This window comes from Bacillus sp. SKDU12, from assembly GCF_010093085.1.
GTDB lineage: Bacteria > Bacillota > Bacilli > Bacillales > Bacillaceae > Bacillus > Bacillus mexicanus.
Map to the genome: position 1 here is coordinate 57,672 of NZ_MSRC01000011.1, position 57,671 is coordinate 115,342.

The 57,671-nt window shown below is 44.1% G+C and carries 57 protein-coding genes, 5 pseudogenes and 1 other annotated feature (2 of these 63 cut by a window edge); of the genes and pseudogenes, 17 read left to right on the forward strand and 45 right to left on the reverse strand.

The genetic code is table 11. The features are described 5' to 3' along the window. Positions 1-849: the 3' portion of a M20 peptidase aminoacylase family protein gene (locus BTW01_RS11180; RefSeq protein ID WP_162103058.1), read on the forward strand. Its footprint begins 303 nt before the window's first position; 849 of the gene's 1,152 nt are visible here — the last part of the coding sequence; its start codon lies beyond the left edge, outside the window; its stop codon occupies positions 847-849. Between the two features lie 37 nt (positions 850-886). Here the strand turns inward: BTW01_RS11180 and BTW01_RS11185 are convergent, their stop codons facing one another. Genes BTW01_RS11185 through opuAA form a run of 3 tightly spaced genes read right to left on the reverse strand, consistent with a single transcriptional unit; the run spans position 887 to position 3,871 of the window. Then, positions 887-1,768, reverse strand: coding sequence for a glycine betaine ABC transporter substrate-binding protein (locus BTW01_RS11185; RefSeq protein WP_162103059.1), 882 nt, complete (start codon positions 1,766-1,768; stop codon positions 887-889). After that, on the reverse strand, positions 1,768-2,616 hold the full coding sequence (gene opuAB, locus BTW01_RS11190) for a glycine/proline betaine ABC transporter permease subunit OpuAB (protein ID WP_162103060.1): 849 nt from the start codon (positions 2,614-2,616) through the stop codon (positions 1,768-1,770). Before opuAB ends, BTW01_RS11185 begins: the two co-directional genes overlap by 1 nt. A gap of 1 nt (position 2,617) precedes the next feature. Beyond that, a complete protein-coding gene (gene opuAA, locus BTW01_RS11195; RefSeq protein WP_162103061.1) occupies positions 2,618-3,871 on the reverse strand; it encodes a glycine/proline betaine ABC transporter ATP-binding protein OpuAA in 1,254 nt (417 codons plus the stop codon). Positions 3,872-4,136: 265 nt separating this feature from the next. On the opposite strand from opuAA, the pseudogene BTW01_RS18475 reads away from it, so the two are divergent. Further along, positions 4,137-4,433: pseudogene (locus BTW01_RS18475) on the forward strand (ArsR/SmtB family transcription factor). 110 nt (positions 4,434-4,543) lie between these two features. Here the strand turns inward: BTW01_RS18475 and niaP are convergent. The 7 genes from niaP to BTW01_RS11230 all read right to left on the reverse strand — a co-directional run bounded on the left by niaP (position 4,544) and on the right by BTW01_RS11230 (position 11,301). Then, positions 4,544-5,746, reverse strand: a complete 1,203-nt coding sequence (gene niaP, locus BTW01_RS11200) for a niacin permease NiaP (RefSeq protein WP_162103062.1) — start codon at positions 5,744-5,746, stop codon at positions 4,544-4,546. Positions 5,747-5,860: 114 nt separating this feature from the next. Beyond that, the gene (locus tag BTW01_RS11205; protein ID WP_162103063.1) at positions 5,861-6,952 is read right to left on the reverse strand and encodes a toxic anion resistance protein; all 1,092 of its coding nucleotides are present in this window, start codon (positions 6,950-6,952) and stop codon (positions 5,861-5,863) included. Positions 6,953-6,966: 14 nt separating this feature from the next. Continuing rightward, positions 6,967-8,580 (reverse strand): YceG family protein, encoded by a 1,614-nt coding sequence (locus BTW01_RS11210; RefSeq protein ID WP_162103064.1) that lies wholly within the window; start codon positions 8,578-8,580, stop codon positions 6,967-6,969. 81 nt (positions 8,581-8,661) lie between these two features. Beyond that, positions 8,662-9,435 carry a TerC family protein gene (locus tag BTW01_RS11215; RefSeq protein WP_162103065.1) on the reverse strand — a complete coding sequence of 258 codons (774 nt, stop codon included), beginning with the start codon at positions 9,433-9,435 and terminating at the stop codon, positions 8,662-8,664. 51 nt (positions 9,436-9,486) lie between these two features. Continuing rightward, on the reverse strand, positions 9,487-10,065 hold the full coding sequence (locus tag BTW01_RS11220; protein ID WP_162103066.1) for a TerD family protein: 579 nt from the start codon (positions 10,063-10,065) through the stop codon (positions 9,487-9,489). Positions 10,066-10,098: 33 nt separating this feature from the next. Then, on the reverse strand, positions 10,099-10,680 hold the full coding sequence (locus BTW01_RS11225) for a TerD family protein (protein WP_162103067.1): 582 nt from the start codon (positions 10,678-10,680) through the stop codon (positions 10,099-10,101). Positions 10,681-10,701: 21 nt separating this feature from the next. Next, complete coding sequence (locus BTW01_RS11230) at positions 10,702-11,301, reverse strand: TerD family protein (RefSeq protein ID WP_162103068.1); 600 nt, start codon at positions 11,299-11,301, stop codon at positions 10,702-10,704. Between the two features lie 282 nt (positions 11,302-11,583). Between BTW01_RS11230 and BTW01_RS11235 the strand changes: the two genes are divergently transcribed. Then, positions 11,584-12,579 carry an LLM class flavin-dependent oxidoreductase gene (locus BTW01_RS11235; protein ID WP_162103069.1) on the forward strand — a complete coding sequence of 332 codons (996 nt, stop codon included), beginning with the start codon at positions 11,584-11,586 and terminating at the stop codon, positions 12,577-12,579. A gap of 37 nt (positions 12,580-12,616) precedes the next feature. Here the strand turns inward: BTW01_RS11235 and znuB are convergent, their stop codons facing one another. From znuB to BTW01_RS11265, 6 genes are all read right to left on the reverse strand, one after another. Further along, positions 12,617-13,459 carry a zinc ABC transporter permease ZnuB gene (gene znuB, locus BTW01_RS11240; RefSeq protein ID WP_162103070.1) on the reverse strand — a complete coding sequence of 281 codons (843 nt, stop codon included), beginning with the start codon at positions 13,457-13,459 and terminating at the stop codon, positions 12,617-12,619. Then, positions 13,417-14,112, reverse strand: coding sequence for a zinc ABC transporter ATP-binding protein ZnuC (gene znuC / locus BTW01_RS11245; RefSeq protein WP_162103071.1), 696 nt, complete (start codon positions 14,110-14,112; stop codon positions 13,417-13,419). Before znuC ends, znuB begins: the two co-directional genes overlap by 43 nt. Before the next feature lie 54 nt (positions 14,113-14,166). Beyond that, a complete protein-coding gene (locus BTW01_RS11250; protein WP_162103072.1) occupies positions 14,167-15,120 on the reverse strand; it encodes a metal ABC transporter substrate-binding protein in 954 nt (317 codons plus the stop codon). A 181-nt stretch (positions 15,121-15,301) separates the two neighbouring features. Next, positions 15,302-16,993, reverse strand: a complete 1,692-nt coding sequence (locus BTW01_RS11255; protein ID WP_162103073.1) for a glycoside hydrolase family 13 protein — start codon at positions 16,991-16,993, stop codon at positions 15,302-15,304. A gap of 24 nt (positions 16,994-17,017) precedes the next feature. Beyond that, the gene (locus BTW01_RS11260) at positions 17,018-17,794 is read right to left on the reverse strand and encodes an SDR family oxidoreductase (RefSeq protein WP_162103074.1); all 777 of its coding nucleotides are present in this window, start codon (positions 17,792-17,794) and stop codon (positions 17,018-17,020) included. A 199-nt stretch (positions 17,795-17,993) separates the two neighbouring features. After that, positions 17,994-19,115 (reverse strand): Rap family tetratricopeptide repeat protein, encoded by a 1,122-nt coding sequence (locus BTW01_RS11265; protein WP_162103075.1) that lies wholly within the window; start codon positions 19,113-19,115, stop codon positions 17,994-17,996. Positions 19,116-19,236: 121 nt separating this feature from the next. On the opposite strand from BTW01_RS11265, the gene BTW01_RS11270 reads away from it, so the two are divergent. After that, positions 19,237-19,740, forward strand: coding sequence for a M15 family metallopeptidase (locus BTW01_RS11270; protein WP_162103076.1), 504 nt, complete (start codon positions 19,237-19,239; stop codon positions 19,738-19,740). A 6-nt stretch (positions 19,741-19,746) separates the two neighbouring features. Here BTW01_RS11270 and BTW01_RS11275 read toward each other — a convergent pair whose 3' ends face one another. Together BTW01_RS11275 and BTW01_RS11280 are read right to left on the reverse strand one after the other, a co-directional pair. Then, entirely contained in the window at positions 19,747-21,108 is a 1,362-nt protein-coding gene (locus BTW01_RS11275; RefSeq protein WP_162103077.1) for a YcdB/YcdC domain-containing protein, read from the reverse strand. Between the two features lie 181 nt (positions 21,109-21,289). Then, positions 21,290-22,705, reverse strand: coding sequence for a YcdB/YcdC domain-containing protein (locus BTW01_RS11280; protein WP_162103164.1), 1,416 nt, complete (start codon positions 22,703-22,705; stop codon positions 21,290-21,292). Between the two features lie 205 nt (positions 22,706-22,910). Here BTW01_RS11280 and BTW01_RS18480 point away from each other — a divergent pair. Together BTW01_RS18480 and BTW01_RS11285 are read left to right on the forward strand one after the other, a co-directional pair. Then, positions 22,911-22,988 (forward strand): annotated as a pseudogene (locus BTW01_RS18480) (hypothetical protein); the annotation flags it as partial. A gap of 35 nt (positions 22,989-23,023) precedes the next feature. After that, positions 23,024-24,088 (forward strand): DUF5105 domain-containing protein, encoded by a 1,065-nt coding sequence (locus BTW01_RS11285; RefSeq protein WP_162103078.1) that lies wholly within the window; start codon positions 23,024-23,026, stop codon positions 24,086-24,088. Positions 24,089-24,330: 242 nt separating this feature from the next. Here BTW01_RS11285 and BTW01_RS11290 read toward each other — a convergent pair whose 3' ends face one another. From BTW01_RS11290 to BTW01_RS11300, 3 genes are all read right to left on the reverse strand, one after another. Beyond that, positions 24,331-25,407 (reverse strand): helix-turn-helix domain-containing protein, encoded by a 1,077-nt coding sequence (locus BTW01_RS11290; RefSeq protein WP_162103079.1) that lies wholly within the window; start codon positions 25,405-25,407, stop codon positions 24,331-24,333. A 248-nt stretch (positions 25,408-25,655) separates the two neighbouring features. Beyond that, a complete protein-coding gene (locus tag BTW01_RS11295; protein WP_162103080.1) occupies positions 25,656-26,294 on the reverse strand; it encodes an esterase/lipase family protein in 639 nt (212 codons plus the stop codon). Between the two features lie 143 nt (positions 26,295-26,437). Continuing rightward, entirely contained in the window at positions 26,438-27,571 is a 1,134-nt protein-coding gene (locus tag BTW01_RS11300) for a type II asparaginase (protein ID WP_162103081.1), read from the reverse strand. A 212-nt stretch (positions 27,572-27,783) separates the two neighbouring features. Between BTW01_RS11300 and lmrA the strand changes: the two genes are divergently transcribed. Next, on the forward strand, positions 27,784-28,350 hold the full coding sequence (gene lmrA, locus BTW01_RS11305; RefSeq protein ID WP_162103082.1) for a transcriptional regulator LmrA: 567 nt from the start codon (positions 27,784-27,786) through the stop codon (positions 28,348-28,350). A 49-nt stretch (positions 28,351-28,399) separates the two neighbouring features. Beyond that, a complete protein-coding gene (gene lmr(B) / locus BTW01_RS11310; RefSeq protein ID WP_162103083.1) occupies positions 28,400-29,836 on the forward strand; it encodes a lincomycin efflux MFS transporter Lmr(B) in 1,437 nt (478 codons plus the stop codon). A gap of 43 nt (positions 29,837-29,879) precedes the next feature. On the opposite strand, the gene BTW01_RS11315 is transcribed toward lmr(B), so the two are convergent. Next, positions 29,880-30,989, reverse strand: coding sequence for an aminotransferase class V-fold PLP-dependent enzyme (locus BTW01_RS11315; protein ID WP_162103084.1), 1,110 nt, complete (start codon positions 30,987-30,989; stop codon positions 29,880-29,882). A 78-nt stretch (positions 30,990-31,067) separates the two neighbouring features. Here BTW01_RS11315 and pcp point away from each other — a divergent pair, with 78 nt between their 5' ends. Then, entirely contained in the window at positions 31,068-31,715 is a 648-nt protein-coding gene (gene pcp / locus BTW01_RS11320) for a pyroglutamyl-peptidase I (RefSeq protein WP_162103085.1), read from the forward strand. Here the strand turns inward: pcp and tatC are convergent. From tatC to cwlJ, 6 genes are all read right to left on the reverse strand, one after another. Further along, positions 31,712-32,437, reverse strand: coding sequence for a twin-arginine translocase subunit TatC (gene tatC / locus BTW01_RS11325; RefSeq protein ID WP_162103086.1), 726 nt, complete (start codon positions 32,435-32,437; stop codon positions 31,712-31,714). The two genes, pcp and tatC, sit on opposite strands and share 4 nt — an antisense overlap. Before the next feature lie 58 nt (positions 32,438-32,495). Continuing rightward, on the reverse strand, positions 32,496-32,708 hold the full coding sequence (tatAD, locus tag BTW01_RS11330) for a sec-independent protein translocase protein TatAD (RefSeq protein WP_003223835.1): 213 nt from the start codon (positions 32,706-32,708) through the stop codon (positions 32,496-32,498). 12 nt (positions 32,709-32,720) lie between these two features. After that, positions 32,721-34,472 (reverse strand): alkaline phosphatase PhoD, encoded by a 1,752-nt coding sequence (gene phoD / locus BTW01_RS11335; RefSeq protein ID WP_162103087.1) that lies wholly within the window; start codon positions 34,470-34,472, stop codon positions 32,721-32,723. Between the two features lie 18 nt (positions 34,473-34,490). Continuing rightward, positions 34,491-34,658, reverse strand: coding sequence for a hypothetical protein (locus BTW01_RS11340; protein ID WP_162103088.1), 168 nt, complete (start codon positions 34,656-34,658; stop codon positions 34,491-34,493). An 88-nt stretch (positions 34,659-34,746) separates the two neighbouring features. After that, positions 34,747-35,478: a vWA domain-containing protein gene (locus tag BTW01_RS11345; RefSeq protein WP_162103089.1), complete on the reverse strand. Its 732-nt coding sequence runs from the start codon at positions 35,476-35,478 to the stop codon at positions 34,747-34,749. Between the two features lie 107 nt (positions 35,479-35,585). Further along, positions 35,586-36,014, reverse strand: coding sequence for a cell wall hydrolase CwlJ (gene cwlJ / locus BTW01_RS11350; protein ID WP_162103090.1), 429 nt, complete (start codon positions 36,012-36,014; stop codon positions 35,586-35,588). A gap of 434 nt (positions 36,015-36,448) precedes the next feature. Between cwlJ and BTW01_RS11355 the strand changes: the two genes are divergently transcribed. Together BTW01_RS11355 and BTW01_RS11360 are read left to right on the forward strand one after the other, a co-directional pair. Then, entirely contained in the window at positions 36,449-36,835 is a 387-nt protein-coding gene (locus tag BTW01_RS11355; protein ID WP_162103091.1) for a YndM family protein, read from the forward strand. Next, a pseudogene (locus BTW01_RS11360) lies at positions 36,795-36,919 on the forward strand (hypothetical protein). Before BTW01_RS11355 ends, BTW01_RS11360 begins: the two are co-directional and overlap by 41 nt. Here BTW01_RS11360 and BTW01_RS11365 read toward each other — a convergent pair. The 6 genes from BTW01_RS11365 to BTW01_RS11390 form a co-directional block, all read right to left on the reverse strand. Further along, entirely contained in the window at positions 36,880-37,566 is a 687-nt protein-coding gene (locus tag BTW01_RS11365; RefSeq protein ID WP_162103165.1) for an ABC transporter permease, read from the reverse strand. The pseudogene BTW01_RS11360 and the gene BTW01_RS11365 sit on opposite strands and share 40 nt — an antisense overlap. Before the next feature lie 18 nt (positions 37,567-37,584). Next, on the reverse strand, positions 37,585-38,505 hold the full coding sequence (locus tag BTW01_RS11370; protein WP_162103092.1) for an ABC transporter ATP-binding protein: 921 nt from the start codon (positions 38,503-38,505) through the stop codon (positions 37,585-37,587). 94 nt (positions 38,506-38,599) lie between these two features. Further along, complete coding sequence (locus BTW01_RS11375) at positions 38,600-39,535, reverse strand: HAMP domain-containing histidine kinase (RefSeq protein ID WP_162103093.1); 936 nt, start codon at positions 39,533-39,535, stop codon at positions 38,600-38,602. A gap of 1 nt (position 39,536) precedes the next feature. Further along, a complete protein-coding gene (locus BTW01_RS11380; protein ID WP_162103166.1) occupies positions 39,537-40,217 on the reverse strand; it encodes a response regulator transcription factor in 681 nt (226 codons plus the stop codon). Positions 40,218-40,311: 94 nt separating this feature from the next. Further along, positions 40,312-41,250, reverse strand: coding sequence for a DMT family transporter (locus BTW01_RS11385; protein ID WP_162103094.1), 939 nt, complete (start codon positions 41,248-41,250; stop codon positions 40,312-40,314). A gap of 19 nt (positions 41,251-41,269) precedes the next feature. After that, the gene (locus BTW01_RS11390; protein ID WP_162103095.1) at positions 41,270-41,431 is read right to left on the reverse strand and encodes a tryptophan RNA-binding attenuation protein; all 162 of its coding nucleotides are present in this window, start codon (positions 41,429-41,431) and stop codon (positions 41,270-41,272) included. A gap of 93 nt (positions 41,432-41,524) precedes the next feature. Beyond that, positions 41,525-41,773 (reverse strand) — a binding site (T-box leader). Positions 41,774-42,074: 301 nt separating this feature from the next. Here BTW01_RS11390 and mmuM point away from each other — a divergent pair. Together mmuM and mmuP are read left to right on the forward strand one after the other, a co-directional pair. Then, positions 42,075-43,022, forward strand: coding sequence for a homocysteine S-methyltransferase (gene mmuM / locus BTW01_RS11395; protein WP_162103096.1), 948 nt, complete (start codon positions 42,075-42,077; stop codon positions 43,020-43,022). Positions 43,023-43,142: 120 nt separating this feature from the next. After that, positions 43,143-44,555, forward strand: coding sequence for an S-methylmethionine permease (gene mmuP / locus BTW01_RS11400; RefSeq protein WP_162103097.1), 1,413 nt, complete (start codon positions 43,143-43,145; stop codon positions 44,553-44,555). 35 nt (positions 44,556-44,590) lie between these two features. Here the strand turns inward: mmuP and BTW01_RS11405 are convergent, their stop codons facing one another. Next, the gene (locus tag BTW01_RS11405) at positions 44,591-45,661 is read right to left on the reverse strand and encodes a branched-chain amino acid aminotransferase (RefSeq protein ID WP_162103098.1); all 1,071 of its coding nucleotides are present in this window, start codon (positions 45,659-45,661) and stop codon (positions 44,591-44,593) included. A gap of 210 nt (positions 45,662-45,871) precedes the next feature. Beyond that, on the reverse strand, positions 45,872-46,147 hold the full coding sequence (locus BTW01_RS11410; RefSeq protein WP_162103099.1) for a DUF1648 domain-containing protein: 276 nt from the start codon (positions 46,145-46,147) through the stop codon (positions 45,872-45,874). 142 nt (positions 46,148-46,289) lie between these two features. Here BTW01_RS11410 and gltP point away from each other — a divergent pair, with 142 nt between their 5' ends. Beyond that, on the forward strand, positions 46,290-47,534 hold the full coding sequence (gltP, locus tag BTW01_RS11415) for a glutamate-aspartate/proton symporter GltP (protein ID WP_162103100.1): 1,245 nt from the start codon (positions 46,290-46,292) through the stop codon (positions 47,532-47,534). A 35-nt stretch (positions 47,535-47,569) separates the two neighbouring features. Here the strand turns inward: gltP and BTW01_RS11420 are convergent, their stop codons facing one another. The 9 genes and pseudogenes from BTW01_RS11420 to purT all read right to left on the reverse strand — a co-directional run bounded on the left by BTW01_RS11420 (position 47,570) and on the right by purT (position 54,113). Further along, positions 47,570-48,538 (reverse strand): rhodanese-related sulfurtransferase, encoded by a 969-nt coding sequence (locus BTW01_RS11420; RefSeq protein ID WP_162103101.1) that lies wholly within the window; start codon positions 48,536-48,538, stop codon positions 47,570-47,572. Between the two features lie 351 nt (positions 48,539-48,889). After that, positions 48,890-49,165 carry a hypothetical protein gene (locus BTW01_RS11430; protein WP_162103102.1) on the reverse strand — a complete coding sequence of 92 codons (276 nt, stop codon included), beginning with the start codon at positions 49,163-49,165 and terminating at the stop codon, positions 48,890-48,892. 36 nt (positions 49,166-49,201) lie between these two features. Further along, the gene (locus BTW01_RS11435) at positions 49,202-50,008 is read right to left on the reverse strand and encodes a phosphatidylserine decarboxylase (RefSeq protein WP_162103103.1); all 807 of its coding nucleotides are present in this window, start codon (positions 50,006-50,008) and stop codon (positions 49,202-49,204) included. Beyond that, positions 50,001-50,489 carry a DedA family protein gene (locus tag BTW01_RS11440; RefSeq protein WP_162103104.1) on the reverse strand — a complete coding sequence of 163 codons (489 nt, stop codon included), beginning with the start codon at positions 50,487-50,489 and terminating at the stop codon, positions 50,001-50,003. Before BTW01_RS11440 ends, BTW01_RS11435 begins: the two co-directional genes overlap by 8 nt. Continuing rightward, on the reverse strand, positions 50,480-51,013 hold the full coding sequence (pssA, locus tag BTW01_RS11445) for a CDP-diacylglycerol--serine O-phosphatidyltransferase (RefSeq protein ID WP_162103105.1): 534 nt from the start codon (positions 51,011-51,013) through the stop codon (positions 50,480-50,482). The genes BTW01_RS11440 and pssA overlap by 10 nt, the downstream gene beginning before the upstream one ends. Positions 51,014-51,212: 199 nt before the next feature. Next, positions 51,213-52,097 (reverse strand): alpha/beta fold hydrolase, encoded by an 885-nt coding sequence (locus BTW01_RS11450; RefSeq protein WP_162103106.1) that lies wholly within the window; start codon positions 52,095-52,097, stop codon positions 51,213-51,215. Positions 52,098-52,270: 173 nt separating this feature from the next. Further along, positions 52,271-52,669, reverse strand: a complete 399-nt coding sequence (locus tag BTW01_RS11455; RefSeq protein ID WP_162103107.1) for a DUF2606 family protein — start codon at positions 52,667-52,669, stop codon at positions 52,271-52,273. Further along, positions 52,632-52,845 (reverse strand): annotated as a pseudogene (locus tag BTW01_RS11460) (serine protease); the annotation flags it as partial. The pseudogene BTW01_RS11460 and the gene BTW01_RS11455, both read right to left, overlap by 38 nt. Before the next feature lie 113 nt (positions 52,846-52,958). After that, positions 52,959-54,113, reverse strand: coding sequence for a phosphoribosylglycinamide formyltransferase 2 (gene purT / locus BTW01_RS11465; RefSeq protein WP_162103108.1), 1,155 nt, complete (start codon positions 54,111-54,113; stop codon positions 52,959-52,961). A 363-nt stretch (positions 54,114-54,476) separates the two neighbouring features. On the opposite strand from purT, the gene BTW01_RS11470 reads away from it, so the two are divergent. The 3 genes and pseudogenes from BTW01_RS11470 to BTW01_RS11480 all read left to right on the forward strand — a co-directional run. Then, positions 54,477-56,351: a T7SS effector LXG polymorphic toxin gene (locus tag BTW01_RS11470; RefSeq protein ID WP_162103109.1), complete on the forward strand. Its 1,875-nt coding sequence runs from the start codon at positions 54,477-54,479 to the stop codon at positions 56,349-56,351. Between the two features lie 15 nt (positions 56,352-56,366). Then, a complete protein-coding gene (locus BTW01_RS11475) occupies positions 56,367-56,756 on the forward strand; it encodes a hypothetical protein (RefSeq protein WP_162103110.1) in 390 nt (129 codons plus the stop codon). A 385-nt stretch (positions 56,757-57,141) separates the two neighbouring features. Then, positions 57,142-57,671, forward strand: a pseudogene (locus tag BTW01_RS11480) (hypothetical protein) (it continues 383 nt past the right edge of the window).

The window sequence follows — 57,671 nt, forward strand, 5'->3', positions numbered from 1 at the left end:
ACGTTAATGCTGCTGAAAGAACAGCCCAAGCTTCCAAAAGGGACAATCCGTTTTATTTTTCAGCCGGCAGAAGAAAAGGGCGGCGGCGCCTTAAAAATGATAGAAGAAGGCGTGCTCGATGATGTCGACTATTTGTACGGTGTTCACGTCCGCCCGATTCAGGAAACGCAGAACGGACGCTGCGCTCCAGCTATTCTGCACGGGTCAAGCCAGCATATTGAGGGGACAATTATCGGAGAAGAGGCCCATGGCGCCCGGCCGCATCTCGGGAAAAACAGCATTGAAATTGCGGCATTTCTCGTACATAAGCTCGGACTTATTCATATTGACCCGCAAATCCCGCATTCCGTCAAAATGACCAAACTCCAAGCCGGCGGTGAAAGCTCTAACATCATTCCGGGAAAAGCGTCATTCAGCCTTGATTTGCGAGCGCAGACCAATGAAGCCATGGAAACGTTAATCGCCGAAACAGAAAGAGCCTGCGAAGCGGCCGCAGCCGCATTCGGCGCAAAGATCGAACTGAAAAAGGAACACAGCCTTCCTGCGGCAACACTAAACAAAGAAGCTGAAGCGATCATGGCAGAAGCCATTACAGATATCATCGGGGCTGAGCGGCTCGATAAACCGCTTGTCACAACCGGCGGCGAGGATTTCCATTTTTACGCCGTAAAAGTGCCGAACCTCAAAACAACCATGCTCGGTCTCGGCTGCGGGCTCCAGCCGGGTCTCCACCATCCACACATGACCTTTGACCGAAACGCGATATTTACCGGCATTCACATTTTGGCTAACGCCGTGATCAAAACCTTTCAGAAAGCGGAAACATCCGCTGCCGTTAACGCTTCTTAACGAAAAAAAGCAGCCTGGCTACAGGCTGCTTTCTTCATTACTTCTTCAAATCTTCAATTGAGTTGACGTTTTTCATATATTGCGGAACAACAAGGCCCATTTTCACGCCAGTCATACTGGTGCCAATATCATCATATTTTCCTTTATATTTGGCGGCGTATGCTTTATGGGTATTCGGCAGCCATGCGGAAAGGGATGCATCCGCGCTCCCCGTCGCAATTGCGGTCCACATTGGCCCGGCTTCTACCTGAGTAAGTGTCACGTCATAGCCTAAGTCTTCTAAGACTTTACCCATCACGTTTGTACTTGCAATCTCACTGTCCCACGCTACATAGGCAAGATTGATTTTGTCACCCTTTACCCTTTGAACACCTTTTGTCCACTCCGCAATCTGATCTTTATGCTTTTTCACATAATCAGCAGCGACTTTGGCGGGTTTCTCGCCTTCTTCCACTCTGATCATCACTTCTCCCATCTCGTCTTGCGTCCATTTAAACTGACTGAGAAGCTTTGCAGCATTAGGCTGTTCTTTGCTGAAGCCCTTGCGTGTGACCGTATGGATTTCCTCTGCGCTTCCGTAGGATTGCTTCGGATCATCGAGATATTTCAGCTTATATCTGGAAAACATCCAGTGCGGTGTCCATCCTGTAATAATAATCGGTTTCTCACGGTCGTATGACTTTTTAAGCGTTGCGGTCATCGCGGCGCTTGAAGCCGTAATCACTGTCCAGTCATCCAGGCTATAATCTTTCATCGCTTGGTCGGTCAGGGCCATAATCCCTGAACCGGGGTCAATCCCGATGATAGTCTTATTCACCTGTTCAGCCGCGGTTGCATTTTCATCGCTTTCTGAACCGCAGGCCGCAAGTGAGAGCGCAAGCATGGCGGTAACGCCGATACCGATGATTTTTTTAAGCATCAGGCATTCCCCCTGCTTTTCTTCTTCACTTTAATGTTTTGCGTAATACGGTCGAGTGTAATAGCAACGATAACGATGGCGATACCAGCCTCTACACCGACCCCTGTTTTCAGCTGTGTAACAGCGCTGTATACTTCAGAGCCAAGTCCAGGCGCACCGACCATTGCGGCGATAACAACCATTGATAACGCAAGCATGATGCTTTGGTTGATTCCGGCCAAAATGGTTTTTGTCGCAAGCGGAAGCTGAACTTTAAACAAACGCTGAGCTGTCGTAGAACCGAACGCCTCAGTCGCTTCAATCAGATCCGCCGGCACTTGTTTAATACCGAGAACAGTCATACGGATTGTCGGCGGCATTGCAAAGATAACAGATGCAACAACCCCCGGTACAACACCGATGTTGAAGAAGAAAATTGCCGGCAGTAGATATACGAAAGCAGGCATTGTTTGCATTAAATCAAGAATAGGCGTTACAATGCGGCGAACCGTTTCTTTTTGGGACGCCCAAATTCCGATCGGAACCCCGACCACAATCGAAATAATCACAGATGTCAAAACAAGCGCCAATGTTTGAAGCATTGGATCCCAATATCCTAAATAATCAATCAGAAGGAATCCAATTAATGTAAATAACGCAATTCCTCTCGTACTGAACCACCACGCGAGTGCGGCGAAAATAATCGTTAACAAAATAGATGGGATAAATCCAAGCCCGCTGACAATTCCATTTACAAAAGCGGCCAAACCGTTTGCGATTCCGTCGAAGAATCCGCCAAACGTTATCGTAATCCAGTCAACAAAACGGTCAATGATATCTGCTAAAGGTATTCTAGGCAGTCTATCCATCTTACTTCACCTCCTGTGCAGAAGGATCTTGTGTTTGTTCATCAGTACCTTCAGCATTGATATACTCGTTATTGCCGGCAAGCGCGCCAATCAGTGCGCCTTTTACGACAATCCCTTTCATTCTTTGCTTCTCATCTACAACCGCAATTGGAATATTCGCGTCAGAAACGGCGTCAAAAATCTCTGTAAGATACGTATTCTCTGGTACAGTCGTAAATTCTGTATTCAAAATGTCTTGAAGCGGCAATTCAGACTCAGCCGCTTTTTTCGCATCAGACGCATAGATTACACCTAACAATTTCTTTTGTTTATCCACTGCGTAAATTGAAGAAATTCCAAGGTTTTTCATTAGTGTCAATGCTACGCGAGGCCCTTTATCAATCCGCACAGTTTCAGCGCGTTTCATAATGTGGCCTGCTGTAAGAACTTTAGATAAATCAACATCCTCGACGAATTTCTCAACATATTCGTTAGATGGATTCATCAGGATTTCTTCAGGCGTGCCGATTTGAACGATGTTACCGTCCTTCATTAGAACAATTCTGTCACCGATCCGCAATGCCTCGTCCAAGTCATGCGTAATAAAGATAATTGTTTTTCCGACATTATCGTGAAGATCAAGAAGTTCATCCTGCATATCTTTACGAATCAATGGATCGAGCGCACTGAACGCTTCATCCATCAGGAGAATGTCCGGATCATTTGTCAACGCGCGGGCAAGGCCGACACGCTGCTGCATCCCGCCTGAAAGCTGGTCAGGATATTGGTGTTCAAATCCTTCAAGTCCGACAAGCTTTAAAGACTCAAGCGCTTTTTGCTGACGCTCTTGTTTGTCTACACCTTGAAGCTCCAGTCCGTATTCTGTGTTTTCAAGAATCGTTCTGTGCGGGAACAGAGCGAACTTTTGGAAGACCATGCTGATTTTTTTCCGGCGGACTTCCCGGAGCTGGTCTTTAGACATATTTGTTATCATGTCACCATCAATGTAAATATTGCCGGCAGTCGGTTCAATAAGCCGGTTTAATAGCCGTACTAACGTTGATTTACCGCTCCCTGATAGACCCATGATGACAAATATCTCACCATCATATACATCAAAATCTGCCTGATTAACCCCAACGGTTGCTCCAGTCGCTTTCAAGATCTCTTTTTTTGTCTTTCCGTTGGCAAGCATTTGAACTGCTTTTTTTGTGTGTTTTCCAAAAATCTTAGATACTTTCTCAACTTTTATCTTAATTTTCTCATCTACACTCATATTTTCCCTCCATATTAAACACTCCATATTACCGTAACATTTATGTAACATTCTTCACAAATAGCATATTCTCTTTTATTCTACACCATTTCTTTATAAACATCCATGTAACAACATGACCTTATTTATGCTTCTAAATGCTCTGTAATCCTCCTTTATGATTGTATTTTACAGAGGGTTTTTAATATCTCCGTGTATAAAAACGCTTTAAATGGGATTGGATCCCTTCTTTCTCCTAATACTTCCGCTTGACTAATGGGAAAATATGTTTCCCGGCACCTATTATGTTATGACTATGAAACAATCAGATGATCAAATCAGATTCCGTATGTTTAAAGCATGGTTAGATGAATCGAGGCTTGTTATTATTCGTACGCTTTATTACAGCGGAAAAGAACTTAGCTGCGGTGTGACAGGTGAAAAGTGCAATATTGTCAAATCACAGCATCAAATCATTTAAACACTGCGTGAAGCGGAGTTGACGGCAACGCGGAGAGATTCGCGGACAAAATATATCAGTCTGCGCGAAGACATAAGTCAAAGAGATTTGCCATTGGAATAAGGTACCCTTTTGCTTGCTTCTCTTCCCCCTCTTTTTACAGGATCAGCTTCATTCTCTGTAATTTGGTTATGCGATCAGGCTGTCAAGAATAGCTCGACAGCCTGAGCATCTCATTCAAGCTCAGTTTGTTTCGTTTCTTTCCCCATAATCAAAATACAAGCAACCGCGAGTAAGATAGCAATACAAAAGATTGAAAAGATGATCGAAAATGAGATATGACGGGCTGCCAGCGTCCCGACGAGAAGCGGCCCGAAAATGCCTCCGATTCTTCCAAACGCCGCTGTCGTTCCTGAACCTGTCGCGCGAATCGCTGTTGGATATTGTTCTGGTGTATAGGCATACAGCACGCCCCACGCACCAAGATTGAAAAATGATAACAGCATTCCGGCTGCAAGCAGAAGGCCTAAGGAATCTGCCGTTCCGAAGAAATAGGCGCTTCCTGCTGTACCAATCAAGTAAATGACAAGTATCCATTTCCGGCCCGCTTTTTCGATCAGCCAAGCGGCAGAAAAATAGCCTGGAAGCTGAGCAAGCGTCATCAGCAGGACGTATTCAAAGCTTTGAATCATACTGAATCCCTTTAAAAGCATGACACTCGGCAGCCATAGGAACATGCCGTAATACGAAAACACCACACAGAACCAAACGATCGACAGCATCACAGTCGGCCGTCTATACTGTCTGGCCCAGACGCTTTTTACATTCTCCCACACCGATTTCTTTTTGGCGGAAAGCGACTCATATTTTGGCGAATCAGGCAGCCCCGTCCGCAAGTACAGCGCATAAAATGCAGTCAGTGCGGTTAACAGCAGGGCGCCCTGCCAGCCGAAGCTTGGGATCACAAAGTAAGAAATCAGCGCCGCCGCCAGCCAGCCCACTGCCCAAAAGCTTTCCAAAAGAACAATCACTCTGCCCCGCTTTTCAGGCACAACTGCTTCGGACACGAGGGTTGAAGCGACTGGAAGCTCACCGCCAAGCCCCATTCCGATCACGAAACGCAAGATGAGGAATGCTGATAAACTCGTCACAAAAGCGGAAATGCCGCTTCCGATTGAAAAGCATAAAAGGGTAATGATAAACACCTTTTTGCGACCGATTCGATCAGCCATGAGACCAAACAAAAACGCACCGACAGCCATGCCGACGGAATTGACGCTCCCGATCCATTTCATTTCTTCGGGCGACAGGTTCCATTCGACATGCAGGGCGGCGATAATAAACGATAATATTCCGACATCCATTGCATCAAACAGCCATCCCAAGCCGGCGATGCCCAGCAGTTTACGCTGAGAAATAGGCTGTTGTTTTCCCATTGCCAACACCTCTGATATACAAAATGATTACCGTTTAAGTTTACACCTGTCTTTACACTATGTCATTAACAAAAACAAAAAATCCCCGCTTATGTTTCACAAGCGGGGGATTTTTTATTGCTCCAATGCTGCTTTTTTAATATTATCCTGCAGCTGAGCAATACGTCTCGCGCCGTCTTCACGGAGGCGTTTGTTTTCTTCTTCGATTTGTTTTGTTTCCTGCATGCCGCTGACGATCGTGTTCCAAGACGATTCGATCGTTTCTATATCGATGCTTGGTCTGCCAGCCATTCTGGCAATTTCAACGCTTTGGCTGGAGATGTTTTCAGCATTTCGTTTCAGCATTTCGTTTGTCCGGCGGTCAAGCTCGCTCATAGAGTCAGCCACAAGCTTTTGCCGTTTTACCGTAACAGCCTGAATAATGCCGTTTTTGAAAATCGGAATGGTGATAATGAATGCGGAATTGATTTTCCCGATCAGCTTTGTATTTCCGCGCTGAAGGAGACGGATCTGAGGTGCCGTTTGAAGAGCCACCATCCGCGCCATATCCAAATCATATACCCGTTCCTCAAGCGCCTGAATGCCGTTGCGCAGCGTATCAAGCTGCATTTGCGCCAGCTGATTGCCGCTTGCCGCTTTTTCTTCATATGAAGGAAGGATTGATTGCATCTCTTCCAGCTTCATTTGTCCGGCAACTACATACTTTTCAAGCTCCATATAGTAGTTGACATTGTTTTCGTACATTTCATCGAGCGTGTAATTCGTCTTTGTCATCTCATCTTTGTATTTCGAAATCTCAACGTTGATTTTTTCAATCTCTCCGCCAAGCGTCTGATACTTTTTAAAGATTTTTTCGATCATGCTTTCGCCGCGTTTGAAAATTTTCGCCATCAATCCCTTCGGCTCATCAAAATCATTTTTATCGAAGCGATCCATGATTTTTCCAAGCTGAGTCAGCATTGTGCCGGAGTCTGTCACACTTGTTGTTTTCATCATCCCCAAGATGCGGTCAGAGAACTTGGAAATTTCAACAGCCGGCTCCTTCCCGTATTCAAGCAGCTCCATTTGGTTTTTAACGTCAATTTGCTGCGCAAGCCGCTTTACATGCGGATCTTGGCGAAGCTGGAGACGGATATCATCAGCTTTTTGCTGGGTAATTTCTTCACTTTTATCGAGAACAATCGGATTTTGATTTTCTGTTGTCATGCTTTTTTCTCTCCTTACTTTTGGGTAATCGTTCTGAACAGCCTGCTCACAAGCGAAGGCTCTTTATAGTCCTGCTGAAACACCATGTCATCCAGCCAGTGGATATCATACTGATCCTCTTCAATAAACTGCTCAATATCTTGATGGCCGGGAGGGTTATAAATGACGATATCAATCCCGATTTCATTCAGGAACAGCAAAGCAGCAGCATCTGAACGCGTGAGTCCGCCGTTCATTTCTGTGTGATATAAAAGAAGCTTTGGAACGGCTTGCGCATAGTCGAACATGTGAATTAATTTCAGCAGATGAGCAGGCAGGTTTGTTGTTTGTTTAAACAAGTAGATTTGAACATCCTTGACTTGTTCCTGATGCAAAGCCTTAAGCTTTGGATGTCTGCACATTCTCGAAATTGTTTTGGCAATGGCAGTCTGAACGCCGGCCGGAAGCTGCTTGTACTGCCACACATTGCTGGCCATCAGCTTATCCGGATCAATATTCCCTTCGTGGTCAAGCGCATGGCTGTAATGAAATTGATAGTTCGATTTTATTTCTTTTGTAAACGGAAAGCTTCTGACCATTTCTGTTTCCTGATATTCAGCTAATGTATGAAGCCTGCTCCAATATTCTTTATTGTCCTTTGATACACCCATAATTTTGGCAAACACATTTGGAATCTCGATAGAATGTTGATCAGCTTTGAAATTAGGTCGAATAAAGGCACGTTCTTTCGTAATTAAGAACAGTTCATCATAGGTTGTTTTCAGCGTAACAGACATCGGTGTGTGTTCTCTGAACTGCCATGGCTTGTACAGCATAGATTCCTCGTGGTTCAGCACATGTTCAAATTCCTTTGTTGAACGGTAGGCCACTGTTGATTTCCGGTCTGGTTTTTCTTTCGGAAACGGCTGAAGCTCCGACACATCGGGAAGCTTTTCGGTAAAACCGAGCTCCTGCTTCGGATCGACAAGCGCCAGCTGATCGGTTCCTGCCGGATGGAACAGCAGAACATCGCAGCCGACGATCATTAGATAATATAAGAAATAGAGCTGGCTTTTTGTCGCATCACCATACCAAACAACCTTTGGCATCTCTCGCTCTATATCGGTATTTTCCAGCCAAGGATTCAGGTGATTCAAGGAAAACTTCGAAACATCAAGCAGCACTCTGCGAAAATCAGGATGATTCAGCCCTTGATCATGCCTGTCTGCAAATGTGTGTAAAAGCGTCATCAGCGCAGTTCTTAAATGGCGGTGCATCAAGGGATTTGAATGATTTGCAATCAGCTTTTGCCCGTCAAGAAAGGCAACAAAACGGCTGACTGACAGTCCTTTTTCCTTCTGGCTGATCAAATGAATATGCTGGAGCTTTTGAAATGTGTCCGGCTCGATCGTTTTATCAAGCGTTTCACTTAGAATGGTAATGCGTTCGTTTATAGACAGCTCATACAGCTCGTTATAGTAGTCTGTCTCATCAATAGGCGTGCCTAAAATCTGTCCCGCAAGACGAGAAAATGAGAGGCCTTGTTTTGTTTCAAAGTGGTCCCGCTCATCCAATGGCTGAAGCAGCAGGCTTTTCCAATCCCCGTCAGCCGGAGCCGCTTTATGAATGATTAGTTCTTCTTGTCTCATCATATCCTCCTTTCCGGTTTGTCTTGAACGATATTTCTGTAACAAAAAAGGAAGGACATAAACCTCCCTCCTTGTTTTGTTTTATTCTTCTTTTGACGCGGCTGTCTGTTCGCGCACTTGCTTTTGTTTGTTGATGTAGTGAATGATAAATGTAATCACAAAAGCAGCAATAATGATAATGAAGAACACAGAGTGCGGCATTTCGTAATGGAAAGCGCTCGCCGCCATTTTCAGCGCGATAATGCCGATTAATACGAATGCTGTGTTTTCCAGCTCAGGAATTTTATCAATCAGGACAAGGAATACTTTTGCCACTGTACGCATCATCAGGATACCAAGCATACCGCCAATCATAAGCACCCATACTTTTTCAGACACTGCAAATGCAGCCAAGATGCTGTCCACAGAGAAGGCGAGGTCCATCAATTCAACTGAAATGACAGTCGCCCAGAAGATCCCGAACGTGCGGGCCATCCACGAATTTTTCTTAATGCCGTCCGCTTCATCTTCTTTTTCGCCGATCCAGAAGTGCTTAATGACGATCCAAGCCAGATAAAGCGCGCCAAGCACTTTAATCCACCAAAATTTAATGAGGAGCATGCCGAGCCCGATAAAAATAAACCTAAAAATATACGCTCCAAACAACCCGTACGTTAACGCTTTTTTCCGCTGTTTTTCCGGCAGGTGTTTAACCATGACCGCAAGAACAAGCGCGTTATCAGCTGATAAAAGAGCCTCCAAAACAACAAGGGAACCGATCAGACCCCATGAAACAGGATCAGTCAAAACTTCCCCCCACATTTTCCAATCGAAAAATGAAGCATACGTAGACATGATATGATGTAAAAAGTCCAAGTTTTTTCCTCCCATTACTTTAAAACGGTGACGTCTCTATTTGTCACTCGCTTACACTTGTAAACCGTAGTTCCGGCACAATGAAGCCAGTCCGCCGGAAAAACCGCTGCCGATCGCATTGAATTTCCACTCGCCGCCGTGTCTGTAAAGCTCGCAAACGACAACAGCTGTTTCAATGGAGAAGTCTTCTCCTAAGTCAAAGCGCAGCAGCTCATTCTGCGTTTCTTCATCCACAACGCGGACAAACGCGTTGGATACTTGTCCAAAGTTTTGGCTGCGTGCTTCAGCATCATGAATGGTCACTGTGATGCCGATTTTTTCAATGTTAGCAGGGATCTTTGAAAAGTCAACGATAATCTGCTCATCATCCCCGTCACCCTCACCTGTGCGGTTGTCACCTGTATGGATGACACCGCCGCTCGGATGTTCAAGGTTATTATAAAAGACAAAATCGAGATCATTCACGCAGTTATCATTCGCATCTACTAAAAAGGCTGAAGCATCCAGATCAAAATCATGTCCGCCCGAGTACTTGTTTGTATCCCAGCCTAATCCGATTACCGCTTTTGCGAGTCCCGGATTGGTTTTCGTTAAATCAATGCGTTCTCCTTTTGATAATTGAATGGCCATATTGTCTCTCTCCTTTTGCTCTTTGTATTTGTCTTAACCGACTTGCAAGCCGTAGTCCGTTGCGATCCGGGCAAGGCCGCCTTGGTAGCCTGAGCCGATAGCGGAGAATTTCCACTCGCCGTTATGTCTGTAAAGCTCCCCTGCAATGATTGCCGTTTCAATAGAGAAATCTTCGGCAAGGTCGTAACGGATGAGTTCTTCATTTGTTTCTTCATTGACGATGCGAACGAACGCATTTGATACCTGTCCAAAGTTTTGGCTGCGCGCTTCCGCTTCATGAATAGTGATAACAAATGAGATTTTATCAATGTTAGCAGGCACAGCGCTGAGGTTGACCTTGACACTCTCGTCATCGCCTTCGCCAGCACCAGTCAAATTATCGCCTGAGTGGACGACTGAACCATTACCGCCTTCAAGCTGGTTATAGAAAATAAAATCATTTTGAGATGCGCATTTTCCAGACGCATCTAAAAGAAACACACTTGAATCAAGGTCAAAGTCGTGTCCGCCATCATACTTATTCGTATCCCAGCCTAAACCGATAACAACCTTTGAAAGACCCGGATTTGTTTTTGTTAAATCTACTTTTTGTCCTTTTGCCAATGAAATTGCCATGCTTCATCCACTCCTATTCTTTTATACGTACCGGCTGATAATATCTTCTAGTCTTGTATCATTTGTGCCTTCACCGATCGCCGCAAACTTCCACTCGCTGCCGCTGCGGTAAATTTCAGCTGTAATCAGGCTTGTTCTGCCGGCATAATTGTCTCGCAAATTGTATTTGAGCATTTCTTCTTGATTAGATTGATCGACCACACGGATAAACGCGTTTTGAATCATGCCGAAATCCTGTCTTCTTCTGACACAATCATAAATGTTCACAACAAATACAAGCTTATCAATGTGTGCAGGCACTTTTTCCAAATCTACTATGATTTGCTCGTCATCGCCATCACCGTCGCCCGTCAGGTTGTCTCCTGTATGCTTTATGCTGCCGCAGCGGCTTTTCAGGTTGCCGAAATAGATCAAATTTTTCTTATCGGTAAATTTTCCGTTTTCAAGCATCAGCACTGACGCGTCACAGTCGATATTCGGACCGCCTCCGCCAAGCAGTTTGCTGAAGAAACCTCCGCCTGAAGAAACCGGGTCCCAACCAAGACCGACCAGCAATTTTGACAGGCCGGCTTTTCCTTTTGTTAAATCAATTCGCTGACCTTTTTCTAAAGAAATTGCCACACGATTCACTCCTACTCATCAAAATATGAAGATAGTCACTTTTATTTTTAGGCTCACATGAAAAATAAGCCGTAAATTATTAATATATACGTTTATTATTATACCAAAGTTTCGTAAAAGTTTAGAATAATTGACGAAAATCCTCGAAAAAAACCTCCATATTTGCTATCTGTTATGCAAATGCTATGAAATACGTATTTTAAACAAACCATTTGACGCGGACAAGTCATTTTGCCTATTCTTGTGTCACATTCTAAAAACAGACAGAAAGGGAGCGTCCTTTTGATTCATTTAAGCATACTTGATCAGGCACCTATTTCTAAAGAAGAAAGCGCTGTGACGACTCTCCAGCATTCGGTTGAGCTTGCCCAATTAAGCGAACAGTGGGGCTATATGCGTTATTGGTTTGCCGAACATCACAGCACGAAAGGACTGGCAAGCACAGCGCCTGAAATCATGATCGCCCGGATCGCAGCACAGACAAGCACAATTCGTGTCGGATCGGGAGGCGTTCTGCTGCCCCAATACAGCCCGTTTAAAGTGGCTGAAACCTTTCGCCAGCTCGAGGCTCTGTACCCAAACCGGATTGATCTTGGCGTCGGGCGTTCTCCCGGCGGCACAACAAAGACCCGTCTTGCGTTAACGGACGGAGTGAAAAAAAGCTTGACCGAATTTAACAGACAACTTGAGGATGTCTCATATTTTCTCACAGATTCCCTTCCTTCCGAGCATCCGTATGCCGGAATCAAAGCGGCGCCCCTTATCGATACTGCACCGGAGCTATGGGTGCTCGGGCTTGGTGAAAACAGCGCAAGGCGTGCGGCGCACAAGGGCATTGGATATGTCTTTGGCCATTTCATTAATCCCGAACGGGGAGAAAGTGCGCTTCGCGTCTATCGGGAAAACTTTCAGCCATCGGCCCATTTCTTGTCTCCGGCAACGCTGTTTACGATTTTTGTCATTTGCGCAAAAACAGATGAAGAGGCAGAAGACCTAGCTTTAAGCCAGGATTTATGGCTTCTTCGCGTCGGAAAAGGCTTGGACAGCCGTGTGCCGAGCATCGAGGAGGCAAAAGCGCACCCCTACACAGCAGCTGATAAAAAACAGATAGAAGAAAACAGAAAGCGGATGGTGATCGGTTCTCCAAACACCGTCAAGCAGCAGCTATTAGCGCTCGCAGACCGCTATGAAACAAATGAAATCATGATTCTGTGCAATGTGTTTGATTTTGAAGCAAAAAAAGAATCGTATGAGCGGCTTGCCGGGATATTTCTATAAAAAAAGCAGTTTTCCATTTGGAAAACTGCTTTTTAAGCTATTGGCGCCCTTTTTTACGCAAAGCTTCCTTTTTGATAAACGTCCAAACTCCCTGAATGATAAACCCGATCAAAAGCAGAACGATTAAAAGCAGGGTAATAGACGGCCCTGGGGGCGTTCCAAGCTGATAGGACGATGTCAGACCCATAAATACGCTGAATAATGAAATGAGTATGGCGGTCATAAATACCATGTTAAAGCCTTTGGCTATTCTGATGGCGAATGCCGCCGGCAATACGAGCAGGGCTGATACAAGAAGAACCCCGATGATCGGGATAATGACTGAGATCGCAAGGCCTGTGACGATACTGAATGACATTGACAGGAAGTTTGTGTTAATTCCTGATGTTTTTGCTGTTGCTTCATCAAACGTCAGCAGGTAGAGGGGTCTCTTCAGCACAATAAAATAAAGGAGAATCAGCACTGTAATGATGGCGATTATATACACCTGCTGCTGGTTCACTGTTACGAGCGATCCAAATAAGTATTGGTCGATGCTCATATTGGCGGTGCCTTTTGAAAGGCTGATTAAAAACATTGCGAAGGACAAACCAGCTGCCATTAAAATCGCAATGGACACCTCTGAATATGTCCGATATGCCCGCCGCATGTATTCAATTCCGATGGCGCCGGCCGTCACAACGACTATGCTCGCCGCTGTAATATTGGTGCTGAGGAAAAAGCCGATGGCAACACCCGACAATGAAATATGTGAAAGTGTGTCAGCCATTAAGGCCTGTCTTCTGAGAACGAGATATACTCCTAAAATCGGAGCCATGATGGCGATCATGCCGCCTGCTAGAAAAGCTCGTCGCATGAATTCCAAGTCAAACATTTCCATCCGCCTTTTTCTCCTCTCTCCAATCGAATTACTTTATCTAAAAATTGCTGTACTTCATTTTGCTCATGAGTGACCATGACAACTGTGCGGTTGTGATTTTTCACGAGATGGTGCATAAATTCGTAAAATCCTTTTCTGCTTTCATGGTCAACGGCTGTTGTCGGTTCGTCCAGCATTAAGAGATCCGGGTTGCTGGCAAGCATTCTGGCGATACAGATTTTCTGCTTCTGTCCGCCTGATAAGTCACCGATTTTCCGGTGGCGGAGGTCCCACATTTCCACCATTTTCAATGCTTTTTCTACTTCAAGATGATCTTCTTCATTTAAACGCTTAAACCATTTCCCTTTTGTGTAGCGGCCTGACTGGACAAGCTCCAGCACTGTGCTCGGAAACCCGGCATTAAATGAAGAAATTTGCTGCGGGACGTACCCTACGGTCAGGCGTTTGCCTTCTGCATTCCGTTTACTGATTGTCACTGTGCCTTCCCACGGTTTCAGCATGCCAAGCATGACCTTTATTAGCGTCGATTTAGAAGCGCCGTTTGGTCCGGTGATGCCGACAAATTCACCGCTTTCAATATCAAGTGATACCTTATCCAGCACAGGCGTGTGTGAATAGCCGAAAACGATACCTTTCAATGAGACGAGATTCATGTTAATCTTCCTTTCTCACAAAGAAATAGCGTGCGCCCTCCGGCGCACACTATCTTATGATTTAACCAATAGTGAATCTTTCAGGGCATCAAGGTTTTGCTTCATAATGTCGATATACCCTATCCCTTTATCCTGTTCTTCTTTACTTAAGCCTTCCAATGTATCGAGCACTTCTGTCTTCGCGCCGATTTCATTGGCAAGCGTTTCTGCGACCTTTGAGGATGCAATTTCTTCAAAATAAATAACGTTTACGTTGTGTTCTTTTGCATATGTTTTCAGCTTTGCCAAGTCGGCTGGGCTCGGTTCTTGTTCAGGTGAAAGCCCTGCAATCGGAACCTGCGTCAAACCGTAATCTTTTGCGAGATAGCTAAAAGCTGTGTGCTGCGTAATAAATTCTTTCTTCACTGCTTTTTTTGCGGTTGTACGATATAGTTTATCAAGATCCTGCAGTTTTGCAATATATTCTGCACTATTTTTCTCATAGTATTCTTTATGATCCGGGTCCTGTTTTACGATTTGCGCCGTAATATTTTTAACTTCCTTTTGCGCCAAAACAGGGCTGAGCCATATGTGGGGGTCCATTTCATGGCTGTGATCATGCTCCTCATGGTCTTCGTGCCCTTCTTCAGAGCCTTTCATTAAATCAATGCCTTTGCTCGCATTGACGAAAACGGCATGATCTTGGCCCATGCTTTTTTCAGTTGTCGGAACCCATGTCTCCATGTATTCACTATTATAAACGAACAAATCAGCACCTTGAATGTTGGCAATGTCTTTCGGCGTTGGTTCCCAATCATGCGGTTCGACTGAAGATGGGATTAATAAATCCACATCGCCTTTGTCTTTTACAATTTGTTTCGTAAATTCATACATCGGATAAAATGTTGTGACAATGTGCAGTTTATCGCTCTTAGAATCTGTCGACCCTTTTGTTGATGAATTGCCGCATGCTGCAGCCAATAAGAAGCACGCTGCAATCACAAACAAACCGCTCCATTTTTTAAACATATCGTATATCCCCTCTTTTTCAAAATGACTTAAATCAAAATGATAACGATTTTGTAATCCTATATCATAATAAACCGAAGTCATTACGTTTTGCAAGATTAATTTTTTATTTATTTTATTCTTCCCATCTATGGCGCGAATATAAGCACGTAAAAAACCCGGCTGAAATGCCGGGCTTAAGTCATTTGATTGTATTGTCAAGAAGATACACTCTGCTCTCGTAAGGCTGAAATACCATTTCGTCAGCAAGATCACCATTGTTGTTATAATTGCTGAGAAGCAGGGATGATTGTTCCTTGCCGCATTGCTTCGGCCATCGGAAAACAGCCTGTTTGTTTGAAAAGTTATTGACCGATAATAGCTGCTGTTTTCCGTTTTCTCTCATGTATACAAACAGTTGCGGGTCATCCTCAAGCAAAAGCTCATAGCTTCCTTTGATGAGATCAGCGTACTGCTTTCTCAGGCGGATCAGCTTTTTGTAATAGGTTAAGATCGAATCAGGGTCTGTCTGTGCCTCTTCCACATTGATGGACGTAAAGTTAGGATTGATCTTCAGCCAAGGCGTGCCCTCAGTAAAACCGGCATTTTTACCGCTGCTCCACTGCATCGGCGTCCGGGCATGATCCCGGCTTTTGGCTAAGATTGATTTCATCACATCATCTGGGTCATACCCCTCTTCAAACACCCGTCTATGATACATATTGACCGTTTGTATATCTTTGTAGTCCTCAATTCGGGTAAACGGCGCGTTTGTCATCCCGATTTCTTCACCTTGATACATGTACGGCGTTCCCTTCATGAGATACAGAACAGTGGCCAGCATTTTCGCAGATGCTTTGTGATATTCCCCATCATCTCCGAACCTGGACACAATCCGAGGCTGGTCGTGGTTGCACCAATACAAGGTATTCCAGCCTTGATGTTCAAGCTTCTTTTGCCATGCTGTTAAGACCGCTTTTAAATCAGACAGCTCGAGAGGCTTTAAATCCCAGTTTTCTTTTCCCGCCTGCTGGTCAAGCTCCATATGCTGAAAGTGAAAAATCATATTCAGCTCATGCTCATCTGTACCCGTATATTTCAGGCCCTCATCCGGTGTGACATTGCCTACCTCTCCGACAGACATCACATGATACCGAGAAAATACTTCATCAGTCATTTCTTTTAAATACTCATGGATTCGTTCGCCATTTGGCTTGAAGGATTTCGGTTCTGCCTGTTGATTGATATAGTCCTCATATGAAGGAAGATATTCTTTCTTAGAAATGAGATGGAGCTGATCTATACGCAGGCCGTCCACCCCTTTATCGAGCCAAAACCTCATCATCTCAAACACTGCTTGGCGCACTTCAGGATGCTCCCAATTTAAGTCAGCTTGTTTGACGGCATTCATATGAAGAAAATATTCTCCCGTATGCTCCTCATATTCCCAGACCGGGCGTCCATAGTTAGACACCCAGTCTGTCGGAGGGCCGTTTTTTGTGCCGGGGCGCCAAAAATAATAGCTGCGGTATTTGCTGTTTTTGTCCATTTCAGCTTCTTTAAACCATGGATGCTCGACAGAGGTGTGATTTAATACAAAGTCCATGACCAGCTTTAAGCCCCGCTGATGCACCTGGTCAATCAGTTCGTGAAAATCGTCCATCGTTCCATATGAGTCCATAATTGCTTTATGGTCTGTCACATCATAGCCATAATCAACATTTGGAGAAGGATAGAGCGGGCAAACCCAAATGACATCCGCTCCGAGCTCCTTTATATAATCAAGGCGGGAAATGATCCCCCGCAGATCTCCAATCCCATCTCCATTGCTGTCCTGAAAGCTTCTCGGATAAATTTGATACACAACCGCATCCTTCCACCATTCTGTTTTCATCCCGCAATCCCCCTGTTATGCGTCCTATTCAAGCTGAGATGGATAAAGTGTCATTCCGCCGTCGATAAATAAAGTTGTGCCAGTCACATAGTTCGCTTCCCCAGATACGAGCCAAGCTGCCGCTGCCGCCACTTCTTCCGGTTTTCCGAAGGTTTTCATCGGAATCTTTTTCAATTGTTTTTGTCTGCTCTCTTCCTCTTTCGTATCAACATTTGATTCAGTGGCAATGGTGCCGGGTGCTATTGCGTTGATGCGGATTCCTTTTTCCGCATAATTAAGCGCCAGCGTTTCTGTCATCATCTTAATGCCGCCTTTGGACGTGGAATACTGGACGTTGACAGGGCGCGGGATCTGCTGGTGAACACTCGAGATATTCAGCACATTGCCTTTGATGTTGTTTTTCATCATGTGTTTAAGCGCTGCTTTGGCTCCCATAAAGGTTCCAGTAACGTTAACATCAATGACTCTCTGCCAATCCTCAAGATCCATTTCATGCGGCATCGCCTCCGCGCCGTTAAAGCCGGAGTTGTTCACCATCACATCGAGTGTGCCGAAATGCTCTAAAGCGGCATCAACAAGCGCCTGAATTCCTTCTTCTTTTGACACATCCGCCTTAACCGCGACGGCGTTTCCTCCATTATTCTTAATGATGTCCACAGTTTCATCGGCTCCAGATGGATCGCTGTGATAGTTCACGACAATATTCATTTTCTCCTGTCCAAACCGCTCTGCAATGGCTTTTCCGATTCCTTTTGAAGAACCTGTCACAATCGCTGTTTTTCCAGTTAAATCTTTATACATAAACGATATCCTCCTCTGATTTTTCATTCTGCAGTGGAAAATACCCCATTTTCTTTGGTTAAAAACAGCACAAAAAGCAGAGAGCCTGTGTGCTCTCTGCCTAAGATAATGGGCACAATTCTGAAATGATTTTTGCTTGAGCGATTGTGCAGCCGTATTTGTTGTCAAAACTTTAATCGTTTTCAACCACTTTAAAAAACTATTGAAAGCGCTGCTCAGCAAGCCTCTTTTTAATATTCATCAGCCTGCGGTAAAAGAAAGCAGCAGACTCATACCGTTCCTGCTGATTGAAATGTTCCGCTGTATCATGCAGCAGATCCTCAGCATCGGCAAGAAGCTGGCGGGATTCCAGGAGGTCAAAGCATTCTGTAAGCATGTCCCGGTCGCCCTTTCCAAGGTACAGCTCATGAATGAGGCGGAATTTCGTTACATATATGTCATCTCCCCATTCAGTGGCGCTTTTTACCCCACGCTCGTACGTCTCTGCCGCTTGGTCGTATTTTCCCTCTTTACAGTAGATGTGGGTCAGTGAGAAAACAGCTTGAACAGCCTGCTGAAAATAGTGCTCCTCAAAAATGGCGGCGGCTGTTTTGAAATAGTGCTCCGCTTCACTGTAATCGCCAAGACTATACTTACAGTGCCCGACATTATAATAGGCAGCGGCGATCATATACGCTTCTTCCAGCTGCCTTGCATGCTCTAAAGCACTGTTCAAATGCGTAAGCGCTTTTTCATGATGATAAACATCAGTCAAATTTCCGGCGATGATAAATTCACACTGTACGCGGCGGCGGCCGTACAATTCATATTTTGTATAGATATCAAGTGCCTGGCTCGCATAATTCATTGAAAAATACGTTTGTTTGATGTGATAATATACTTCTGCAACCTTAAAAAGAAACTCAGCTTTTTCGATCTCATCCTCGACATACTCGAGTTTTTCCTCAGCATGCTTATAATGGTCAATCGCTAATATGAAATTTTTCTGCTTAAATTCGTACATCCCTCTAAAATAATAAAAGTAATATTCCAATAAGCCTGTGAGTTTTTGCTGATTGCTTTCAATTTCGTTCAGCATCTCAGAGAACGGAGGCTTGGTGTCGCTGTCTCTCACCGGCATCAGCTTATCAAGCATGATACGATGCCGGAATTCCATCAAAGAGAAATATAAAAGCAAGTCCTGGTTTTCTTCCATGTCTTCTAAATCGTATTTAATTTCCTGCTTTAACGCTTCTGCTTGATCTGCTTCAAATGCGCGAATGAACCTGTACCAATCGTTTAGCTTTACTGCTACTTCCTCAGATGGAATCTTCGCTTTCATCGGTCTGCCTCCTTCCTCCTGCTACTATTTATGTTATATTTTATCATAAATGTTCGCTTTTAGAGAGAGTCAATCAATGAAAGCATTTACATTCAGCACATCATGAGAAAGTGAGAACGATATGAAATTATCCGCAAAAACATCTGTTATCTTATGTATTTTATTTCTGCTAGATCTATGTTTGGGCTATGTACGTCATGAATGGCATTCCCAAAACGCCCTGAAGGATATGCCTGTCCCTTCGGAGCTTCATCCGGTTGTGCAGCAAAATGCCGATGCCCTCAAGGCCGCTGCAGCGAATAAAGGTATTTCCATCGTCATTACAGAAGGATTCAGATCCTTTAAGGAACAAGACGAATTATATAAACAGGGACGCACAAAAAAAGGGAATATTGTCACCTATGCAAGAGGAGGGGAATCGTATCATAACTATGGTTTAGCTATTGATTTCGCCCTTCAAAAAAAGGATGGGAGCATCATATGGGATATGGAGTATGACGGCAATCAAAACGGGAAATCAGATTGGCTGGAGGTTGTCGAGATTGCTAAGAAACTCGGTTTTAAGTGGGGCGGAGACTGGAAACGATTCAAGGACTATCCCCACTTGGAAATGGTCCCTGACTAACCTCTCTCACAGCCTTTTCTTTTTCCTTACATGCGCATCAATATAGGCAGGATAAACCGGCTTATATACAAGTCTGTAGTGATGGTCGCTGCCTGCTGTAAAATCAGGCTGCCACTCCAGCTTCACATCAAATGAAGCCAAAAACGTTTCTTTCGCTTCTTCAGCAGAAACATCCGGCCTGTGATTGATCGCCTCCAATTGCTCAGGATCAATATCCGGTGCCATAAAAGCGTCAATCAATCCTGTTTCCGGATTGACAAGGATGCGGGCAGCGCCGAACCGCAGCGGCACTCCTTTATACCAGACAGAAAAATGATTGCGGAGCCGCCCTCTTTCATCAACTCGAATAGGGTTCGCTCTGAAAAACTCAGCCGCTCTCGGATAGAGGGCGTACAAAAATTGAAGCGCCGTCCTTTGGCATTCTTCTGTTGAGCACGGGCGGCTGATCGGCTGATCCATAAAAGAAATCGCCGCTTTTAATTTCCCGGTTTTTTTATCCGTCTTCATTTTGATTGTATTTTTATTTCTCGTCTCAAAGTAACTCCCAATGCTTAAATCCTTCCGTTCCGGCGCAGAACCTTTTCGCCACGTGCTGCCTATTTCATCTCCAAAGTCCTTTTCACCGATTTTCTGCATATCAGAGGTAAAGCCCAGCATGGCATATATGTCGATTTCTTCCATATCATGATACGACGGCAGAGGTACTGCGTCGTCTATTCTTTCATCTGCGATATGCTGATCGGGCACAATTTCATTGACGTCGGCGGGATAGCTGTATCCCGGGAGAATCGGTTCATACACAAGTCTGGGTGCCTGTTCCCCATCAACGACATCGTACATCAGCTTCAAAGACATTGTATTTAAGTAATGGGACATAACCTTCTCTTTGGCTACAAATTCCTTTGGCACTTCAGCTTTGTACTCTTCTCCGTAATATAAGAAATGGACGACCTTTCCGGTTCGTGCTATATCGATTAAAAAACCTGAATTGGGAAGGGGAAGCCCTAATTCCATTTTGGTATAGGCAAAACGAAAATGCTGTCCCCGTTCTTCCTTGCCTTGAAAGTCGAATTTCATAAATGTGCCAGGGTGGTAGGCAGCGGCAAACCGCAGAGCCGTCAGCTTCAGTTCGGCATCTGGAAGTTTTTTATCTGCCTCAGGACGCACGGTTGTTGAAAAGGTGAGTAAAGCGCCATCATGTCCGAGTTCAACGATAATGCGTTTTTCCGGATCTTTAGGGTCCTTCCAGGTGAAATATGCCTGCCCCTTCTTCTTTTTCTTTTGATCGTAATCTTCTATCTCAAGCTCATAATGAGGCGGTACATTCCCGATCTCTTGCGCCTTCTTTTTCAGCTGTTTATTAACCAATGAAGTCATCCTTTCAAAGAGTCTACGACAAAGAGAATCCTGCTTATTATATAAAAAGACCTTTCTTCTTTTAAAGTGAAAAAAGGTCTTTTTCTATTATTGTCATTTGTTTCTGATATTCTTTCTGTTATTTTCATCACACCCGCCCTTTACAACTGCGCCATTGGTGCGACTTACTGTTTTACCATGAACTGAAAACAGGTTCCCCTGTATGGGCTTCGATAAAACGAGGAAACACCGGCTTATAGACGAGCCTGTAGCTGTATTCTTCACCATCATTGTATTCTCTCTCCCAGCCAAGCTCAACTTTAAAATGTTGCCAAAAGATAGACTTCGCTTGTTCTGCTGAAATGGCCGGCTTCGGATGAATGGCCTCCAGCTCCTCCGGGTCAATATCCGGCGCCATATAAACGGTAATATATCCTGTCTGGCGGCTGACACAGATTCTGATCTGTCCAAATCGAAGCGGAATTCCGTGACAATGCGCTTTAAATGTAAAACCAGCGATCGGGCTTTCTTCTTCATCAGGTTCGTCATATGTAATCTTAAAATATTGGTCGGCCTTCGGAAATAAAGCAAATAGAAAGCGAAGCGCCCTTTTTTCGCACTCTGCTACAGTTACTGTCAGCGGCCCTTTTTTCTCTATAAATGACATGACGCCTTCGAGTTTTCCGGTTTCTTTGTGATAAATGGTTTTCAGCACTTGATGAATCCGTCCTTTAAACCAGCTGTCCAAGCTTTTATCCTCCGGCTGATAGATAGGATCATCCAGGTTTCGCCACACGGTCCCGATTCTCCCATCTCCCAAATCTGTTTCCCGCTCTTTGACAAACCCTTTTTCGAGGCCAATCATGCTGCCAAGATCGGCCTGTTCGTGAATGCCTTCGAATAATGGGAGAGGAAAGCTTTCCCGCTCCTTGTCATCGTCCTCATCACATTCCTTTTCTTCTTGTACCAAATCCGCAGGTACGGCAATGGCCCTGCAATCAGGCTCATACACCAAATGCGGCTGATCATCCCCGCTTTTGTATACAGAATGATGAAGAACCTCAAACAAAAGCTCAAACTCTACGTTCTTCTTGATGAAGGCAAGTGCTTCTTCATGATCCGCGACCCGCTTTGGATTGATTATGCTGCTCGCTTTGCCGTAATAGTCAAAGGATATGATCTCACCGGACAAGGAAATATCAACCATAAACCCGCTCATAGGGAGAGGAAGGCCACGCTCCATTTGAACATATGAAAATCTCACTTTATCGTCGAATGTATCGTCTTGTTCTTCGCGAACAAAGGCAGAGAGTGCTTCAGGATAATGAGTCTCGACAAATTGGCGCATGATATCCTCCAACCGTTTCTCAGACAGCTTTTCTCCGTTTTCAGACTCCATATCACGGGAGAGGGATTTAAGCCGCCCGTCCGTTCCAAGATCAACAGTAATGCCGATTTGTTCATCCTCAGGATCTACCCAACAAAAATGCACTCTTTTCTGCTCGTCACTATAGTCTTCAATTTCCAATTTAAAGTGCATTGGCACCCGGCCGATTTCCAATGCTTTCTGCTTCCATTTCTCTTTCTTCACCAAAACGTCCCCTTTCATCATTCTTATATCCCTCCCGACTAATCGAAAAGTAATAGTCTAAATTACACAAATTTCTGAGTTTACCAGTTTTACCAGAACATTTCTCCCCAAAAATAGGTTGATGAACCTATTTCATATAAAAGCTAATAATCTTAAAATTAATTCCGTTGTAACTTTTTATAGGTCCATTTATGAAAAAGAAGGGCGGAGCTTCCAATAAATCCGTGAGAAAAGAACTGATTTTTTTGGTTATATGAGGCTAATCCATTCAAAAAGATCTATTTCTCGAAGACAAAAGACTCTCCCTTTCCTAAACCATTTGAGGAGGAAAAATGAATGTTTCAGAAAAAAACGTATACTGTTTTCCTAATTCTTCTGCTAATGATGTTTACAGCTGCTTGTTCAGGAAGCAAAACAAGCGCGGAGAAGAATAATTCAGAAACAGAAAAAAGCTCAGATATAGCGCAAGTCAAAATTAAAGATGTCTCTTATACACTGCCGTCCAAATATGATAAATCAACTACAGACGACCAGCTTGTGTTAAAAGTCAATGTCGCTGTGAAAAACACAGGAAAAGAACCTCTGAATGTAGACAATATGAACTTTACGTTGTATCAAGGTGATACAAAAATGTCTGAAACAGCCCCTGAAGACTATAACGAAAAGCTGCGCAGCAGTACGATAAGCACTGATAAATCCGTAGAAGGAAGCTTATTCTACGTTGTGGATAAAGGCAAGAAATACGAGCTTAACTATACGCCGGAATATTACGGCGATAAAAAGGCGAAATCAATTACTTTCAACATTGATGGAAAGGACAAAAAACTCCTTGCGACAGCAGATCAGCTGCAAAACTCAGCTAAAGCACTATCCGCTTATGTCGATATCCTTCTTTTCGGTAAAGACAACGCTGATTTCGAAAAAATCACCGGTGATAACAAAAACGAAATGGTGAATAATTTCAATAAGTCAGCAAAAGACGGCTATCTCTCAGCCTCAGGCCTTTCAAGCACATATGCAGACAGCAAAGCGATTGATAATATCGTGAACGGCATTAAAGAAGGATTAAGCAAAAACTCCTCCATTCAGGCAAAAACAACCTCGATCTCTAAAGACGAAGCAATTGTTGAAGCCACCATTAAACCTGTAGATGCCTCTTCACTCTCAGACCGCATCGAGGACAGAGTGAAAGACTACTACAGCAAGAACGCTGGCGCCAGCTATGAAGATGCTGTAAAATACGCTCTTCAAGTATACCCTGAGGAATTTAAAAAACTCGGACCGGCTTCATCTGAAGAAACAGTTGAAGTGAAAATGAAGAAAAATAACATCGACCAATGGAAGCTTGATATGGACGATTACAGAGCGGCAAAATTAGTGAAAGCATTCATCAAAGAATAACACTCCAAAAGGAAATAGCCTTGCAGGCTATTTCCTTTTTTATGCAAAAATCTCGCTGATGAAATTCGCTTCATCTTCGGTCAGTTCTATGTTAAGGTTTCCAGCTTCGTTTTACTCCATTGTTCCTTCTCAATTTAAATAAAATAGGCTGATTCACTTTCCGTATTAGATATCCTTTTTCTTTTTCCTTCTTTTTCAAAAATAAAAAACCTTGAAAAGTCCGGCTTTTCAAGGTTTTTTCATTATGAGGATAGTGCTTGTGCAAAACGATCCGCTTCATCTTGCAGGGTGCTTTCAATTTCTTTGTATCGGCTGGAAATCGTTGATGCGCTGACACCGTATTTTTTCGCCAGCTTGGCTTGCGAAACGGAGACTCCGTTTAGAGAAATCGCATTCACATAATATTCAACTGCCGCTGCGAAAGCTTCCGGCTTTCTGATGATAGGTGATTTTTTCTCGCAAAATGTTTTCCAGATATCAATAACAGCCGGGATCAATTCGCTAGGATACTCATCTCCGCTCATGCCTTTTTCGATAGCCGCAGCGGTTTCTTTCTCCAAGTCGTTTGCCCACTCAACACTGTATTCTTCTGCTGCTTCTGCCTTTGGCTCTTCATCTTTCTCAGCTAACAGTGCGAATATAACGTTGTTGAATTCCTGCTTCATGAAGTCCTCCGGCGTTTTGCCGTTCTTCTCAGCAGCATCCGCATATTTCTTCACCTTGCTGATCAGCTCTTCTGTTCTCTTCACCGGGAAGATTGTGAACTGCATGAAGAATTCTGCTTTTTCCGCTTCATGGATTGGATATCCGAGAATTAGGCTTCCCACAGGCGGGAGGTCTTGATTATTGGCATCCATTTCTACTTCGAATTGTTTTGTCGTAATGACATCTTCAAAGTGAATGAGACCTTCTTTCAGGTCTTGCAAAAGCAATAAAGCAGGCGTTATGCTCTTCCATGATTCTACGATCTCACGCGTTTTCGGACGAGTGATCGAATCGCCTTTTTTCTGAAGGTAGTCTTCGAAGATTGTCTTTTCACCAGCAAGCGGGTGGAAGAAGATTCCCCAAACTCCTAAATTAAATACGCTAATGTCTTTCGTCTGTCTGTCCATAGCAGAAAGAAAATCATGCTGGTTGATAAAGCCAGAAATGCTTTCTCTATGTGCTGTGAAGGCATACTCCACTAAGTCTTCCTGAATTTGTTTTGCTTCTTTTGCCGCTAGTTCTGTCGGGAAGTCGACCACTTTACTTCCGCAGCATTTTTTATATTTCTTGCCGCTGCCGCATGGGCAAGGGGCATTTCGTTTCACTTTTCCCACAATAAACCCTCCGAATTCTGTTGTAACTTTTCTATTTTAACAAAAATAACTTCCGAGGGCTTGGTTTCGAGCCAAAAAAGAATTTGGCAATATGAGAAACTGGTTTATTATGCCGATTCACCTAAGATTTTTTCATTATTTTTTGATTTAAGTCTTGTTTTCTATTATCGCTTTAAACTCTTCTTTTAGGGGCTAGGCTGAAAGCGGAATAACCTTGAAGAATCTCTTCTTCAAGGTTATATATCTCATTAGTTTGTATTTTTGCCCCCGCCGTTCAGTCCTTCTTTAACCAAGCTTTTGACTTGGCTGCTGTACAGAAGGCTGATATGACCAACACCATGGATTTGAACATTTTTTGCCCCTCTCAAGTTAGACATATAGTTCATTACAATCATGTCTGCTGAACTGTAAATAGACGTGTATAAAATCTTTTGATTCGGATCTGTTCCCGGCAGCGCTCTGTTTGACACCAAACGGTTCGCTCCGCCAAGCGTTACAACGTTTTCAATTTTATTTCCGCCATCCAGTTTTTTTATGTAATAAAGTGTGTTCGCGCCCCCCATGCTGTGAGCGACAATATCCACTTTTTTCGCACCAGTTTCATCCAAGACCTTTTGCACGAAACGTGATAATACAGGGCCATTGTTTAAATTTGTGCCTGTCTTGTCCCAAAAATCAACTGCATACAGTTTGTCCCGCGACCAGCCCTGAGATACGAGATAGCTTTTAATTCCCGCAAAATTGAATGATGCTCCCCCAATACCGTGAACCATAACCACTGGATTGTGTTCAGCGGCTTTGGCTGACGGCTGCAGCGCAAACAGCGATGTAACAGACAGCGTCAAAATTGTTACAAGTGCAATGAACTTACTTTTTACAAATGTCATAGTTTCCTCCTTTTTTTGTAACAAATTCTTCAATTATATTACATTTCCAAATTCATTAAGTAAAGGGTATTTTTACCTTACTTCAGAGAGACTTTCGGTCCTAAAAATACCAAAAAAAAGAAGGCCTATTCGCCTTCTTTTCTTTAATATTCATTGAAATAAGTTTGGATCTTTTGCGGATCATCTGTTTTTGTGAGCGCCAGCATCAGTAATATTCGTGCTTTTTGCGGGTTTAAAGAGTTCGATGCCAGAAGGTCTTTTTTCGCATACTCTTGGTTTGGTGTTACGACTCCATTTCCCGTACGGGATGAACGCACAACAGTGACACCTTTTTTGACGGCGCTGACTGCTCCTTTTTCGGATGCATCAGATAAAGATCCGTTTCCTGTACCAGCGTAGACAATCCCTTTTGCTCCGGCTTCCACAGCAGCGTCAAACAGATAGCTTCCTTCATTTTGGTATCCATAGACAATGTCTACTTGGGGCAGCTGATCAAGATCAGAAACGGAGAAATCCGTGTCCTTCGTATGCTTGCGGGTCATTACATTATTAAAATAAATTTCATCAGCAATCGTTCCGATGTAACCCATTTCCTCTGCTTTAAATGTATCCGTTGTGGTTGTGTTTGTTTTTGAGACATAACGTGCTGAAGCAATTCGGTCGTTAAGAACGACGAGTGCCCCTTTTCCTTTAGCCTCAGGTGTGCCTGCTACTTTAACCGCATTGTACAGGTTAGAAGGCCCGTCAGCGCTGATGGCTGTGGAAGGTCTCATCGAACCGACAACAACAACCGGTTTATCGCTTTTCACAGTGAGGTTCAAAAAGTAAGCTGTTTCTTCCAATGTATCAGTTCCGTGGGTCACGACGACCCCGTCTACATCATCTGAAGCGAGCAATTTGTTGATGCGTTTCGCCAGCTTCAGCAAGATTTTATTATCAATATTTGTGCTCCCTACGTTGACAACCTGCTCGCCGGTGACGTTCGCAATGTCCTTCATTTCCGGAACGGCCTCAATCAGTGATTCAATGCCGACGACACCTGCTTTATATTCAGTGGTTGAAGTTTTTGATTTATTAGCGCCGGCAATCGTGCCTCCTGTCGCTAAAATTTTAATGTTTGGCAAGTCCTTTTTTCCAGAGGCGGAAGCCGAAGAAACTTTTTGTGTTTGCGGTTTTTCTTTCGGAGATTCTTTTGTTTCAGGAGATTGTGCGCATCCAGTAAAAGCAAATAATAGTGCGATAAAAAGAGTGAATATGAGACATCGTTGTTTTTTCATTTATTTCTCTCCTAACATCCTTATAATGTTTAATTATTAAATATTTTGTTTATTCTGTCAAAATATATATTAATTTTTCTTTAAGTTTTTTTGTAATACTCTTCTTTTTTTGTCTTTTTATTCACTGAATTTCTCTTGACAATAAATAAGCAAATCAAGATAATAGACCAGTCACTATATTTTTGATTGCAATTCAGTAAGGTGGGAATGTTATGAGTTATGGAGATTCCCGTGAGAAAATCCTGTCCGCAGCTACCCGGCTTTTTCAGCTGCAGGGATATTACGGCACGGGGCTGAACCAGATTATAAAGGAAAGCGGCGCGCCTAAAGGCTCTCTTTACTACCATTTTCCCGGCGGTAAAGAACAGCTGGCGATCGAAGCAGTGAGTGAGATGAAGGAATATATCCGCCAGCAAATCGCGGACTGCATGGAAGCCTACACCGATCCAGCGGAAGGCATTCAAGCCTTTTTGAAGGAGCTCTCCTGCCAGTTTTCTTGTCCAGAAGACATTGAAGGCTTGCCAGTCGGCTTGCTCGCGGCTGAGACGTCCTTGAAAAGCGAACCGTTGCGTGAAGCATGCCATGAAGCCTACAAAGAGTGGGCCTCTGTTTACGAGGAAAAGCTTGTGCAGACAGGCTGCAGTGAGAGCCATGCTAAGGAAGCCAGCACTGTGATTAATGCCGTGATTGAGGGCGGTATCCTTTTATCTTTGACGGCAAAAAACAGCACACCGCTCCTGCATATCTCCAGCTGCATTCCTGACCTGCTGAAAAGATAAAAATAAGACGCGTATATTACATTCAGTTGATTGAGAGGGGAAATGATTTTTGGAAACAGCAGCTACTAAAGCATCTCAGCAATACAGAGTGATGCCGATTATGATTTCCTTGCTGTTGGCCGGTTTTATCGGCATGTTTAGTGAAACAGCGCTGAACATCGCCTTAACCGACCTGATGAAGGAATTGAACATAACAGCAGCAACCGTTCAATGGTTAACAACGGGCTACCTGCTTGTACTCGGTATCCTCGTTCCTGTATCAGGACTGCTATTGCAGTGGTTCACAACAAGACAGCTTTTTACTGTGTCACTTATTTTTTCGATTTTAGGCACCTTGATTGCGGCGCTTGCGCCAAGCTTCCCATTTTTATTGGCGGCGAGAATCGTTCAGGCACTCGGAACAGGTCTTTTACTCCCGCTGATGTTTAACACGATTTTGGTGATTTTTCCGCCTCATAAACGGGGCGCGGCAATGGGAACAATCGGGCTTGTCATCATGTTTGCGCCCGCTATCGGCCCGACATTCTCCGGATTGGTTCTGGAGCATCTCAACTGGCACTGGATTTTTTGGATTTCTCTTCCGTTCCTTGTGCTGGCGCTTGTTTTCGGTATGGCATACATGCAAAATGTATCAGACATTACAAAACCGAAAATTGATGTATTATCTATTATTCTGTCGACGATTGGCTTCGGCGGCATTGTATTCGGATTCAGCAACGCGGGTGAAGGCTCCGGCGGATGGTCAGGCCCGACTGTAATCATCTCACTGATTGTCGGTGTTGTCGGCCTTATCCTATTTTCAATCCGCCAGCTGACGATGAAGCAGCCAATGATGAACCTCCGTGCGTTCAGGTACCCGATGTTTATTTTGGGTGTGATTATGGTATTCATTTGTATGATGGTCATCCTGTCATCTATGCTGCTTCTGCCAATGTATCTGCAAGGCGGCTTAGTCCTGACGGCATTTGCTTCTGGCCTTATTCTCTTGCCAGGCGGTATTTTAAACGGATTAATGTCCCCTGTTACCGGTCGACTCTTCGATAAATACGGCCCAAAATGGCTTGTCATTCCGGGATTTTTGATTGTCACTGTTGTCCTTTGGCTCTTCTCAAACGTCACGACTGCTTCAACGGCTGTGCTGATTATCATCCTGCACACCTGCTTGATGATCGGGATCTCTATGATTATGATGCCTGCGCAGACAAACGGTTTAAACCAGCTGCCGCGAGAGTTTTACCCAGACGGCACCGCTATCATGAACACGCTGCAGCAAATGGCTGGCGCTATCGGTACAGCGGTTGCGGTCAGCATTATGGCTGCAGGCCAGCATGATTATATGAAAACAGCCAAAAATCCCGCCGACCCGTCAGTCATCCCGCAGGCTTTAACAGCGGGCGTTCAGCACGCGTTTGTGTTTGCAATGATTGTCGCGCTCATCGGTTTAATTGCCGCTTTCTTCTTGAAGCGGGTGAAAGTTGATCATTAATATGAAAAAGCCCCTAACCTTGTGTTTAGGGGCTTTTGTATGTTTACGTCCGGATCGCAGCCGCTGCGATTTCCTCAATCGCATAACGCAAATCCTCCTTCGTATTATAAAAGTGAGGAGCCAAACGGATGATATTGTCCCGCGGCGCGCAAATCACTTTTTTCTTTCTCAGCAATTCCGCCGTTTCCGATGCCCGCTCATCACGGATCGCAACCATGCCCGGCTGCTCACCCACAGGTGCTGCTAATCGCAGGCCTTTTTCAGCAGCAAATTGACTTGCTTCGGCACAAATCGTCTTCACATGATCCCGTATACGAGATACCCCAATATGATTCAGCAATGATAAAGCCGCTGCCGCTGCATATACGCTAATAAAAGCAGGCGTGCCTGTTTGAAAACGCCTCGCGCCTTCGGCATATGCCGCGTGCATCCCATTTTCCCTGCCGAACCAAGCAGATGTTTTCGGCTTCAGTTCGTCTGCCAGCTCCTTTCTCACATAAAGAAACGCCGTTCCCGGTATGCCAAGCAAATATTTCCGCGTACCTGCCGCCAGCATATCTACACCCCAAGCCTTTACGTCAATTGGAATATGCCCCGCTGATTGATAGGCATCAACAAATAAAAAAGAACCCTTTCTCCGAGAAATCTCAGCGATCGTTTTTATATCTTGAACAAAACCATCCCGATAATGAACGTGCGGAACACACGTCAGCGCTGTTTCTTCCGTAATATGTGTGTCATACTGCTCGAACGGCAGCGCGCCATCTATTGATGGAATGACGGATACAGCATAATCAGATTGTGACTGCCAAATATGAGACACCGCCGGAAAATCCATCTCCGTATACACCGCATGCTTCTTTTTACATACAGATAAAGACGATGCGATGGAAACCAGCGCATCAGAAACTGACGGCACAATCGCAATCTCATCCGGTTCAGCCCCTATCAGCTTTGCAAATTCGTTTCTCGCACTCTCTGTTTTTTTAATCGCGTCGTTCCAGTTTGACCCCCTATGCAGCAGGCTGTCATGGTAGTCTTTCACCGCCCGTGATACAGGCTCTGCCAACACGCTCTGAGAACAGCTGGCAAGCATCGTATGCGTCTGCAAGATTGGAAACAGCTGGCGATACCGCTGCGGCAAATGCTCCATTGTGATTCACTCCTTTTCATTATTTTGATGAAAAATCCAAAAATAAACAATAGAATAATAGGAAAAGGAGATGAGAAGATGAGAAAAAAAGTGCTGATCACAGGCTTTGACCCTTTTGAGAAAGAAACCATCAATCCATCGTGGGAAGCGGCGAAACGGCTGAATGGCTTGGAAACAGATGAAGCAATCATCATAGCAGAACAAATTCCGACCGCTTTCAGAACCGCCCTGGACACACTGCGGCAAGCTATTCAGAAGCATCAGCCGGATATCGTGATCTGTGTCGGCCAAGCCGGCGGTCGGATGCAAATCACTCCTGAACGGGTAGCCATCAATCTTGCAGACGCTCGCATTCCCGATAACGAAGGACATCGGCCGATTGATGAAGAGATTTCTCCACGAGGACCCGCCGCTTACTGGACAGGACTGCCCGTGAAAAGAATGACCGCGATCATGCAGGAAAACGGCATACCAGCCGCTGTCTCTTATACAGCGGGCACATTTGTATGCAACTATTTGTTCTACGGCTTAATGGATCATATTCGCCAGACGTCTCCTCACATTCGCGGCGGGTTTATTCATATTCCTTACATTCCGGAGCAAACCATTGATAAAACAGCGCCCAGCCTCAGCTTAGACACGATTGTCCAGGCATTGAGGATCGCCGCTGTGACGGCGGCACAATATGATAAAGATGTGAAGTCACCGGGCGGTACGCTGCACTAAGCGGCCGCCGTTTCACTTGTCACTCTTTTTTTGTAGACAAATGCCGATAGGGCGACACTTACTTCAAACAGGGCAACCAGCGGGATCATGACTAGAAAATCAGAAATGAAATCAGGCGGTGTCATTAATACAGACACGACGACCAGCAAAAAATAGGACAGCTTTCTCGATTTGGCCAGTCTATAGGGATTCAAGACGCCCAGCCTTGTTAAAAACATCACCACTAGAGGCATTTCAAACAGAAAGCCGAACGGAAGGCTCAAATTGACCATAAACCTGAAATAGCGGTCAGCTGTAAACATCGTTTCGAAATGGCCGGAAGACAAATGAGTCAAAAAGCTGAGCACGATCGGAAACAAAACAAAGTATCCGAAGGCAATACCCGCCAAAAACAATGCAAATAAACCAGGTATGTACATGAGCGTCACCTTGCGCTCCGTTTTCGTCAGCGCCGGCGTAACGAAACGCCATAGCTGGTACGCGGCAACAGGGATGGAAGCCGCAATGGCACAAATGCCGGAAAGCATCATATACACCCAGAGGATTTCACTCGGCCCAAGCACAGCCAGCTTTCCGTCCAAATCTCTGATCAGCCAGTCATAAATGTCCTGCACAAATAAAAAAGCCGTGATGAGAAATAGAAAAAATACTGCGAGCGTTACGATAATCCGGCGGCGAAGCTCTTCAAGATGCCCGATCAGATGGGTTTCTTTTTTATCCATTCAAAAAAGCCCTCCTTTCATTAAAAAGAGGCAGACTCGGTGTCTGCCTCATCAGAACTCAGCCCGCGTTTTTGTCCTGCTTTACCGCTGTCAGCTCAGCTGATTTTTCTTCTTTTTCATCACCAGACACAAGTGATTTTGTGGCGCTTTTAAATTCCAGCAGTGTCCGTCCGGCGGCACGCCCGATTTCCGGAAGTTTTGAAGGGCCAAAAATAATAAGGGCGATGACGAAAATCAGAATTAAGCCCGGTATTCCAATGTTTGAAAACATATTTTCCACTCCTTAATTTGTAATTTTCGCCCGTTTCTTCATCATTTGTTTTTCGTGAGCTTTGTTGTGCGCAAAGAAACGATCCTCTTCGACCTCATCGGATTGCTTTACCCCTCCTTGGATTGTTGTTGATGACACCTTTCTCAACCCGGTTTGTTCTTTCTGGTAAATAAATGAAGCTCGTGTTGAAATAGCCGCTCCCGGTTCTGTCACATATGGCACGACTCGATAATCAGCTTTCCACTGATGAGGCGTCACTGTGCAGCGGACATATCCGCGATAGTCATTAAAGAACTTGATATGCGGGTTTTCCTTTAAAATTTTGTCTGTGTCCGCCCGTTTATCCGCGCCGTTTCCTCCAGAGGTGATCGAGGTTCCGACAAATTCCACCCCAAAAATGTTTGAGCTTGTCTTCTCAAAGTCAACGTGAAGATTAGATGCCCAGTTTGCGTGTACATCTCCTGTCAGCACGACAACGTTATTCAGATTTTTACTTTTAATAAAATTGATGACCCGCTCACGCTGAGCCGGGTAGCCATCCCACGAATCCATACTGTATATCGGGCTTGCACTTGTCCCAAAATTCCACTTTGCAAAGAAAATCTGCTGCGGCAGCACATTCCAGTGGGCTGTTGAACTGCTTAAATTGTTGAAGAGCCACTGCTCCTGTTCTTTTCCTAACAGGGTTCGTTTCGGGTCGCGCGATTCATCAGAAGGCGGCTTATTGCCGTCGTTATTGGCTTGGTCATCCCTGTACTGGCGAGTATCAAGCACATTGAAGGACGCCAAGTTCCCGTACGTAAAGTGCCTGTATAGCTGCATATCCGGACCATTCGGCAGAGAGGAGATTCGGAGCGGCATATGCTCATAGTACGCCTGATACGCAGCCGCGCGGCGAAGCACAAACGATTCAGCCGACTGTCCTTTTTCCGGTATTTTATCGGCATAGTTGTTTTCAACTTCATGGTCATCCCATGTCACAACCCAGGGGAATGCCGCATGGGCAGCTTTTAAATTGGCGTCAGAACGGTATTGGGCATGGCGGTTCCGATAGTCTTGCAGCGTATAGATTTCCGCACTGCTATGGGTGCGGACATTTCCTGTTTTTGATACATATTCATTTGGGCCGTATTCATATATGTAATCACCGAGATGAAAGACAAGATCAAGCTTTTCCTTCGCCATATGCTTGTAGGCCGTATAAAATCCATGCTCATATTGCTGGCAGGAAGCAAACGCAAAGGTCATTTGCGGCACATTGGCGCCAGGGGCAGGCAGCGTTTTTGTTTTTCCGACAGGGCTTAGTTCATGTCCGGTTTTAAAACGGTAATAGTACACTTTGTTCGGCTCAAGCCCGTCCGCTTCCACGTGAACAGAGTGAGCGAGATTCGGTTTGGCCATTTCAGTGCCTTTTCTCACAATCTTGCGGAAATGCTCATCCTTTGCGACCTCCCATTTGACAGGCATCGCCTGATTCGGCATTCCCCCGCCATTCAGCGGATCTGGAGCCAAACGCGTCCACAGCACAACACTGTCAGAAAGCGGATCTCCAGACGCAACCCCTAATGTAAACGGATAGCTCGAGAACTTTGGCGCGGCATTTACTTCAAATGCACCAACTGACTGAGCAATGGCCAATCCAAGGGAAAGTCCTGCTATCTTCCCCGCTCCTTGAATAAATTTGCGGCGGTCAAACGTATTGTTTCGAAAGCTTTCCTCTTTCAGTTTCTGTACCCATTCATCAAAACGGCTGTCGTTTGCCATTCAAGATCCCCTCTCTTCTCATTGATCGTCTCCATTATAGAAGACCATTGTTAAAGGACTATGAAGAAGTGTGAACCGATTGTAAGCGTTGAACATCAGAAACAGGTCTTCCCTCACAATCCGGCCGCTGAAACGTGCCGAAAGCTGGCTGAATGGCGCGTTTTCTGCATAATCTGTCGTTTGCAAGCCGACCGTTCGGACTAATTTTCTTCACATGATCTTAAAAAAACAAAAACACCGAGCCATTTCTCAAAATGACTCAGTGCCTTATCAGTTATTTCGAAAACAAGCGGCTGAAAAAGCTCTTCTTTTTCGGCTTTTCAGCAGAAGGCTTTTGTTCTCTTACAATCCCTTTTTCCTTTGCTTCTTTCAGCCAAAATGGAAATTCAGTAAGCAAAGCGTCATAAAGCTCATCATCAGAAATACTGTCAATCTCTTCGATATGCAGGAAACTCGTGTTATCAACGACACGTCCCTCTAACGTATCCAGTTTGTTGAGAAAATCAAAGTTTCCATTTCCAACGCCGACAAACTGCCAGAACACCGGTTTATCAGAGGAAGCTTCAATGATCGGTTTGATCGATTTTTTGCAGCCTCCGTCATTAATAAAAACGACGAAAGCCGGATATGGACTCGATTCCTCTGCAACATATTTGCGCAACACATCTTTCATAACCGGCGGCTCATCATTTCTGCCGAATTTATGCAAGCGGTCATTATTTAAAATTTCACGATCAACATAGCCTAAAAAGTCTTTTTCAGACACTGGCTTTAATCGATAAAATTCGTTATCATACACCCATATATCCAGCAGGCCGTCATCATCAAACTGATCAGCCACTGCCAAAATCCGCTCCACCACGTTTTGAACCGTCCCGTTTTTATAGAGCGTTCTCATCGAACCGGTAATATCAAGCACAAGTCCGACACGAGCCACCACCTTCGTTAATTGCTTTTTTTCCAGGACGATCTTTACACTTTTCTTTTGCAGGTCAATTGTTGCCATTCTGTCATCTCCATCAGCACTTTTTTATTTGATTATCTCACAGAAATATTTTCCGTCCCATCTCTTGGCAAAGAAAAACACCGTTCAATTTGAACGGCGTCCTGTCTCTAAAATGTGTTATATACATTTTCACACGTTTCCCCTGTCGGCTGATAAAAGCAGTGCGACTTGAATCTGGCCACAAACGGCTGATCATACCACGTAGCCGGGCAGTTTCCGGCCGGCCTGAAATACCACAAACTAAATTTTGCAGGCCAGACCCTTTCCCCGTTTATCGACCGGCGCGCCAGACTTCGCTCGCTATCGCGGGCCCTTTGATAAAAATATCCATGAGTAACCGCCTCAAACGCATGCGGCTGATAAATCATCTGCCTGATGGTGCGGAGGCCTTTAAAGTCCGAGCAATTCGCCCGCAGCCGATTCACTCCCACGTTGCCGACAAGCAGCATCCCCTGCTTGCCTTCGCCTTCCGCTTCCGCTCTGAGCAGCCTTGCCATCAAATCAACATCCGCACTCGTTGCTCTCACGACCGCCATCACGTCACCTCCCCTTGATCTCCTTTCATCATATTTCATTACTTCAAAAGTGATGACGGAGGGACAGGAGAAGTTTTTAAATTTATTCATTCGGATTTGCGACAAAGCCTAGAAACAAAGATGGCATCATTGCTTGGAACCTATATTCTCTACGTAATAGCGGCGTGCCATCTGCTTCATTTTTAGCCATCCGTCAGGCAGAAAAAATGCTCCTTAGCCGGACATATGCCAGGCAAACGACGACGCCACTTTTATTGAAAGCAGACGGCGCTTATCGAAAGAGAAATAGCTTCCGGTGTTAGATATGCCCTTTTGTTCTGCGGTCTGTCTCTGCGATTTGAATAACAGACTCTAAAAACACAATTTAGGTTTATCTTTCTGCATTTGAGGAATCATACAAATAACCAATCAAAATACAGGAGGAGGAGCTTTGGATGACACATGTGAAAGCGCTCGCGATTAAAGGTATTATGACGATTATTGTGTTGTATCTAGTGCTTGGTTTGGGCTTTGGTTTCACATTTGGTGACACGCTCTTAATCACAATTGTGTTAGGGGTTATTTCATATTTGCTGGGCGACCTCTACGTATTGCCGAGATGGAATAATATGATTGCGACTTTAGCTGATTTCGGTCTGGCCTTTCTCGTCATTTGGCTGATGGGCATGCCGCTTTCTATGGGGATGACTGGCGGTGAAGTTGCATCGGCGGCTTTATTCGGAGCAATCGCCATGGCCATCGGTGAATATTGCTTCCACTTTTATATGATGAGCAAAGAGATTGGCAAGAAGCATTACTTTGAAACAAGAACAGATTCATAGCAGAAAAAGGCCGGTGCTGGGTGCATCGGTCTTTTCTGCTTTATTTACGCATCCTGCTTGTCTGCGTTCCTGATTGCCATGTAGGAAAAAAACAAACCGAAAGCTGCCAAAGATAATGGGATATAAACAACAGATGAAATGGAGAAACCCGGGCTTGTTGAACTGATGAGCATTACAATGACTACAGACGAAATGATGGTTGCCGGTACCGAGTATTTACGCATCCCAAAATAGATGGGAACTAAACTCGTGCCAGCGGCGCCAAAAGCGAAAACCGCCATTTTTATCGTCTGCTGAGATATAATTTCAGAAGTCAGCTCTCCCGGTATGAAATGGTAGATTGAGTTCATTACAAAGAAACCGATGGCTATGAGAACATTTGATAATAAAATTGTGATAAGTGTCAGCCCGCTCGCAATCATGAGCTTAGCAGCGAGCAGCTTTTTCCGGCTGATCGGGTACGTGAACATCACAAGAATGGTTCTGTTTTTATATTCTGAAATCACCAGTTTAGAAATCAGCACTGCACCAAAAACGATAAATACAGCTCTGACCAAGGTGCCGATAATAAGAAACGCTTCTTCCGTACTTTGGAACGACACCTCGCCATCTGCTTTTTCAGAATAACTAATCAGCCATAAAAACCCTATAATGATCAGGTTGGCCAGAAGGGCACCTCTGACATACCAGCCCATCTTCATTTTTTTTAATTCGATTCTGATCAAATTCATCAACGTTTTTCTCCCCCTTTAAGCACCGATGCCATTGCCGTTGATTAAGCTGATAAAATAATCCTCCAGCGACGTATACTTTTTGTTCATTGATTCAATGTCTACATCATTTAAAATCAGCGCTTTGGAAATGGCAGACTGAGAGGCCGCCTCATAAATCCGAATCGTATTCTCATTTAAGATTTTAAAATTGGTTAATCGCAGCTCTTTCTCCAGCACAAAGCAGGCTCTTGTCTGATTTGGCGTAACAAGCTCGATGTATTCAGTGTTTTGGCCTCTGACATCCTCCATTGAAACCTCTTCAAGCAGTCTGCCGTCTCGAATAACCCCGATCGTGTCTGCAATTTGTTCGATTTCACTCAGCAAGTGGCTTGATATCAGCAGCGTCATGCCGTACTCTTTACTCAGCACTTGGAACAATTTCCTGATCTTTTTGATACCAAGAGGATCAAGACCATTCACCGGCTCATCTAAAATAAGCAAGTCCGGTTTCGTGAGGATGGCTCGCGCTATTCCTAGGCGCTGCTTCATACCGAGTGAAAATGTTTTGACGGGTTTCTTGTCAATCTGTTTTAAATTCACCATATCCAGCACTTCTTGAATAGCGTTTTTATTATGGTATCCCATGTATTCACAATGCAGGTCTAAATTTTCTGCAGCAGTTAGGTTTTCATAAAAAATCGGATATTCAATCATGCTGCCGATGTTCCCCAGCACCTCGTATGATGTATGGGTGAGCTTATTCCCTAGGATGCTGATTTCACCGCTTGTCGGTTTGACAAGGCTCGTCAACATTTTCATAATGGTTGTTTTCCCCGCACCGTTCGGGCCGAGAAAGCCGTAGATCTCGCCCTTTTTAATATGCATGCTGACATCGGAGACAACCTCTTTGCCTTGATACGTTTTGGTCAGTCCGTTTGTTTGTACGATATAAGTCAACTTTGTTTCTCCTTCCCTCTCTTTGCCTGTTGTCTATTGTAGCGGCGGGTCCTGTCATTTTTATTTCTCAAATCTTAAGAAATTCTTACGTTTGTTAATAAGTCATTCGTTTCAATGTAATCGTAAACGCAGTCCGGTCGTACGGCTTACTTTGAACGGATATAGAGCCTCCCATTTTTTCTGTAAGCCGTTTTGTGATCGTTAACCCGAGGCCGCTTCCTTGGAAGGCTTTATTTCTGGACTCTTCAAGTGTGTACAGCCTCTCAAACACACGCTGCTGGTCGGTTTCGCTGATCCCTTTTCCGCGGTCCCATACAGTAATAGAAACGGTCGTCTCGTCATACGACAGCGTCATGCCGATAAACTTGCCGGCCGCGCCGTATTGAATCGCATTGGATAATAGGTTTTGCAAGATTCTGTTCAAGGCTTCTTCATTCGCTTGTACATACACTGGGGTATCAGGGATATCGATGTCAGCTTGAAAGCCTTTTGATTGAGCAGTGTCATAATAGTGCAGGATATTTCGTTTGCATATGTCGTTTATATGTATTTTGGTGATTGGAATGTCTTTATCTTCAGATTCCAATTTTGCCAGATCAAAAAAAGAATTGATCATCTGAATGAGCTCATTTGTTTTCTGGCGCAGTTTCTCCAGTAATCTTTCTCGCTCCTCCTGCGGCATGTTCGAATCGCTTTGAATGGTTTCGATATAACCGAGAATCACTGTTAACGGCGTTTTCAGGTCGTGCGACATATTGGTCAGCATCCGCTTCATGGATTGCTCGGTTTTTGCAAACTGAGCGCTGATCTGCTTGCGATTCTCAACAAAAAGATTAATGTTAACAAGCAAGTTTTTGAGCGCTTGGTCATCTGTATGAAGTAAAATTCGCCCTGCTGAACCCTGATTGAACATGGTTCCAAGCTGATCTGCCGTGTATGTCAGGTTCCTGTCCCGCTTCTTTTTCACCATGAATTGAATCACATTCAGACACGCCAGAACGATAAAAATGGCTATCCATAACACTGTCATGCTAAAACTCTCCTAATTTATAACCGATGCCCCATAATGTTTTAATATATTGAGGTGCCGAGGGATCATCTTCAATTTTTTCTCTGAGCCGCCGCATATGTACGTTAATAATGTTTTGATCGTCAAAGTACTCGTCATTCCAGACGGAACTGTAAATTTGTTCTTTCGTAAACACTTTTTTAGGGTTTTCCGCAAATAGGCATAGAAGCTGCCATTCTGTTGACGTTAACTGAAGCGCCTTCCCATTTTTCACCACTGAAACATTGTCTCTATCTATCGTAAGCTGATGAATTTGGAATATCTTATTCTCTGCCGGTTCCTCCGCCGAATATCGCGTCGCCCGCCGTATCGCGGCTTTCACCCTGGCTGTCAGCTCAATCATCGAAAACGGTTTGGCGATATAATCATCCGCCCCAAACCCCAGTCCCAACGCCTTGTCCACGTCTCCGTCTTTTGCTGAAATCATCAATATGGGAACGTTGCTTTTTTCCCTAACGATTTTCAGAAAATCCATGCCGTTAAGCTTCGGAAGCATGATATCAAGAAGAATCAAATCGTATGAACCCTGATGAAACAACCGAACGCCCTCTTCCCCGTCGAAAGCGTGCACTATCTCAAAGCCTTCTTTTGTTAAATAATGGTCCACCATTTCACTGATGGATTGATCGTCCTCCACAAGCAATATGCGCTGCATCTTCTCACCTAACCTTTATAAAATCAAAACACACACGTGATTACACTTATTGTAATTGAAAAACGTGTGTGTTTTACAAAATTTAATCATTTTGTCCTATTTTCAGTTTTCTGTATTCCATGCCCGTTATGATAAAAAATACGGCTGCGCATCCGATAGCTTGAATAAGTCTAAGCCGTTCACCGAGAAATAAAGCTCCATAGAAAATCGTCAGGACAGGCCCTGCCATTGAAATAATGGCAGCTCGCTGTGATCCTATTCGTTTTATGCCCTCAAGCATCAGCACAAATGGAATTACAGTGGTGACGACTGCGATTAATAGAAACAAGCCGTAGACAGCAAGTGGATATGCTGCTATTGGTATATTCATACCAACCGTCAATTTAATGCCAATATAAAGTATCATGGCCGCTCCGGCAGCTGTCATCCCGTATGCATTAAGACGAATGCCTCCAATTTGATGGACGAGCCGCCCGGAAAGGACAAGGTAACCAGCATAGACGGCTGAGGATAATAAAATGAATGCTGATCCAATCAAATTCGTCCGAAAGAGCTCAGTATCCCAGCCGCCAAGCGCAAAGAAAAGACCGAATATGACCGCCAGCACTGTAAAAATATTTTGAATGGAAACCATTTTTTGGCCGTGACACATGGTAAATACGATGACAAATACCGGACAGCTCATCAGCAAAATACGCTCGACCATTGCGGATACATGATTCAGCCCGATAAAATCAAGCAAGGGAGAAAGAAAAAAACAAAACATACCCGCAACACACGCCCGCCATCGATCTCCTTTTTTCATACCGTCTAGCATTGGAGGGCGGTATATCAAAAAAATCAGCCAAAACAGCGGAACAGCAAACAGCTGTCTGTATAACAACACCGCGTCTGGATCAGCACCCATTTCAAATGCCCATTTAATCCAAATAGACTTTGACGCAAAACAAACCGTTCCGATCAGCAAAAAAATTGTACCTAATGCGGCCTCACGAACCTTACTCTTCTCTTCTGTTCTCATCTCAGCTCGCTTTTCTCCTTTACTTATTCAAATGCTTTTGTATAAAATCCAGAAGTGTATTTCCCTGAGCAGTCAAAATGACGCCCTTCCCGCCGCAAGCCCGGCATGGACTGCCTTCAATTTCTCCCGCTCTTTCACATCTAGGGCATTCTACCTCGAGATCATCAGTTGCTATGACCATTTGAATCCTCCTTTCTATTGATCTGTTATGCACCACCAGCCATCATCCATTGGATGTCACCTCCTTTAAGAAACACAAAAACCCCCGTCCTATGCAAAGGACGAGGGTCTCGCGGTACCACCTTTATTAACAGCTATACAGCCGTTCACTCTCAGTACAGAAAACATCCGTTTCAATACTCCTCTCTTGGTAACGGGGAGAGAATCCCGGCATCGCCTACTATCTGTTCAGCAAAGCAATTCAGAAGCCCATTCAGCACCACGGGAGGATCGGTTCACACCTTCCACCGACTCTCTGAACCTCACACACTGATGCGTACTTACTCTTCCTCACGATTGTTGTTCCGTTCTATTGTTAGTAAATTTATAATAATCGGTTAATTTAAAGAAGTCAATTCTTACTCCGATTTTACGCCAAGTGCTTCCATATCATATTAATGTGCTCCTCTGCAGAGCGAACATAGCCATTTCCAGCAGATATGCCGCCTGCACCTCTGCATTTTTGTCCATATTCAGCCGCCTGTCTGAGCCGGAGCATTCCCTATGGTCTCGACCGCGTTGACGTCGAATTGACAAATACGTAAGCCTCTATTACGATTTTCATATCTTTTCAAAAAATCAGAAAGAAGGCATTGGTACATTTTATGAATCCTATCCAACACATACTAGACACATACCCGCTTATTGTACTAGACGGCGCCATGGCGACCGAGCTTGAACGCAAGGGCTGTGATTTGAATGACAGTCTTTGGTCGGCAAAAATCCTGATGGAAGAGCCGAGCCTGATTAAACAAGTTCATACTGATTATTTCGTGGCAGGCGCCGACTGCGCGATCACCGCCAGCTATCAGTCTACATTTGAAGGCTTTGCCGCACGCGGGCTGAGCGAAGCGGAAGCACGCCGGCTCATTGGGATGTCCGTCACCATCGCTGCAGAAGCACGTGATGAATTTTGGGCGCATGAAGAAAACCGTTTGAATCGGCCAAAACCAATCATCGCGGCATCTGTAGGCCCTTATGGCGCTTATCTTGCTGATGGCTCTGAGTATCGCGGCAGCTACGGAATCTCTGAGGATGAACTGATTGAATTTCATCGCCCTCGGATCAAAGCGCTGATCGAAGCGGGAGCTGATGTATTGGCATGTGAAACGATTCCTTGTTTGACCGAGGCAAAAGCGATTGTGCGGCTGCTGAAGGAGTTTCCGGAAACGTATGCGTGGATCAGCTTTAGTGCAAAAGACGGCCTGCATATCAGTGACGGCACGCCTGTCGCTGACTGTGCGTCATCGCTTGATGAGCATCGCCAAATTGCAGCGCTCGGCATCAACTGCACGCCACTTCAGCATATCCCTTCCTTGATCGAGGAGTTGCAAAGGCACATATCAAAACCGATTATCGTCTATCCGAATTCAGGCGAGCAGTATGATCCGGAGACAAAAACGTGGAACGGAGCTGCCTGCGCAGAACCTTACGGAGAAACCGCCCGAACTTGGCATGAAAAAGGAGCGAAGCTGATCGGCGGCTGCTGCCGGACAAAACCTGAAGATATTACAGAAATTGCATCTTGGGCACGCTCTTTAAAAACAACTTGACTTATCGGAATTGTTTGTATATTCTATCTAAAAGCCGGTTCGCCGGAGTCTCGTGTCACTCGCTGACATGAGATTTTTTATTAAGAAGAAAATAAATCACTGATAGAAAGTTGGAAAAAGATGAAGCCCGCTCACAACAAAAATGAGACAAACTTTCAAAGAAAGATGAAAAGCCGGCATCTCTTCATGCTTTCCTTAGGAGGTGTCATCGGAACCGGGCTGTTTTTAAGCTCTGGCTATACCATTCAGCAGGCAGGCCCGGCGGGAACAATACTCGCTTACTTAGTCGGCGCTGGCATCGTCTATTTGGTCATGCTGTGCCTCGGTGAACTGGCAGTGGCCATGCCTGTGACGGGCGCCTTTCACACCTATACAGCTCAATACATAGGGCCAGGCACCGGGTTTACAATCGCATGGCTGTACTGGCTGACATGGACCGTCGCATTAGGGTCAGAATTCACTGCGGCAGGCCTGTTAATGCAGCGCTGGTTTCCCCATACGTCCGTTTGGATGTGGAGCGCCGTCTTCGCGTTGCTCATTTTCTTGCTGAACGCCTTTTCGGTCAAGTTTTTCGCTGAATCAGAATTTTGGTTTTCCAGCATCAAAGTATTAGCCATAATATTGTTTATTCTTTTAGGCGGCTCTGCCATGTTCGGCATCATCCCGATTCAAGGCGGAGAAGACGCTCCGATACTGTCCAACTTCACAGCGGAAGGCGGGCTCTTTCCAAATGGATTTGTCCCGATTTTGATGACGATGCTGTCCGTCAATTTTGCGTTTTCAGGAACTGAACTGATCGGAATCGCCGCAGGAGAAAGCGTTGATCCAGATAAGACGATCCCGAAGGCGATAAAAACAACAGTCTGGCGCCTCTCACTCTTTTTTGTCGGAACAATTTTTGTGCTGTCAGGGATGATTCCAATTCAAGATGCAGGCGTCATCAAAAGCCCGTTTGTCGCAGTCTTTGACAGAGTCGGTGTCCCGTACGCAGCTGATATCATGAACTTTGTTATCCTTACAGCCATCCTGTCTGCGGCAAATTCCGGACTCTACGCTTCATCCCGGATGCTGTGGTCATTATCAAAAGAAAAAACTCTTCACCCGGCATTTGCAAAGCTGACGTCAAAAGGAACCCCGTTTAACGCGCTGATATTCAGTATGATCGGCGGCATTCTGTCATTATTGTCCAGCGTGTTTGCGCCAGACACAGTGTACGTTGTGCTCGTGTCCATTTCCGGTTTTGCAGTCGTTGTCGTGTGGATGGGAATCGCCGCTTCTCAATTCATGTTCAGAAAACGTTATATTGAAGCAGGAAATAAGATCGCCGACTTGAAATACCGCACCCCGCTGTATCCATTCGTGCCGATTGCCGCGTTCCTGTTATGCCTGGCTTCAGTTATCGGCATCGCCTTTGATCCGAATCAAAGAATCGCCCTGTATTGCGGTATTCCGTTTATGGCCGTCTGCTATGTTGTGTATTACGCAAAAAAACGTAAAATCCAGCCGGCTGCTGATATGACGCATGTAAAATAAAAAGAACCTGCCTCCGCACAGGTTCTTTTTCATCTTTAAACTTCCACTGTCCAGTTAAAGGGTGCTTTCACTTTTCCAAGCTGAATATCTGTTAGTGTTTCATATAGTTTTTTCGAGATGTCTCCGATTTGTCCTTCGCCTACAAACACTGTTTTTCCATGAATATTGAGTTCTCCGACAGGCGTAACAACCGCTGCCGTACCAGTGCCAAAGACCTCAGTCAATTCACCGCGTGCAGCAGCCGCGTAAATCTCATCAATTGATATTCTCTCCTCACGAACCGGAATGCCCCAGCTGCGAATCAGTTCAATAGCAGACGCGCGTGTAATTCCGCTTAAAATACTCCCGCTTAAAGCCGGTGTGACAGCTTCTCCGTTGATGACAAAAAAGATGTTCATGCTCCCTACTTCTTCTACGTATTTCTTTTCAATAGCGTCCAGCCACAGCACTTGATCAAAGCCCAAATCATTCGCTTTTTGCTGCGCCTGAAGACTGGCGGCATAATTTCCGGACGTTTTTGCATTTCCGACTCCGCCATTTACAGCCCGCACGTACTCATCTTCGACATAGATGCTGACCGGCTTCAGCTGATCGTCGCCATAATAGGAGCCGACAGGCGAAAGCACGATCATAAATGTGTAGCTTTTGGATGCCTTTACCCCGAGACTCGGTTCTGTGGCAATGACAAACGGACGAATATACAGGGACGTTCCCTTTTCCTTAGGAACCCAATCTTTCTCCAGCTCAACTAATTGCGTCAATGCCTCAAGCACCAATTCTTCGTCTAAAGGAGGCATGCTCATACGCTCACACGACCTGTTCAGCCGTTTGATATTTTGATCCGGCCGGAACAAGAGCACTCTGCCATCTTCTGTTCTGTATGCTTTTAATCCTTCAAAGACAGCCTGGCCGTAATGAAAAACAGATGAAGACGGATCAAGCGTAAGCGGAGCGTATGGCGCAATTCTTGGATGATGCCAGCCTATTCCTTCTTCATAATCCATCACAAACATATAATCTGTGAAAAATTTCCCGAATTCCAAAGATAACGGATCGGGTTTTTCCTTGTGAAATGCGGTTTTTTCTCGTTCAATAAGCTTATTCAATCTAATCAGCACACCTTTCAGTCTTAGTTGTTTAAATATTCTGTCTTTTTAAAGCTGCAAAAAATATAAAGTCTATCTCTTTTGATTATACGCCGCTTCCGTTGATAAATTTCAGAATATTCTTTATGATCTTCAGCTATTATACACTACATTCATTGTCAGATGAAGCTGTAATTTAAGAAACAGGCAATTTTATTCTGGCTGTCTGATTTATACCGCTAAACAAAGGATGACAATGTGGCAAATCAGCAATATATACACCGCTATCCCAAATTGCCAATTGATCTTCCGCGCCCATGCAAACATCGCCATCAAAACAGGCAGCATCACGATTCCCGCCAGCTTGTTAACCGTCCGATCCGGACTGTTCGTTACATCGTAATGAATCGGTATCTCCGCCGGAAGAAAAGGGTAAAACGCAATTGATAGGATAAAAGCCGCAATCACCGCCCCCCACAGCGCTTTTCCATTCATCAATAGAAACATAGAACCACCATTCCTTTCGGAACTTTTTAACCAACATAATGAAAGCGCTATCAAAATAAAATATTTTAAAAAAGGTGTTTGTCTTTGATTCACGAATGATATGAATATGCCTGTATTCTATCATTCTAAAGGGGGGATTCATTTGAAAAAATTAATTGCGTTTCACATTTTAATCGCTTTAGCGGCCGGCGCAGTAATCGGACACTTTTTTCCTGATTTCGGAATGGCGCTGAGACCTGTCGGGGATGGATTTATCCGTTTGATAAAAATGATTGTCGTGCCGATTGTGTTTTCTACTATTGTCATCGGTGCCGCAGGAAGCGGTAGTATGAAAAAAATGGGCGCCCTCGGCATCAAGACGATTATTTGGTTTGAAGTCATCACCACACTTGTATTGGCACTTGGACTTTTATTAGCGAATGTCTTGAAGCCTGGTGCCGGGCTTAATCTCTCCCATCTGGCGAAAAAAGATATCAATGAACTGTCCGGTTACACAGAAAAAGTTGTTGATTTCAAACAAATGGTTCTTGATATTATTCCTACAAACATTATTGATGTAATGGCCAGAAACGATCTGCTTGCCGTTATTTTCTTTGCCATTTTGTTCGGCGTCGCCGCTGCAGGCATTGGCAAAGCATCTGAACCAGTGATGAATTTCTTTGAATCTGCCGCGCAAATTATGTTCAAACTCACGCAAATCGTCATGGTGACTGCCCCCATCGGCGTATTAGCCTTGATGGCTGCCTCTGTTGGCCAATATGGCATTGAGCTCCTTTTTCCTATGTTTAAATTGGTTGGCACAGTATTCCTTGGTCTATTCCTGATCCTCTTTGTCCTCTTTCCGCTTGTCGGTCTCATCTTTCATATTAGGTATTTCGAAGTATTAAAAATGATATGGGATCTGTTTTTGATCGCTTTTTCCACCACCAGCACAGAAACCATTCTCCCTCAGCTGATGGACAGAATGGAGAAATACGGCTGTCCGAAACGAGTGGTATCATTCGTCGTTCCCTCCGGCTTGTCATTGAACTGTGACGGCTCCAGCTTATATTTATCGGTTTCCTGTATTTTTTTGGCGCAGGCCTTTCATGTAGAGATGCCGTTGTCCCAGCAGCTGCTCATGATGCTTGTGCTTGTCATGACCAGTAAAGGCATCGCAGCAGTTCCGTCAGGGTCGCTTGTTGTCCTTCTGGCGACTGCCAATGCTGTAGGGCTTCCCGCTGAAGGTGTTGCCATTATAGCAGGCGTTGACCGCGTCATGGACATGGCAAGAACAGGCGTAAACGTGCCGGGGCATGCGATGGCCTGCATCGTGGTGTCAAAATGGGAAAAAGCCTTCCGACAAAAAGAATGGGCCTCCGTAAACGGACAAACCGAAAGCTTATAAAAAAAGAACACCTCATTCCCGAGGTGTTCTTTCCATTATTCAGCAGCAGCGTGATCTGCATTTTCAATCGCTGCCAATCTTGCGTTTACTTCTTCCTCTGTCATATTGTGCTCTTTGACATACATGTTTCTTGGGTTCGTGCGGCATTCGTGGCTGCAGCTGCGCATATATTTATACTCATTTTCCGGTGTGCATATCATTTTTTTGTTGCATGATGGATTAGCGCAGTTCACATAACGCTCACACGGCTCACCTGTAAAGTAGTCTTTTCCGACAATCACATGCTCAACACGGTTGACCGGCACACTGATTCTTTCATCGAATACGTAGCACTGGCCGTCCCAAAGCTTGCCTTGCACCTCCGGATCTTTTCCGTATGTCACGATCCCGCCGTCAAGCTGCGATACATCTTCAAAGCCTTGCTTCACCAGCCAGCCCGAGAATTTTTCACAGCGTACGCCGCCCGTGCAGTACGTTAAAATCTGTTTGCCTTCAAGCATGTCTTTGTTTTCTTCAATCCATTCAGGCAATTCACGGAAGGCTTCAATGTCAGGACGGACAGCTCCTCTGAAATGGCCAAGATCATACTCGTAATCGTTACGCGCGTCGATCACAACCGTGTTTGGATCCTGCATTTTTTCATAAAATTCCGCAGGCTTCAAGTGCTGTCCTGTTGTTTCATTCGGATCCACATCATCTTCAAGACGAAGCGTTACGAGCTCCTTTTTATGGCGCACGAAGATTTTTTTAAAGGCATGATCTTCTTCTTCATCAATTTTAAATACCATGTCCGCAAAACGCGGGTCAGCTTTCATTGCTTGCATATATTGTTCAGTCTGCTCAACCGTACCTGATACCGTACCGTTAATTCCTTCAGAAGAAACAAGAATACGGCCCAGCAAACCAAGCTCCTTACAAAAAGCCAAATGCTGCTCTCTAAACGCCTCTGGATCTTCAATCGGAACATATTTATAGTAAAGTAATACTCTGTATTGTTTTTCCATGATTTAAACACCCTGTTCACTTATAGTTAGTTGTTATGCACACTATACTATATCATACAGGAAAATCCCGCAAAGATGAACAGATCCGCCCAGACTGATAAAAATACCCAAACTCTTACAAACCTAAACAGCGCAAGGATTCATCAATCAATAAGCGTATTTTCCATTAAATCACCAATGATTGTAGTTATCTGAAATCTATTCATCATTCTTCTTCAAAATAAATTTACCGGCTCATCCAAACGTTCTCCCGCCATTTCAAGGTTTGTTGAAGGAACACCTGACCCAGTTCAGATAATTGGACAAAAAATGATATCATAGCGCCTTATTCAGGGACTGAAAGAAGCTTTATCAAGATCCGCTCATCACCTGCTGAAAGTAAAACCGATACGTATTTCGTAAAAATGTCTCAACCGGAAGCTGCACGTTTGCTTGGTATTTGCTGATGATAAACGGGAACCGCTCGATTCCTTTCGCTCGCAAATCACTCGCCCGCTCTTCATCTAGCGCCTTCTCCTGCAGAACAGCTTCAACAATCGGCCAACACGCTTCCCTCAGCTGTCTCAGGACGGCTTCATTTCCAGTGTTCTGATAATCTATGATCCAGCTGACGATTTGTTTCTCCATCATTCTCACCTTTCTTCAAAAAAAGAGGCGCTGCGTTTATGCATGCTCCTCTTTATCTTCATAACCTATCAGTTCTCCGACTCGGACTTCCTGGCCTTCTATTAAATTAGGGGACGGATGGAACGCGTCCTTTTCAAATATCAAAATGACGGTTGAACCAAATGAAAAGTAACCCAGCTCCTCGCCGATCTTCAATTCATCCCGTGTATTTGTCTGCACGATCGAATTAATATTCATCGCGCCGACAGGGATCATCAGAGCATGCCGTGTGCCGCTATTCAGCTCGTATACAAACCGGTAATTCTTCGACAGCACGTCTTTTCCGTATGTTAACCCTAGTTGATTTACTGGATATGAGCGATTCCCAAGTTCAGCCACCTTTTGGTACTTGCAGCTGATCGGGGCATGGAAACGATGATAATGACGCGGGCTTAAATACAGGACAACGAAGTATCCCCCGTTGTAGTGATGGTCAGCGCTTTTACAGCCGGTCAGCTCAGCGAATGAGTAATCTTTTCCTTTTACCGTAAAAGTTTGATTATTGTTGATTGTTCCTACAGTCTGAACCACTCCATCAACAGGGCTGACCACCGCATCCGCCTCTTTTGAAACAGGGCGCCGCTCCATATTAATATTCCGAATGAACAGTTCGGACAATGAACCGTAATCAGCGGCCGAACCGTCAACATCACCCCAGTTGATCCGAAAATGCTTCGAGAAAAGCGGAATAACAGGCTTGCTGATTTTTGACTCACAAAACCCTTTAATCATATAGGATGACAGACGATGATTCGTCAGCTCTATCAATGATCGATACAGAATTCTTACAGCCGTATTAAACATGAATAATCCCTATAACCCTTCCAATTGTAATAAAAATAAAGCACCATAAAAAGGCGCCGATTGCCGCAAACGTAATATACGTTTTCAGGTTCATTTTGCCGATACCCGAAAAGTAGCACGTCACATGTCTGACGCCGGGAATGAAATAACCTAAAATAAGAGAATATGGACCGTATTTATTCATCCATTTTTCAACTTTCACCATTCTCTTTTCTTTTAAGCCGACCCACTTGCCGTACTTGTCGATGAACGGGCGCCCGGCTTTTCTGCCGATCATGTAGCTGATCAGCATACCTAACAAAGCTCCGGCAAAGCTGATCAAGATCGCAAGCTCATAATTCAGCGCATCAGTATGCGTGAAGTAACCAACAACGGTCATCATGACTTCATCCGGAATCGGCAGTCCAACAATTCCTAGCACCAGCATCAAAAAAATAGCGAGATAACCGTAATCCGCTATGAGCTGCTGAACTAATTCCATCTCTCGGACTCCAGATTTTCTGCCGTATGTTTTTTAAAATGAGGGAATTTTATTTTACTCACCATTAAATAGGAAAGTCCGCAAGTGCCGATTGCCAGCAGGATCGGGTTATAGACAAAGCTGAGAATAACAAGACACATACCCGCAAATGGAATCGGCATTCCGATAAAGGTCGGAAGCTTGCTTTGCTCCGTATTAAATTTAGAGAGTCGAAGCATTCCGCAAATGCTGTATGTCAATGCGCATAAAATTCCGATAAACGGAAGGGCGTATAATGAGACACTGTATGCAAGCATAGAGGGAGCCACACCAAACGTCACAAGATCGGCAAATGAATCAAGTTCTCTTCCCATATCAGAAACGGCATTCAGTTTACGTGCTGCCAGCCCGTCAAAAAAATCGAGAAACATGCCGGTGAAAATAAAAAGCACTGCTGAATGAATGTTGTGATATAACAAAGAATGAATCGCCAGCAGTCCACAAGTAAAGTTTCCTATCGTAATCATACAGGGGATATAATTCACAGTGTAACCAAACCTCCAATTGTAAAACCATCTATATCATTCGACGATATGGATCGAATAGCGTTACAGGGAAAAATTTTCTTCTCTTAAGCATAATAACATAGAATGCCCTCAAAAAAGCAGCACTCAAATTCTATTATTATACAACATTTGTTACCTGTTGAACAATGAATGTCATTCTTTTCATGTTTTTACTATTTTATTCCCCGCCCAAAAAAGACAAGATCCGTTGATTAATGTACTTTGGCTGCTCAAGAGATAATAGATGCCCGGCGTTCATTACGGTTTCAGCTTGAATTTCCGGCACTAATACTGCAGCCCGTTCTAAAGCCATTTGCTGATGGTACATGACCTCGTGTTCACCGAACATTAGCAGCATCGGGACCTCAATCGATTTTAACTCCCGATCTGTAAACACGTATGGGAAACCGTTTTCTGTCGGCTTCAGGCTTCTTTGTTCATCCTGCCATTCCACACCCGCCACAATTTGTCTTTGCAGCACAGGATGCAAATCATAACGGCTGTCTGTGATCCACTCGATATACGCCTCTGCTCCTCTTGCCCCCGTAAGTCTTGCAGCATATTTATAGACATCTGGATGAAATGAAATAAACGCCTCAGCAGGACTCATAACAACTGCCCGCTCTACTCTTTCAGGCGCATGGAGCAAAAAATTCACAATATGAGATCCGCCAAGTGAAAGACCTGCCAGATGCGCCGTCTCAATTCCAAGAGAGTCTAAGACGTCTTTCAGCCATTCTGCGCAATCTGCTCTCGCAGCCAGAGCAGCTGATGGTATACTTTTATTTTTGTCTCCTATTATATCGACTGCATATGTACGATATTGACTGCTCCACTCCGCGATATTCGGATACCACATCGCAGAGCTGAAGAGGCCGCCGTGAAGCAAAACGAGCGAAGGTGCGTCCTTTGGCCCGCTTGCAATAATATGTGTTTTTCCAAAACGAGTAGAAACATAGAATGCTTCCGACTCAATCGGCCACAAAGAAAGGCTTTGATCATATGCCTTGTAAAAGCGAAGGCCCCTATCTGCCGTGGCAATCTGCATTGAATCTTGTATCATCTTCTTCTTTTTCCTCCGGGTTTGATTGATATAAAATAAAGGAATATGATCCTTTTGTCTCGTAAGAAAAAATACCTAAACCTTATTATCTCACATTATAAATTTCCAGTATATAGTTTGGCTTTCTGCAATACATAAAAAAAGACGGCTTCCTTTGAAATCAAGGAAACCGCCTATTCTGTGAAAATGAATGGTATGACTTTGTCTTTCTTATCCTCTGTTAATGAAATGTGATGGGTTGCTGACTTTTCAGCCTTTGTCAATGCAACAGAGTAGTCGCCTTTTCTGCCTGTATCCCATTTGATGTCTCCGTTTTTGCCTGTTTTTCCAAGGATTTCGCCAATCTCTGTACTCGGCTGCTGATCTGAGGCGGGCGCTTTGACAATCGTCACTTGAACCCCTTCGACCGGCAGCCCCTCGGCATCCTCCATATGAAGTGTGACAGGAATAGCTGGTTCTTTCTGAGAAGAATGCGACTGAGAACTGCATCCGCATAAAAACAAAATGGACATCAAAATCGCTAGTCTGCTGTATTTATTCATTTGCCCAATATTGAATATTGTTGAATCCATCATTCATCACCCTTGTTCCCAAGTTATATGACGATCCCCCGTTCGTATAAATCACAATAGCTGTATGACCTGTATCACTGTCATTCCGATAACCTAGCGAGCTGCTTTGGCAGCTGTACGGTATCGGTTGTATAGGTCAGCTTATACGTTTCAGCAGAGCAAATCGGCATTAAGTCAATCACCCCTATACACGGAAGAACATTTTACATCACAAAGCTTTCAATACATGTGATAAAACTTTGATCGGGAATCAAAACAGACCTTGCTCAAGACAAGGCCTGCTCAAACTCTATTTGATAGATAGCTGATCCAATGCTTTTTTCGCGTTCTCTCTCGCTGTTTCGACTGTATCGGCAGCAGAAAGCGCAACCGCCATACGGCGTCCGGCTTTCGTTATCGGCTTCCCAAAGACACGCACTTGGGTCTTCGGCACTGCCAGTGCGTGTTCAAGTCCTTCAACAGTGTAATCCGCTGATTCTTCCGGTGCTTTGAGGGGCCGGCTGGCGCCAGGAGAAAGCTGTGTGATTTCTGTAATCGGAAAACCGAGAATTGCCCGTACATGCAGCGCAAATTCTGACAAGTTTTGCGTCACCAGTGTGACAAGGCCGGTATCATGCGGACGAGGAGATACCTCACTGAAATACACTTTATCTTTCGCAAGGAACAGCTCAACACCAAACAGTCCGTACCCGCCAAGCTCGTCCGTAATGGCTTTTGCCATATGCTTCGCTTCTTCCGTTTGCTGCTCTGTCATATGATGCGGCTGCCATGATTCGATATAGTCTCCATCCTTTTGCACATGACCGATCGGCTCGCAAAATGCCGTGCCGTTGACCGCACGTACTGTTAAGAGGGTAATTTCTGATTCGAATGGGATAAACTCCTCAACGATCACACGCCCGTTTTTCACCCGACCGCCTTCCATCGCCGTCTCCCAGCAGCTTTCTACATCTGCTTCAGAGCGGCACACGCTTTGGCCTTTACCAGATGAACTCATTAAAGGTTTAATGACACACGGGTACCCAATCTGAGCCACCGCTTGCACAAATTCGTCATATGTATTCGCAAATTCATAGCCTGCCGTCGCTAGTCCCAGCGTTTCCGCCGCAAGCCGCCTGATGCCTTCCCGATCCATCGTCAGCTTCGCCGCACGCGCATTCGGGATGACGTGAAATCCTTCCTCTTCAAGCTTCAGCAATTCATCCGTAGCGATGGCCTCAACCTCAGGCACAATCAAATCCGGCTTTTCTTTTTCAATGATGGTTCTGATCTGCTCGCGGTCCAGCATATCAACGACATAGCTATGATGCGCGACCTGCATCGCCGGAGCATGCTCGTAATTGTCAACCGCCACCGTCTGTACCCCAAGACGCTGCGCTTCAATCACTACTTCTTTTCCTAACTCACCTGAACCTAACAATAAAACCTTCTTTGATTGATACATCCTTGCCCCTCCAATCTATTTCTCAACCATTATAACTGAAATATTTGAAAAATAAATTTTTATTCAAAAAGACGAAATTAGAAATCATCATGAGCTTGCAACAGAGGTTTTTTCATAAGAATGCAGGTGAGCTCCACATATACCGTAGAGAATCACCTAAAATTCATTTGCACAAAACCAGTGTAGAAACCGGCATATGGGCATGACAGCTGATCCAGCAGCTTTCCCTGTCTGCGAGTAAAATGAATAAATAGAATCAGTAAAAAAGTACTGTTTTTCCTTAATTATTCAGTTTACGCTCCTTTCCTGAATTCACCATGGTACCATATTTACAGAAAAATTCAGGCGAAAGGACACAGTACATTGAAAACACTTGAAGCAAATACAATTTTAGAAGCTGCTGAAGCGCGCCTTAAAGCCTATCAAACATTAAGAGAGCATATGGCTGTTCTAACGAAACAGTTCAAAGAGATGGCAAATTTGGATGATGCTATGACAGGCAAGGGCGCTAACGCAATTAAAGCATTCTATAAGGAACAAGCGGCAGGAGCGGAACTGTGGCTGGACCTCATTGACATGAGAATTGCTTTTTTCAAAAACGTGCCAGCTGCAATTGAGGAAGCAACATTCGATGACGATGCATACGTTGAGGAATCTTATCTCGATAATGAATTGCATAACGGACTTGTCAAAGCTGATGGCATTATAGAGGCACAGCATAAAGAAATGAAATCAATCCTGAATTCAATTGATGACATTTTGCTGTTATCCCTCTTCGATCAATCTACTGTCACCGATAAACTGGATAAAGCAGATAAAAAACGAAAAAAAACGGTGACACACCTGCATGACCTTGATGAGAAACTAAACAGTGATTACGAGGCCTCAGAAGCTGTGGAACATGAGGTTCGGGCATTTTTCGAAGCACTGACAGGCGCCACCAGCAAAGGCGGAAGCACAAATCCTATGAACTTTAACGCAAAAGCCTTTCACGAAACAGACGCTTATCAAAACAAAGAAGATATTCACAAACAATCCCAGCAGTTCATCAAAGCAAAAAAACAGGAGGAAATTAAGTATCTCAAGAAAAAACTCGACAAAACCACTGACCCTGATGAATACTTGAAAATTGCAGACAAAATTGGCACTGACAACCTGAGCACTGAGCAATTACAATATTATTCAAGCGTGGTTCAAATGAAAGCACAGCAGGAAACAGGAAAAATGCTTGTCGAGGGTGGAAAGGGTGTAATTGTCGGGCTCTGGGATGCCGGAAAAGATATCGTCACCGGGGCATGCGACCTCGCAGTCGGCGCTTACGATCTTGCGGTATGGTCGTATAGAGCGCAGGGTAAGATGGGCATCGAAGAACAAGTCAAAGCCGGACAGGAACTCCAAAATGTGATTTATAGCGCGCCTGAGACTTTTGAATATATGGTCGATTCATTCAAAAAATCTTGGAACGACAATATGGTTCATGGTGATGCATATAGCCGCTCCCACTACATCACCTACGCAGTTGCTTCCCTTTTTGGAGCCAAAGGACTCGGAAAAGTGTCATCAGCAACAAAAGCCGGAAAATTCGTGACAAAGGAAACAAAAGCTTTTGTGAACGATCATAAATCTTTAGCAAAGAACATTACTGATAAAGCAAATCCTTATTTCACATTGCCAAATAACAATCATCTAGAACCTGCAATACAAGGCGCTGGGGGTTTTGAGAATCCTATTTCGAAGCTGAAGAAGGAACTGGATAAGAAGCAAGAGAGTGTTATGCGATTTGATAGCGACCAAAATTTAAAAAGTGAACCGAGCAAGAAATTAATAGCACAACTGAGCAACGTAGAAAATTTTAGACCTAAAGCGTTAGAACATATCTTTGAAGGCGAGGTAAACTATAGAGAAGCAGCCGTTGGTTATCATTATGAGGGAATAGATGATACTGCAGGAAAAGTCCTTTCAGGAACAAAAACTGACAAAAATGAACATGGTGTTTACAAAGGGAAAGTTGAAGTAAATGGCAAAAAGAAATTTAGCAACAATGGGTTTTCAACATTTTTCCCTGAAGAATGGACTCCCCAACAAGTCGTTGACTCCATAAATGAAGCATATGAAAATAAAGAATTTATTCCTGGAACAAAAAACACATATGAAGGACGGACAAAAGACAATTTAAGAATTAGAATGTTTATCGATAGCAACGGGAAAATCATTTCAAGTTTTCCGATTTATCCTTAAGCGTAGGAGGAGCATATGAAATACAATTATGAATTTGACCAAGTTAGATTTAAGAACGGGAGTAAAAGTCTTGTTATCATATTACCTGAGCGTATTCAATTAGTGGCAGAATTTCTAATGTCAGATGTTCAAGGAGATCCTACCTTTGAATATGAAGTAATAGATAAAGTACTAAACGGTACAAGTGAGTACGAGGAACTAAATGGGAATGTTTGTGGATTAGAAATTAAAAAAGATAAAACTTTTATTTACGATAATCTTGCAGAATACGCAGCTGAAGATGAAGATGATCCCGAAGCATATATAAAAAGCAGAACTTGTGAAATAGAAACAAGAGAACTTAGACAATTAATTGAAATATGGGTAAATTCTCTAAAAGAGTTTAGAGAAAAAAATCCTCAGTAATTATTTTTAACACGAATCATATTTTCTAAATAATGATTCAAACAGTATTTTTAGAGAAATATAGGCAGCTGATGATGAAATATTTGTCATTTAGTAGCAGGTGATGTAAATCACCTGCTTTCCCTTTTTATCACAGGAACACCATACAAAAAATCGCCAAAAACATAACACGCAATCCAAAATCGCTACACCGACAGGAGGCATCCCACTCAAAAAGAGTCTCGATATAGCTAACAATAAAGCAGTAACTGCAATTTCTGCTGCATTATTAGCCATATTTGCTTATTATACGAGCTAACTTTAATACAAAACTGCATGAACATAAGTTAAAATATGCTCATGCAGTTTTTTAATTTACGTTTGCTTTTGTGGAGGTTTATCAACAATGAAAAACGATCAAATCATTTTTAAAAAAACAAAAGACATCGCTCATGATATCGATCAGATGCAAAATCAAGAGGAAATAATCAGTTATCTTTTTCGCCAAGATTCACTTACACTCAACCAGTTGAAACACTATTATTCCGAACCTTTTCTTCCTCTTCAGTTTCTAGTGAAAATAACAGTTTTATGCATGTTTATAGCAGTGACTTTAGCTTCTTTCCTTTTCATCCAAGTAAAAGAAGTCTTCACTAATCCTATTCTATCTGACGTTTTACCTCCTGCATTTTCTATTTTTACGATCATTTGTATCATTATGATTTACATGAAAGTCTTAAAAAAAGGAAATAATATCAAAGGAGAAACTTCACTTATTCAACGATCTGAATGCTCTGTGAAAAATAAGTTAATTCATGCAATCCTTTATAAAAAAAATAAAATGGAACAAAAAAAACATACAGTCTACTAAACCAACTGCCTCTAATAATGAAAATTCATTGAATTTTAATGATATATTGAATCATGTTCTAACCA

Excerpts from the sequence above, each read along its gene's own strand:
- BTW01_RS11185 (WP_162103059.1), bottom strand. The coding sequence starts at position 1,768 with ATGCTTAAAAAAATCATCGGTATCGGCGTTACCGCCATGCTTGCGCTC.
- opuAB (WP_162103060.1), bottom strand. The coding sequence starts at position 2,616 with ATGGATAGACTGCCTAGAATACCTTTAGCAGATATCATTGACCGTTTT.
- opuAA (WP_162103061.1), bottom strand. The coding sequence starts at position 3,871 with ATGAGTGTAGATGAGAAAATTAAGATAAAAGTTGAGAAAGTATCTAAG.
- niaP (WP_162103062.1), bottom strand. The coding sequence starts at position 5,746 with ATGGGAAAACAACAGCCTATTTCTCAGCGTAAACTGCTGGGCATCGCC.
- BTW01_RS11205 (WP_162103063.1), bottom strand. The coding sequence starts at position 6,952 with ATGACAACAGAAAATCAAAATCCGATTGTTCTCGATAAAAGTGAAGAA.
- BTW01_RS11210 (WP_162103064.1), bottom strand. The coding sequence starts at position 8,580 with ATGAGACAAGAAGAACTAATCATTCATAAAGCGGCTCCGGCTGACGGG.
- BTW01_RS11220 (WP_162103066.1), bottom strand. The coding sequence starts at position 10,065 with ATGGCCATTCAATTATCAAAAGGAGAACGCATTGATTTAACGAAAACC.
- BTW01_RS11225 (WP_162103067.1), bottom strand. The coding sequence starts at position 10,680 with ATGGCAATTTCATTGGCAAAAGGACAAAAAGTAGATTTAACAAAAACA.
- znuB (WP_162103070.1), bottom strand. The coding sequence starts at position 13,459 with ATGGAAATGTTTGACTTGGAATTCATGCGACGAGCTTTTCTAGCAGGC.
- znuC (WP_162103071.1), bottom strand. The coding sequence starts at position 14,112 with ATGAATCTCGTCTCATTGAAAGGTATCGTTTTCGGCTATTCACACACG.
- BTW01_RS11250 (WP_162103072.1), bottom strand. The coding sequence starts at position 15,120 with ATGTTTAAAAAATGGAGCGGTTTGTTTGTGATTGCAGCGTGCTTCTTA.
- BTW01_RS11255 (WP_162103073.1), bottom strand. The coding sequence starts at position 16,993 with ATGAAAACAGAATGGTGGAAGGATGCGGTTGTGTATCAAATTTATCCG.
- BTW01_RS11260 (WP_162103074.1), bottom strand. The coding sequence starts at position 17,794 with ATGTATAAAGATTTAACTGGAAAAACAGCGATTGTGACAGGTTCTTCA.
- BTW01_RS11265 (WP_162103075.1), bottom strand. The coding sequence starts at position 19,115 with ATGAAAGCGAAGATTCCATCTGAGGAAGTAGCAGTAAAGCTAAACGAT.
- BTW01_RS11270 (WP_162103076.1), top strand. The coding sequence starts at position 19,237 with ATGAAATTATCCGCAAAAACATCTGTTATCTTATGTATTTTATTTCTG.
- BTW01_RS11280 (WP_162103164.1), bottom strand. The coding sequence starts at position 22,705 with ATGAAAGGGGACGTTTTGGTGAAGAAAGAGAAATGGAAGCAGAAAGCA.
- BTW01_RS11285 (WP_162103078.1), top strand. The coding sequence starts at position 23,024 with ATGTTTCAGAAAAAAACGTATACTGTTTTCCTAATTCTTCTGCTAATG.
- BTW01_RS11295 (WP_162103080.1), bottom strand. The coding sequence starts at position 26,294 with ATGACATTTGTAAAAAGTAAGTTCATTGCACTTGTAACAATTTTGACG.
- BTW01_RS11300 (WP_162103081.1), bottom strand. The coding sequence starts at position 27,571 with ATGAAAAAACAACGATGTCTCATATTCACTCTTTTTATCGCACTATTA.
- lmrA (WP_162103082.1), top strand. The coding sequence starts at position 27,784 with ATGAGTTATGGAGATTCCCGTGAGAAAATCCTGTCCGCAGCTACCCGG.
- BTW01_RS11315 (WP_162103084.1), bottom strand. The coding sequence starts at position 30,989 with ATGGAGCATTTGCCGCAGCGGTATCGCCAGCTGTTTCCAATCTTGCAG.
- pcp (WP_162103085.1), top strand. The coding sequence starts at position 31,068 with ATGAGAAAAAAAGTGCTGATCACAGGCTTTGACCCTTTTGAGAAAGAA.
- tatC (WP_162103086.1), bottom strand. The coding sequence starts at position 32,437 with ATGGATAAAAAAGAAACCCATCTGATCGGGCATCTTGAAGAGCTTCGC.
- tatAD (WP_003223835.1), bottom strand. The coding sequence starts at position 32,708 with ATGTTTTCAAACATTGGAATACCGGGCTTAATTCTGATTTTCGTCATC.
- phoD (WP_162103087.1), bottom strand. The coding sequence starts at position 34,472 with ATGGCAAACGACAGCCGTTTTGATGAATGGGTACAGAAACTGAAAGAG.
- BTW01_RS11345 (WP_162103089.1), bottom strand. The coding sequence starts at position 35,478 with ATGGCAACAATTGACCTGCAAAAGAAAAGTGTAAAGATCGTCCTGGAA.
- cwlJ (WP_162103090.1), bottom strand. The coding sequence starts at position 36,014 with ATGGCGGTCGTGAGAGCAACGAGTGCGGATGTTGATTTGATGGCAAGG.
- BTW01_RS11355 (WP_162103091.1), top strand. The coding sequence starts at position 36,449 with ATGACACATGTGAAAGCGCTCGCGATTAAAGGTATTATGACGATTATT.
- BTW01_RS11365 (WP_162103165.1), bottom strand. The coding sequence starts at position 37,566 with ATGAATTTGATCAGAATCGAATTAAAAAAAATGAAGATGGGCTGGTAT.
- BTW01_RS11375 (WP_162103093.1), bottom strand. The coding sequence starts at position 39,535 with ATGACAGTGTTATGGATAGCCATTTTTATCGTTCTGGCGTGTCTGAAT.
- BTW01_RS11385 (WP_162103094.1), bottom strand. The coding sequence starts at position 41,250 with ATGAGAACAGAAGAGAAGAGTAAGGTTCGTGAGGCCGCATTAGGTACA.
- BTW01_RS11390 (WP_162103095.1), bottom strand. The coding sequence starts at position 41,431 with ATGGTCATAGCAACTGATGATCTCGAGGTAGAATGCCCTAGATGTGAA.
- mmuM (WP_162103096.1), top strand. The coding sequence starts at position 42,075 with ATGAATCCTATCCAACACATACTAGACACATACCCGCTTATTGTACTA.
- mmuP (WP_162103097.1), top strand. The coding sequence starts at position 43,143 with ATGAAGCCCGCTCACAACAAAAATGAGACAAACTTTCAAAGAAAGATG.
- BTW01_RS11410 (WP_162103099.1), bottom strand. The coding sequence starts at position 46,147 with ATGTTTCTATTGATGAATGGAAAAGCGCTGTGGGGGGCGGTGATTGCG.
- BTW01_RS11420 (WP_162103101.1), bottom strand. The coding sequence starts at position 48,538 with ATGGAAAAACAATACAGAGTATTACTTTACTATAAATATGTTCCGATT.
- BTW01_RS11430 (WP_162103102.1), bottom strand. The coding sequence starts at position 49,165 with ATGGAGAAACAAATCGTCAGCTGGATCATAGATTATCAGAACACTGGA.
- BTW01_RS11435 (WP_162103103.1), bottom strand. The coding sequence starts at position 50,008 with ATGTTTAATACGGCTGTAAGAATTCTGTATCGATCATTGATAGAGCTG.
- BTW01_RS11440 (WP_162103104.1), bottom strand. The coding sequence starts at position 50,489 with ATGGAATTAGTTCAGCAGCTCATAGCGGATTACGGTTATCTCGCTATT.
- BTW01_RS11450 (WP_162103106.1), bottom strand. The coding sequence starts at position 52,097 with ATGATACAAGATTCAATGCAGATTGCCACGGCAGATAGGGGCCTTCGC.
- BTW01_RS11455 (WP_162103107.1), bottom strand. The coding sequence starts at position 52,669 with ATGGATTCAACAATATTCAATATTGGGCAAATGAATAAATACAGCAGA.
- purT (WP_162103108.1), bottom strand. The coding sequence starts at position 54,113 with ATGTATCAATCAAAGAAGGTTTTATTGTTAGGTTCAGGTGAGTTAGGA.
- BTW01_RS11475 (WP_162103110.1), top strand. The coding sequence starts at position 56,367 with ATGAAATACAATTATGAATTTGACCAAGTTAGATTTAAGAACGGGAGT.